The sequence below is a fragment of the Acinetobacter sp. R933-2 genome (assembly GCF_030325485.1).
In the GTDB taxonomy this organism is placed as follows: domain Bacteria; phylum Pseudomonadota; class Gammaproteobacteria; order Pseudomonadales; family Moraxellaceae; genus Acinetobacter; species Acinetobacter sichuanensis.
The window spans coordinates 57672-115342 of the sequence record NZ_JACAIJ010000005.1 but is presented as its reverse complement, the minus strand read 5'-3'; the positions used below and the strand labels follow the sequence as shown (position 1 = coordinate 115342).

64 protein-coding genes (2 of these 64 cut by a window edge) are annotated in these 57671 nt (G+C 35.6%); 40 read left to right on the top strand and 24 right to left on the bottom strand.

The window, feature by feature from the left end; genetic code table 11:
* A protein-coding gene (locus HX005_RS07475) for a D-amino acid dehydrogenase (protein WP_286376869.1) crosses the window boundary here: on the top strand, nt 1–692 show its 3' portion. Its footprint begins 556 nt before the window's first position; the window shows 692 of its 1248 coding nt (coding positions 557–1248); its start codon lies off the left edge, out of view; its stop codon occupies nt 690–692.
* Nucleotides 693–737: 45 nt separating this feature from the next.
* Here the strand turns inward: HX005_RS07475 and nfsB are convergent, their stop codons facing one another.
* Nucleotides 738–1391, bottom strand: a complete 654-nt coding sequence (nfsB, locus tag HX005_RS07470; RefSeq protein ID WP_286376868.1) for an oxygen-insensitive NAD(P)H nitroreductase — start codon at nt 1389–1391, stop codon at nt 738–740.
* A 220-nt stretch (nt 1392–1611) separates the two neighbouring features.
* On the opposite strand from nfsB, the gene hpaI reads away from it, so the two are divergent.
* Together hpaI and HX005_RS07460 are read left to right on the top strand one after the other, a co-directional pair.
* Nucleotides 1612–2409: a 4-hydroxy-2-oxoheptanedioate aldolase gene (gene hpaI / locus HX005_RS07465; RefSeq protein ID WP_286376867.1), complete on the top strand. Its 798-nt coding sequence runs from the start codon at nt 1612–1614 to the stop codon at nt 2407–2409.
* A gap of 423 nt (nt 2410–2832) precedes the next feature.
* On the top strand, nt 2833–3375 hold the full coding sequence (locus HX005_RS07460) for a hypothetical protein (protein WP_228198997.1): 543 nt from the start codon (nt 2833–2835) through the stop codon (nt 3373–3375).
* Nucleotides 3376–3439: 64 nt separating this feature from the next.
* Here the strand turns inward: HX005_RS07460 and HX005_RS07455 are convergent, their stop codons facing one another.
* The gene (locus HX005_RS07455; protein ID WP_286376866.1) at nt 3440–3859 is read right to left on the bottom strand and encodes a hypothetical protein; all 420 of its coding nucleotides are present in this window, start codon (nt 3857–3859) and stop codon (nt 3440–3442) included.
* Between the two features lie 1444 nt (nt 3860–5303).
* On the opposite strand from HX005_RS07455, the gene HX005_RS07450 reads away from it, so the two are divergent.
* A complete protein-coding gene (locus HX005_RS07450; RefSeq protein WP_286376865.1) occupies nt 5304–6356 on the top strand; it encodes a hypothetical protein in 1053 nt (350 codons plus the stop codon).
* Nucleotides 6357–6434: 78 nt separating this feature from the next.
* Here the strand turns inward: HX005_RS07450 and HX005_RS07445 are convergent, their stop codons facing one another.
* Both HX005_RS07445 and HX005_RS07440 read right to left on the bottom strand, forming a co-directional pair.
* Entirely contained in the window at nt 6435–7307 is an 873-nt protein-coding gene (locus tag HX005_RS07445; protein WP_286376864.1) for an NAD(P)-dependent oxidoreductase, read from the bottom strand.
* A gap of 9 nt (nt 7308–7316) precedes the next feature.
* The gene (locus HX005_RS07440) at nt 7317–8408 is read right to left on the bottom strand and encodes an alpha/beta fold hydrolase (protein WP_286376863.1); all 1092 of its coding nucleotides are present in this window, start codon (nt 8406–8408) and stop codon (nt 7317–7319) included.
* A gap of 138 nt (nt 8409–8546) precedes the next feature.
* Between HX005_RS07440 and HX005_RS07435 the strand changes: the two genes are divergently transcribed.
* From HX005_RS07435 to trpB, 9 genes are all read left to right on the top strand, one after another.
* Nucleotides 8547–9734: an O-succinylhomoserine sulfhydrylase gene (locus HX005_RS07435; RefSeq protein WP_286376862.1), complete on the top strand. Its 1188-nt coding sequence runs from the start codon at nt 8547–8549 to the stop codon at nt 9732–9734.
* Nucleotides 9735–9775: 41 nt separating this feature from the next.
* Entirely contained in the window at nt 9776–10105 is a 330-nt protein-coding gene (locus HX005_RS07430; protein ID WP_107007732.1) for a YbaB/EbfC family nucleoid-associated protein, read from the top strand.
* A 14-nt stretch (nt 10106–10119) separates the two neighbouring features.
* Nucleotides 10120–10716, top strand: coding sequence for a recombination mediator RecR (gene recR, locus HX005_RS07425; protein ID WP_286376861.1), 597 nt, complete (start codon nt 10120–10122; stop codon nt 10714–10716).
* A 367-nt stretch (nt 10717–11083) separates the two neighbouring features.
* The gene (locus HX005_RS07420) at nt 11084–12226 is read left to right on the top strand and encodes a ribonuclease D (RefSeq protein ID WP_286376860.1); all 1143 of its coding nucleotides are present in this window, start codon (nt 11084–11086) and stop codon (nt 12224–12226) included.
* A 152-nt stretch (nt 12227–12378) separates the two neighbouring features.
* Nucleotides 12379–12684: a YcgL domain-containing protein gene (locus HX005_RS07415; RefSeq protein WP_107007730.1), complete on the top strand. Its 306-nt coding sequence runs from the start codon at nt 12379–12381 to the stop codon at nt 12682–12684.
* Complete coding sequence (locus tag HX005_RS07410; RefSeq protein WP_286376859.1) at nt 12677–13093, top strand: hypothetical protein; 417 nt, start codon at nt 12677–12679, stop codon at nt 13091–13093. Before HX005_RS07415 ends, HX005_RS07410 begins: the two co-directional genes overlap by 8 nt.
* A gap of 22 nt (nt 13094–13115) precedes the next feature.
* Nucleotides 13116–13967: an AAA family ATPase gene (locus tag HX005_RS07405; protein WP_107007728.1), complete on the top strand. Its 852-nt coding sequence runs from the start codon at nt 13116–13118 to the stop codon at nt 13965–13967.
* A 15-nt stretch (nt 13968–13982) separates the two neighbouring features.
* Nucleotides 13983–15170 (top strand): vWA domain-containing protein, encoded by a 1188-nt coding sequence (locus tag HX005_RS07400; protein WP_107007727.1) that lies wholly within the window; start codon nt 13983–13985, stop codon nt 15168–15170.
* 75 nt (nt 15171–15245) lie between these two features.
* Entirely contained in the window at nt 15246–16454 is a 1209-nt protein-coding gene (trpB, locus tag HX005_RS07395; protein WP_286376858.1) for a tryptophan synthase subunit beta, read from the top strand.
* Between the two features lie 79 nt (nt 16455–16533).
* On the opposite strand, the gene HX005_RS07390 is transcribed toward trpB, so the two are convergent.
* The 3 genes from HX005_RS07390 to HX005_RS07380 form a co-directional block, all read right to left on the bottom strand.
* The gene (locus HX005_RS07390; protein ID WP_107007725.1) at nt 16534–16965 is read right to left on the bottom strand and encodes a CBS domain-containing protein; all 432 of its coding nucleotides are present in this window, start codon (nt 16963–16965) and stop codon (nt 16534–16536) included.
* Between the two features lie 188 nt (nt 16966–17153).
* Nucleotides 17154–17531 carry a DUF2750 domain-containing protein gene (locus tag HX005_RS07385; protein WP_107007745.1) on the bottom strand — a complete coding sequence of 126 codons (378 nt, stop codon included), beginning with the start codon at nt 17529–17531 and terminating at the stop codon, nt 17154–17156.
* A 128-nt stretch (nt 17532–17659) separates the two neighbouring features.
* The gene (locus tag HX005_RS07380; protein ID WP_107007724.1) at nt 17660–17893 is read right to left on the bottom strand and encodes a hypothetical protein; all 234 of its coding nucleotides are present in this window, start codon (nt 17891–17893) and stop codon (nt 17660–17662) included.
* Between the two features lie 232 nt (nt 17894–18125).
* Here HX005_RS07380 and HX005_RS07375 point away from each other — a divergent pair, with 232 nt between their 5' ends.
* Nucleotides 18126–18485, top strand: a complete 360-nt coding sequence (locus HX005_RS07375; RefSeq protein WP_107007723.1) for a hypothetical protein — start codon at nt 18126–18128, stop codon at nt 18483–18485.
* Nucleotides 18486–18630: 145 nt separating this feature from the next.
* The gene (locus HX005_RS07370) at nt 18631–18954 is read left to right on the top strand and encodes a hypothetical protein (RefSeq protein ID WP_286376857.1); all 324 of its coding nucleotides are present in this window, start codon (nt 18631–18633) and stop codon (nt 18952–18954) included.
* 37 nt (nt 18955–18991) lie between these two features.
* On the opposite strand, the gene HX005_RS07365 is transcribed toward HX005_RS07370, so the two are convergent.
* Entirely contained in the window at nt 18992–20533 is a 1542-nt protein-coding gene (locus HX005_RS07365) for a M16 family metallopeptidase (protein WP_286376856.1), read from the bottom strand.
* Between the two features lie 19 nt (nt 20534–20552).
* Nucleotides 20553–21890: a M16 family metallopeptidase gene (locus HX005_RS07360; RefSeq protein WP_286376987.1), complete on the bottom strand. Its 1338-nt coding sequence runs from the start codon at nt 21888–21890 to the stop codon at nt 20553–20555.
* A gap of 273 nt (nt 21891–22163) precedes the next feature.
* Here HX005_RS07360 and ftsY point away from each other — a divergent pair, with 273 nt between their 5' ends.
* The 5 genes from ftsY to HX005_RS07335 all read left to right on the top strand — a co-directional run bounded on the left by ftsY (nt 22164) and on the right by HX005_RS07335 (nt 26204).
* On the top strand, nt 22164–23255 hold the full coding sequence (gene ftsY / locus HX005_RS07355) for a signal recognition particle-docking protein FtsY (protein ID WP_107007720.1): 1092 nt from the start codon (nt 22164–22166) through the stop codon (nt 23253–23255).
* Nucleotides 23256–23420: 165 nt separating this feature from the next.
* Nucleotides 23421–24104, top strand: coding sequence for a nitroreductase family protein (locus HX005_RS07350; RefSeq protein ID WP_286376855.1), 684 nt, complete (start codon nt 23421–23423; stop codon nt 24102–24104).
* Between the two features lie 291 nt (nt 24105–24395).
* Nucleotides 24396–24989, top strand: coding sequence for a nitroreductase family protein (locus HX005_RS07345; protein ID WP_107007718.1), 594 nt, complete (start codon nt 24396–24398; stop codon nt 24987–24989).
* 207 nt (nt 24990–25196) lie between these two features.
* Nucleotides 25197–25373: a hypothetical protein gene (locus HX005_RS07340; protein WP_171405097.1), complete on the top strand. Its 177-nt coding sequence runs from the start codon at nt 25197–25199 to the stop codon at nt 25371–25373.
* Between the two features lie 165 nt (nt 25374–25538).
* Nucleotides 25539–26204: a DUF2057 family protein gene (locus HX005_RS07335; protein ID WP_286376854.1), complete on the top strand. Its 666-nt coding sequence runs from the start codon at nt 25539–25541 to the stop codon at nt 26202–26204.
* Nucleotides 26205–26321: 117 nt separating this feature from the next.
* Here the strand turns inward: HX005_RS07335 and HX005_RS07330 are convergent, their stop codons facing one another.
* Nucleotides 26322–27266 carry a phosphatidate cytidylyltransferase gene (locus HX005_RS07330; RefSeq protein ID WP_107007715.1) on the bottom strand — a complete coding sequence of 315 codons (945 nt, stop codon included), beginning with the start codon at nt 27264–27266 and terminating at the stop codon, nt 26322–26324.
* Nucleotides 27263–27964: a lysophospholipid acyltransferase family protein gene (locus tag HX005_RS07325; RefSeq protein ID WP_286376853.1), complete on the bottom strand. Its 702-nt coding sequence runs from the start codon at nt 27962–27964 to the stop codon at nt 27263–27265. Before HX005_RS07325 ends, HX005_RS07330 begins: the two co-directional genes overlap by 4 nt.
* Before the next feature lie 188 nt (nt 27965–28152).
* Between HX005_RS07325 and ybaK the strand changes: the two genes are divergently transcribed.
* Complete coding sequence (gene ybaK / locus HX005_RS07320; RefSeq protein WP_107007713.1) at nt 28153–28620, top strand: Cys-tRNA(Pro) deacylase; 468 nt, start codon at nt 28153–28155, stop codon at nt 28618–28620.
* A 124-nt stretch (nt 28621–28744) separates the two neighbouring features.
* Here the strand turns inward: ybaK and HX005_RS07315 are convergent, their stop codons facing one another.
* Entirely contained in the window at nt 28745–30160 is a 1416-nt protein-coding gene (locus HX005_RS07315) for a cryptochrome/photolyase family protein (RefSeq protein WP_286376852.1), read from the bottom strand.
* 112 nt (nt 30161–30272) lie between these two features.
* Here HX005_RS07315 and HX005_RS07310 point away from each other — a divergent pair, with 112 nt between their 5' ends.
* Nucleotides 30273–30464 (top strand): hypothetical protein, encoded by a 192-nt coding sequence (locus tag HX005_RS07310; protein ID WP_286376851.1) that lies wholly within the window; start codon nt 30273–30275, stop codon nt 30462–30464.
* A gap of 77 nt (nt 30465–30541) precedes the next feature.
* Here the strand turns inward: HX005_RS07310 and HX005_RS07305 are convergent, their stop codons facing one another.
* The 6 genes from HX005_RS07305 to HX005_RS07280 all read right to left on the bottom strand — a co-directional run bounded on the left by HX005_RS07305 (nt 30542) and on the right by HX005_RS07280 (nt 36641).
* Nucleotides 30542–31720, bottom strand: coding sequence for an MFS transporter (locus HX005_RS07305; RefSeq protein WP_286376850.1), 1179 nt, complete (start codon nt 31718–31720; stop codon nt 30542–30544).
* A 178-nt stretch (nt 31721–31898) separates the two neighbouring features.
* Nucleotides 31899–32273, bottom strand: a complete 375-nt coding sequence (gene gcvH, locus HX005_RS07300; RefSeq protein WP_107007709.1) for a glycine cleavage system protein GcvH — start codon at nt 32271–32273, stop codon at nt 31899–31901.
* A gap of 80 nt (nt 32274–32353) precedes the next feature.
* Complete coding sequence (locus HX005_RS07295; protein ID WP_107007708.1) at nt 32354–33385, bottom strand: helix-turn-helix transcriptional regulator; 1032 nt, start codon at nt 33383–33385, stop codon at nt 32354–32356.
* Nucleotides 33386–33478: 93 nt separating this feature from the next.
* Nucleotides 33479–33928: a MaoC family dehydratase gene (locus HX005_RS07290; protein ID WP_286376849.1), complete on the bottom strand. Its 450-nt coding sequence runs from the start codon at nt 33926–33928 to the stop codon at nt 33479–33481.
* The gene (locus tag HX005_RS07285) at nt 33929–35791 is read right to left on the bottom strand and encodes an ABC transporter ATP-binding protein (RefSeq protein ID WP_286376848.1); all 1863 of its coding nucleotides are present in this window, start codon (nt 35789–35791) and stop codon (nt 33929–33931) included. It abuts the gene before it with no gap.
* A gap of 271 nt (nt 35792–36062) precedes the next feature.
* On the bottom strand, nt 36063–36641 hold the full coding sequence (locus tag HX005_RS07280; protein ID WP_107007705.1) for a LexA family protein: 579 nt from the start codon (nt 36639–36641) through the stop codon (nt 36063–36065).
* A 284-nt stretch (nt 36642–36925) separates the two neighbouring features.
* Here HX005_RS07280 and HX005_RS07275 point away from each other — a divergent pair, with 284 nt between their 5' ends.
* Entirely contained in the window at nt 36926–37396 is a 471-nt protein-coding gene (locus tag HX005_RS07275) for a winged helix-turn-helix transcriptional regulator (RefSeq protein ID WP_286376847.1), read from the top strand.
* 9 nt (nt 37397–37405) lie between these two features.
* Here HX005_RS07275 and HX005_RS07270 read toward each other — a convergent pair whose 3' ends face one another.
* The 4 genes from HX005_RS07270 to tusD are packed head-to-tail and all read right to left on the bottom strand — an operon-like array spanning nt 37406 to nt 38840.
* Nucleotides 37406–37717, bottom strand: a complete 312-nt coding sequence (locus tag HX005_RS07270) for a TusE/DsrC/DsvC family sulfur relay protein (RefSeq protein WP_286376846.1) — start codon at nt 37715–37717, stop codon at nt 37406–37408.
* A 53-nt stretch (nt 37718–37770) separates the two neighbouring features.
* Nucleotides 37771–38055 carry a DsrH/TusB family sulfur metabolism protein gene (locus tag HX005_RS07265; RefSeq protein WP_107007702.1) on the bottom strand — a complete coding sequence of 95 codons (285 nt, stop codon included), beginning with the start codon at nt 38053–38055 and terminating at the stop codon, nt 37771–37773.
* 22 nt (nt 38056–38077) lie between these two features.
* Entirely contained in the window at nt 38078–38428 is a 351-nt protein-coding gene (locus HX005_RS07260; RefSeq protein ID WP_286376845.1) for a hypothetical protein, read from the bottom strand.
* Between the two features lie 43 nt (nt 38429–38471).
* Nucleotides 38472–38840: a sulfurtransferase complex subunit TusD gene (gene tusD / locus HX005_RS07255; RefSeq protein ID WP_107007700.1), complete on the bottom strand. Its 369-nt coding sequence runs from the start codon at nt 38838–38840 to the stop codon at nt 38472–38474.
* A 70-nt stretch (nt 38841–38910) separates the two neighbouring features.
* Here tusD and HX005_RS07250 point away from each other — a divergent pair, with 70 nt between their 5' ends.
* From HX005_RS07250 to HX005_RS07215, 8 genes are all read left to right on the top strand, one after another.
* Nucleotides 38911–39915 carry an SDR family NAD(P)-dependent oxidoreductase gene (locus HX005_RS07250; protein WP_286376844.1) on the top strand — a complete coding sequence of 335 codons (1005 nt, stop codon included), beginning with the start codon at nt 38911–38913 and terminating at the stop codon, nt 39913–39915.
* Between the two features lie 126 nt (nt 39916–40041).
* On the top strand, nt 40042–41436 hold the full coding sequence (gene fumC, locus HX005_RS07245) for a class II fumarate hydratase (RefSeq protein WP_286376843.1): 1395 nt from the start codon (nt 40042–40044) through the stop codon (nt 41434–41436).
* A gap of 239 nt (nt 41437–41675) precedes the next feature.
* Nucleotides 41676–42278, top strand: a complete 603-nt coding sequence (locus tag HX005_RS07240; protein ID WP_286376842.1) for a nitroreductase family protein — start codon at nt 41676–41678, stop codon at nt 42276–42278.
* Between the two features lie 120 nt (nt 42279–42398).
* On the top strand, nt 42399–43265 hold the full coding sequence (locus tag HX005_RS07235) for a hypothetical protein (RefSeq protein ID WP_286376841.1): 867 nt from the start codon (nt 42399–42401) through the stop codon (nt 43263–43265).
* Nucleotides 43266–43529: 264 nt separating this feature from the next.
* Nucleotides 43530–43967 carry a DUF2946 domain-containing protein gene (locus tag HX005_RS07230; protein ID WP_107007696.1) on the top strand — a complete coding sequence of 146 codons (438 nt, stop codon included), beginning with the start codon at nt 43530–43532 and terminating at the stop codon, nt 43965–43967.
* 258 nt (nt 43968–44225) lie between these two features.
* Entirely contained in the window at nt 44226–45683 is a 1458-nt protein-coding gene (locus tag HX005_RS07225; protein WP_286376840.1) for a cytochrome ubiquinol oxidase subunit I, read from the top strand.
* Nucleotides 45683–46687, top strand: coding sequence for a cytochrome d ubiquinol oxidase subunit II (cydB, locus tag HX005_RS07220; RefSeq protein ID WP_107007693.1), 1005 nt, complete (start codon nt 45683–45685; stop codon nt 46685–46687). The genes HX005_RS07225 and cydB overlap by 1 nt, the downstream gene beginning before the upstream one ends.
* Nucleotides 46688–46774: 87 nt before the next feature.
* Entirely contained in the window at nt 46775–46882 is a 108-nt protein-coding gene (locus tag HX005_RS07215) for a DUF2474 domain-containing protein (RefSeq protein WP_286376839.1), read from the top strand.
* 73 nt (nt 46883–46955) lie between these two features.
* On the opposite strand, the gene HX005_RS07210 is transcribed toward HX005_RS07215, so the two are convergent.
* Nucleotides 46956–47939, bottom strand: coding sequence for a helix-turn-helix transcriptional regulator (locus tag HX005_RS07210; RefSeq protein WP_286376838.1), 984 nt, complete (start codon nt 47937–47939; stop codon nt 46956–46958).
* 280 nt (nt 47940–48219) lie between these two features.
* Here HX005_RS07210 and HX005_RS07205 point away from each other — a divergent pair, with 280 nt between their 5' ends.
* From HX005_RS07205 to HX005_RS07190, 4 genes are all read left to right on the top strand, one after another.
* Nucleotides 48220–49470, top strand: coding sequence for a dienelactone hydrolase family protein (locus HX005_RS07205; protein WP_286376837.1), 1251 nt, complete (start codon nt 48220–48222; stop codon nt 49468–49470).
* A gap of 60 nt (nt 49471–49530) precedes the next feature.
* Complete coding sequence (locus tag HX005_RS07200; RefSeq protein ID WP_286376836.1) at nt 49531–50064, top strand: flavin reductase family protein; 534 nt, start codon at nt 49531–49533, stop codon at nt 50062–50064.
* Nucleotides 50065–50106: 42 nt separating this feature from the next.
* Nucleotides 50107–51192 (top strand): LLM class flavin-dependent oxidoreductase, encoded by a 1086-nt coding sequence (locus HX005_RS07195; protein WP_286376835.1) that lies wholly within the window; start codon nt 50107–50109, stop codon nt 51190–51192.
* 81 nt (nt 51193–51273) lie between these two features.
* Nucleotides 51274–52140, top strand: coding sequence for a hypothetical protein (locus HX005_RS07190; RefSeq protein ID WP_286376834.1), 867 nt, complete (start codon nt 51274–51276; stop codon nt 52138–52140).
* Nucleotides 52141–52230: 90 nt separating this feature from the next.
* Here HX005_RS07190 and HX005_RS07185 read toward each other — a convergent pair whose 3' ends face one another.
* The gene (locus HX005_RS07185) at nt 52231–53148 is read right to left on the bottom strand and encodes a LysR family transcriptional regulator (protein WP_286376833.1); all 918 of its coding nucleotides are present in this window, start codon (nt 53146–53148) and stop codon (nt 52231–52233) included.
* A 136-nt stretch (nt 53149–53284) separates the two neighbouring features.
* Between HX005_RS07185 and HX005_RS07180 the strand changes: the two genes are divergently transcribed.
* The 5 genes from HX005_RS07180 to HX005_RS07160 form a co-directional block, all read left to right on the top strand.
* The gene (locus HX005_RS07180) at nt 53285–54523 is read left to right on the top strand and encodes an acyl-CoA dehydrogenase family protein (protein WP_286376832.1); all 1239 of its coding nucleotides are present in this window, start codon (nt 53285–53287) and stop codon (nt 54521–54523) included.
* A 93-nt stretch (nt 54524–54616) separates the two neighbouring features.
* Nucleotides 54617–55738: a phosphotransferase family protein gene (locus tag HX005_RS07175; RefSeq protein ID WP_286376831.1), complete on the top strand. Its 1122-nt coding sequence runs from the start codon at nt 54617–54619 to the stop codon at nt 55736–55738.
* On the top strand, nt 55735–56433 hold the full coding sequence (locus HX005_RS07170) for a histidine phosphatase family protein (RefSeq protein ID WP_286376830.1): 699 nt from the start codon (nt 55735–55737) through the stop codon (nt 56431–56433). The genes HX005_RS07175 and HX005_RS07170 overlap by 4 nt, the downstream gene beginning before the upstream one ends.
* 55 nt (nt 56434–56488) lie before the next feature.
* Entirely contained in the window at nt 56489–57232 is a 744-nt protein-coding gene (locus tag HX005_RS07165) for an SDR family oxidoreductase (protein WP_286376829.1), read from the top strand.
* Between the two features lie 57 nt (nt 57233–57289).
* On the top strand, nt 57290–57671 hold the 5' portion of the coding sequence (locus tag HX005_RS07160; protein WP_286376828.1) for an SGNH/GDSL hydrolase family protein. Its footprint extends 353 nt past the window's final position; only the first 382 of its 735 coding nucleotides appear in the window; the start codon lies at nt 57290–57292; its stop codon lies beyond the right edge, outside the window.

Genomic DNA, 57671 nt, shown 5'->3' with positions numbered 1-57671 from the left:
TTTATTGTCCTAAAGATGCAACAGGTGATATTCATAAGTTTACGATGGGCTTAGCCAAAGCTTCGGAACGATATGGCGTAAAATATTTGTTTGGGATGGAAGTTGCACATATAGAACGCAATTTACAAGGTATTCATATTCAGTACCATCCAAGTGCAGCCAATATGCAACAAGACTATACGGCTTTAGCTCAAATTTCTGCGGATGCCATTGTCATTTGTGGTGGGGTGGGAAGTTATCAATTGGCAGAAAAAATGGGTGATCGAGTGAATATTTATCCTGTTAAAGGGTATTCGATTACAGTGCAACTTGAAGATGAAGATAGCCAAAAAGGTGCGCCATGGGTCAGTTTATTAGATGAAAGTGCAAAAATTGTAACTTCACGCTTAGGTAAAAATCGTTTGCGTATCGCAGGTACTGCAGAGTTTAATGGCTATAATCGAGATATTCGCGCAGATCGTATTCAGCCTTTAGTTGATTGGGCAAATAAAAACTTTGAAATTTCAACAGAACATTGTACTCCTTGGGCAGGATTAAGACCAATGATGCCAAATATGATGCCTGTGGTTAAACGAGGAAAGCATGAACGCGTTTTTTATAATACAGGACACGGGCATTTAGGTTGGACACTTTCTGCTGCAACTGCGGTGATGATCAGTCAAGAAATTTCAAAAAATTATCCTATTTCATAACAGATGATGGTTACAAAAGGGGGAGCTTTTCCCCCAAATGTATCTTTAAAGTTGGGTAAAAATATCTTCTTTATTTAGACGAGATTTAGGGAGTTTAGCATTGAAATCAGATTCACTACGATAACCTAAAGTGAGTAGGGCAGAAGGAATAAGCCCTTTTTCTTCTAGCCCTAGTTCTTGGCTGATAATATCTTCATCAAAACCACCGATTGGTGTTGCATCAATGCCTTCAATGCCCGCAGCCAATAAAGCTTGACCAAGTGCAATAAAAGTTTGATTTTCTGCCCAACGCTGAATATCACCTTTTTCATTACGATAATAATCGACATAACCTGTGCGACTGTCTTTTTGACCTTGCTTTGCTTTTTCATCTTTAAAACGACCACTGAGATCATCTTGATTTAACAAGTTTTCTAAATGTTGTTCAGTAATGTCGGCTTGAGTACAAAATAAAATAGTGTGTGATGAATCTAAAACTTTGGGTGCATTATAAGCGTATTTACCCACAAGGGCTTTTGCAATACGTTGTTTGGCAGCATTATTGTCTGCAATAAAATAATGCCATGGTTGGATATTAATTGAAGAAGGTGCTAAACGTAAAACTTCAAGTAAACGTTCAAATTGTGCTTGAGGGATTTTTTGAGTGGCATCATAAGCTTTTGTGGTATAACGCTTTTTAGAAATACTGAGCAAATCCATAAGATAAGATTCCATTAATCGATAATTTTCGATTTTACTTTAATCTTCATGTAAAAGAAGAGCATTTTAAAATTTAGATATACATTTTATGGGTAAAGATTAATTTTAAAAGAAAATAGAATCAGATTTTTAAGCAATAACATCATATAAAATCAATATTTGTACTTTTATTTAATCAAGGTTTAATAAAACAGTTTTTGCAGTCATCGAGAAATAGTCAATGTTTGATCATACAAATCATTTCAAAAAAAAGTTGAAAACCCAACAACAAATTGGTTTGTGGGTGGGTTTAGCAGATGCCTATGGTGCTGAAATTGCAGCAAATGTCGGTTATGACTGGCTCTTGATTGATGGTGAACATGCACCAAACGATTTAAGAACAACATTATCACAACTCCAAAGTATCGCAGCATATCCTTCCCAAGCAGTTGTACGTCCACCTATTGGAAATGTGCAAATTATTAAGCAATTATTAGATATTGGCGCGCAAACTTTACTGATTCCAATGGTTGAAACAGTGGAGCAAGCTCAGCTTATGATCAAAGCGGTGAATTATCCACCTGTAGGCATTCGTGGCGTTGGTGCAGCCTTAGCACGAGCAACACGTTGGAACAGTATTCCTGATTATTATGCAACAGCACATGAAAATATCTGTTTATTGATTCAAATAGAGTCTGTGACAGGTCTAGAAAATTTAGACGAAATTTTAAAATTAGATGGAATAGATGGCGTATTTATTGGGGCAGTAGATTTATCTGCAAGTATGGGCTATCAAGGTGATCCTAACCATCCTGAAGTACAAAAAGTGGTTATAGATGCTATCCAACGTATTCGTGCAGCAGATAAAGCAGCAGGAATTTTATCAACACAACATGAAATGACACAGAAATATTTAGATTTAGGTACTGAATTTGTGGCAGTGGGTGTAGATACAAGTGTGTTAATGAATGGCTTAACACAGCTTTTGGCACAATATAAAGAAAATTGTAAAATTTCTATAAAAACAAATGGTTACTAATCTATGTGAAAAATATCACTTAATATACTTATTTCTTATAAGAAAAAATGAATTGTTGTAGGTGTATTAAGTGATTAAATTTAAATATTCTGCTGATAAATTGTGCGATTTGTTGGTATAATTGAGAAGCAAGTCACAACTTTAAGTTTTTTTGTCGTCGTTTCATTTGGGGCAATAAAAAATAATGGATGAATAATTTAAAAAATAATCAGCTATTAATGCAAAAAAAATCTTATTTTTTGGATATGGGGATATGCAAAAAATTGCAAGATGCATGAGTAAACTTGTTGTAATTTAAATTATTTTTATAAAAGTAGTGAAAAATACCTAATTTCAGGTATAGTGCAACAAAATTTATTCATTACTATAACTTGCTGTTTCCATAGTGAATTTTAGCAAGAGCTTAACAGAGAATGTTTTATTATGTCTAAAAATACGTTAATGGGGTTGGTCATTTTGGCAGTTTTTCCAGTTTTTTTGACGGGAGCTGTACATGCAGCGGATGATCAATTGTCGTCCTTAATCACACGGGTAAATACACAAACTAAAAATAGTGATGTGATTTCTCCTTTGGAAAATAAACTATTAGGACGAGCGAGTTGGAAAATAAAATGTCAGTACAAAGCTTTTGATGACATGAAAGCATGTGTGATGAGTAAAGGTCCAATTTCTATTTTACATATGAACAGCCAATATATTGTAAATATTGGAGATAAACACGAAAAAAATACAATGGCATTTGTTCGTGTAGATCAAGGCGACTCTCTACAAGAGCGTGAAGGGCTATTTAGAAATGGTACAAGCATTGTAGGACAGTTGAAACGTGGTAATTATGCCTATACACGTTTTCAACAAAACAAAGGTCAAGCTATAGAAAATAAAATTTCTTTAGTTGGTTTTACCGATGCATTTAATGATATGGAAGCACAATTTGCAAAATTAGGTGACGATAAAAATAATTTTTAAAATTTGGAATGTATAAAATTTAAAAACGCTATCATTTGATAGCGCTTATTTTTGCATTAATTTTTTAGTATGCATAATTTAAGTCAGTATATTTTGTCAAAGACATTTCGACATGGTCTTGAATAAACTTTTTGATATCTTCCGCAGTCATTGCTTTACCTTGATTGGTAATGACATGTTCTGAAGGTGCTTGTCCTGAAACAGTTAATTTATAAATAAAATTAACCACAACTTTGTATCCCGTATTTTGCTTGATAATGCATGTACTATATAAGTAGGCATGTTCTAAATTTAAATCTGTATGTGAAAAAATAAACTGTTCAAAAAGTTTGAGTGCTTGACCATCTTCTAAAGCTTTTAATTCATCAATCACTTTTTTTTCGTGATGAATTTCATAACGCTCTGAAATTGCTTTACCATCAATTAATAAAGCAACTTTATCATTTTCATGCTCAATTACAGTAATATTGCTAAAGGTCGACATAAGAACTCATGAGATCAGACAAAATAAACCTGAGTATGTTGGAAATAACCGTAAAATCAAAGTAAGCACCTGTATAAAAAGTCTAAATAAACAACAAATAAACCAAATTTTAATATTAAAGCCAATCAAATTTTAGCAATGTATGGGTGGATATTATCTTCTCTCTATTTTTATATTGTGCTTTAATGGGTCTAATGTTGCTAAACATCAAAATAATGTGATTTATTTAACAATAAATGTTGATTATGTTATTTGTTCTGTGTATTATGCGTTTCAAAGAAGGAGAATGTTGTAACCTTGGGGAAAGTTTTATATACCTGCCACATGATGTGCAGGTATTTTTTTTAACTGAGCCATCAACATTTGAATATTCTACTAATTGAAGGAAAAATTGTTCTAAAACTGAAGAGGGCTTTATGAAAAATAAACATAAAATCTATAGTTATAATATTGATCAACTTATCTATACATCCAAGAGTTTATTTTTTTTCATTGTGATGTTTTGTATGCTGACTTCTTTGGTTTATTTGATTGGGAACATTCATACGGGCTTATAATTTTATAAGATAAGCTCATTATTAAAAATGATAATAAAAGTAACATTTTTAGGACTTCATCAACTCAGATGAAGTTTTTTATTATATAAAACTATTATTTATAAATGATTTGCAAAATATAATGAGATATTAAGTAGTTTTTGTGCATTCTATTTGTAGTTTTTATAAATAAATATCAGTATTATCAGGTATTTATATGTAAAGTAATATTTCTATTAGATTGTGTAAGTATAATATTTGTTGTATAAGAAGTAATCAATAACGGAATAGGGAGATAAGATATGCTTGCTAAGTCTATGAGTTTCATATTCTTTTTATTGATGTATGTTGCACTTACAACCTTAGTATATTTAATAGGTCATGCAAGTTTGGGTTCATAGTTGAATTGATGATTGTAAAACTATTCGATATAAAGTGCAGATGCATAACTCAAGTCAAGTATAGTTATTAATATTATTTTTTAAAACAATAACCTGAATCATTGTAAAAAGGTTTGGGGGAAAAGCCTTTCAGTGATGAAGGGCTTTTTAGTATGTTAAATTTACTTTTTAGGATGACAAATCCAATCTTTTTCTTGGAAGTAAATAAAAAGATCATCATCTATTTAAAGCAGATATAAGAAAGTTCAGATTGAAATGCTGAGTGAAAATGAAATCTGCAATTCAAAAATTTCTTTGCATTGAAATGATTTTTTATTCTTTGAGTTTTTGATCACCATAATATTGTTTGCTTTTTGTATAGTTTAAAATTGAAATTAAATATTATTTTTTTGATTTATATGTATTTTTTATGTCACCATTATTTTGAAAATTCACATAACTTATATATTTTTTTGTTGGCTTTTTTATAAAAATAAGACAAGGTCTAATAAAATAAGGCATAGGAACATGTCAAGACAAAAAATAAAGTTATTGGCTTTATCTGGTTTTCTTATTTGTTTGCAAACAGCACAAGCCAATGGTTTGTCACAACTCAGTGATGAAGAATTATCAAATATTGAAGGTCAGGCGTTATTTAATTTAAATAAAACAGACAATAGTAGCCAAGGTTTAAGTTTCTATCGTTTAGGCATGGAAGCTGAGATTGCTTTAAACGCCAATATTAAAAAACTACAACTCGGATGTGGTGGCTCAAAAGGCGCAGGTTGCGATATTGATATTGATAATGTTGCTTTAACAGGGATTACGACCAGCAATGCACAAGGTGCAGGCGCAACGACAGATTTTATTTTGAATAACCCTTTTGTTGAGTTTGCAATTTCAAACTCAAACCAAGCTTCAACACGAAGTATTGAAGGTTTTCGTTTAGGTGCACTTTCGGCATTGGGTATGATGAGTTTGGGTTCAAATGAAAATACATCAACTTTAACTGATGATACTGGTATTAACTCATTGAGTGGTGATATTGGTGTGCGTGTGACCAATGCAAATATTAATGGCATCAATATTACTTTAATTGGGACAGCAAATGCTCGCGTGAATGACTATTCAGGAACAATTATTGCGGATCGTTCTACAAGTTTTAGTTTAACGGGTTTAAAGGCAACAGCTCGCTTAATGTTGGGTGGTTTTATTCCTGTACCCATAGATTTGCAGTTAACTGCAAATATGAACAATATTCCTTTTAATACAGCACATCGACTACAAGTATCTGATGTTAATGGTAATCCGACAAGTGGTGCGTATTTATCTTTACAGAAAAAAGATATTAATTGGCAAAACATTGCCACAGGGCAATGGAATAATATCGCAGCTAAAAAAGGTTGGTGGCTCTCTGTTCCTGATACTCAGTTTGCGAATTTAACCATGGATGGCTCAGGTGTACGTTTATCTGCTTTAGATGCAATTGGAGGGATTTTAGGTGCAACCGTAGATATTCCTGCAATGGATCTAGGTCAAAGACCTGTAAATAACTGTTATGGCACTCTAAAATTTTGCTAATGATCATGGTACTGGATAAAAACTTTTACCCAATACCGAAACAGAACTAAAAATAAATACCATATGTTGCAGATGAGTTTATTTAAGGATGATATTGCTCCAAGACTCATACAATTTAACGGCAGTAGAAAAATCGCTATTTGGTTCTGCTAAAGCATTTGCAGCTTGAATCAAACTTTGTGTTAAGCCAATCACAGGCGCTGAAAGTCGTGCATCACGAATGAGATCTACAGCTATTCCTGTGTCTTTGGCTAAAAGAGGTAAAGCGAAAGTAAGAGGAAATTCACGATTTAAAATCCGTTGTGGTAAAGCAGTTTCTGTAACCCCACTTTTTCCACTTGATGCATTGATACAAGCCAAAGCTTCGTTTAAGTCTACGCCATGTGCTTTAAGCGTTGTAAAGCCTTCTGCTGCTGCACATAAATGTACCGCCATCATCATATTATTAATGGCTTTAACTGCAAAACCTGCACCTGAACTTCCGACTAATTTAATCAGTGAACCCATTGCTTGCATTGCAGGTAAAGCCCTTTGAAAAGCCGCAGCATCACCACCGACCATAAATGTTAGAGTCGCGTTTTCTGCCCCAATAGTTTGTCCACTTACAGGAGCATCTAAAAAATAAATACCTTGCTTTGCTAAATAGTCGGCTTGAGCTTTCGCTGTATCGGGTACACCACTGGTACAATCTATCCAAATGCTGCCTTTTTTGGGGCTAACTTGCGCTAAGATTCCATCTACATCTTGGCTCGTTGGTAAGCAAGAAAAAATAATATCTGCTTGCACCGCTTGTTGTAGATCTACAGCTTGAGTTCCAAACTCACTCGCATGTTGCTTGGCTTTTTCAGAATTTCGATTCCAGACATATACGTCATTAAAATGTGTTGGTAAATGTGCTGCCATACGGTAACCCATAGCGCCTAAACCAATAAATGCAACAGACTGGATCATATTAAATTCCTAAATTTTTGTTGAACGTTCATCTAACCAAAGTGCCAGAGTCGGCCAAAACTCTTCAGCGCTTTTTTGACTTGACATTAAACCTAAATGTCCGCCAGGAATTAGAGTAAACGTGACATCTTGGCTATTTGTCAATTGGCTCAAAGGCTGAACTGCTGCGGCAGTTACCATTTGGTCATTGCGACCTGCACCGATCATCAAAGAGCAATCAATATTTTTTAATTCAATTTTTTTATTTTTAAGTTGAATTACACCATTTTTAAGTGGGTTTTGTAACCAAACATTAAAGAGCATGTCATGATTTACACCTCCTGGATAATCAATCATATGATTTAAAAAATTACCCAAAGTTGCATGCTCATGCAAAAGCTGTTCATTGTCTAAATTAAGTAGAAGTTGTTTATGTCCTTCATACCAACCTTTAGGGTCTAAAATTTTAAAACCAATTGCATTTAAAATGCCAGGTGTATGTAGGATTTTTTTGGGAATAATACCTTGATAAATTGATTGCTGAATTTTATGATTTTTAGATAACAGCATATTGATTTTTTTATACAGTTTTCCAATACCACCAGAAGAATAACTGTCAATTGGACTCGCCATGACCATCAGGTTTTTGACATAGTTTGGTTGACGTAGTGCGGTATAAAGTAAAACAAAAATACCTGCCATACTCCAACCATGCAAAGAAATTTGCTCACTTTGAGCATGTTCACGAATGCGATCAATGCAATAAGGAATAGCTTCATCAATAAAGTTTAAAAAATTCAGGTAATAATGTTTATAGCTGAGTTTGCCCCAATCCAATAAATAAACATCAAAGCCTTGTTCAGTAAAATATTTAATTAAAGAACGATAAGGATATAAGTCATAAATAGACATGTTAATTGCTAAAGGTGCAACAAAAACCAAAGGCTCTTGGTATTTTCGTTCTGTTGCAGCATAAAAACGAATTTTTGCATGCTTATAATGACCAATCACTTCATAAGGCGTACTTTGTGATAAAACCAAAGATTTACCATTGAAGATACGTCTTGAAAGGTTTTTGATTTTGTTCGAACGAACTGGAGAAATACTCTTGAATTGTTCCATAAACCGTTTTTGTCCAAAAATCATAAAAGTTTGATCGAAGTCTAAGCGATAATTTCATATTATACCTTGACCTTAAATACACTAGACGCTCAAAATGTTAGCAATACTTTGCAAAGGCAGTGAATAACTGAATTTAAGATGAGCCAACAAGACGACCTAGAATACCAACTTGATACATTAGCAATTCGTACAGGTCACACACGTAGTTTTGAGGGTGAACATAGTGAGCCAATTTTCTTAACGTCATCTTTTGTTTGTGAAAGTGCTGCCGATGCAGCAGCTAAGTTTTCAGGACAAGTTGAAGGAAATACTTACTCTCGTTATACCAACCCAACTGTACAAACTTTTGAAAAACGTTTGGCTGTTTTAGATGGTGCAGAACGCGCAGTAGCAACAAGCTCAGGTATGGCAGCGGTACATGCAGTATGTATGGCATATCTTAAAGCGGGCGATCATGTGATTTGTTCACGTGCTGTATTTGGCTCAATTATTTCTTTATTTGAAAAATATGTTGTTAAATTTGCTGTAGAAGTCACATTTGTTGATTTAGAAGATTTAGATGCTTGGAAGCAAGCAATCCGTCCAAATACACGTTTACTTTTTATTGAAACACCTTCTAATCCACTTGCACAAGTGGGTGATATGCAAGCCATTGCAGATATTGCGCATGAGCATGGTGCTTTATTTGCTGTAGACAATACGTTCTGTACGCCAGTATTACAACAACCGATTAAATTTGGTGCAGACCTTATTGTTTATTCATCAACTAAATATATTGATGGTCAAGGTCGCGCGTTGGGTGGTGCGGTGGTGGGTAAAGATAAACTGGTTGAAGAAATTAACGGTGTAATTCGTACTTTAGGTAATTCAATGAGTCCATTTAATGCATGGATTTTCCTAAAAGGTTTAGAAACGCTCAGTCTACGCATGAAAGCACACTGTGAAAGTGCTCAAAAACTTGCAGAATGGCTAGATGCTCATCCAAAAATTGAAAAAGTTTATTATGCTGGTTTACCCAACCATGCTGGGCATGAATTGGCGAAAAAACAACAATCAGGTTTTGGTGGTGTTGTATCTTTTGTTGTTAAAGGTGAGCGTCAAGGTGCATGGACTGTCATTGATCAGACACGTTTCCTTTCAATCACCAGTAATTTAGGTGATGTAAAATCAACGATTACGCATCCTGCAACAACCTCACATGGTAGAATGTCAGCGGAAGCCAAAGCAGCCGCAGGGATTGAGGAAGGTTTAATCCGTGTATCTGTTGGATTAGAAAATATTGATGATATTATTCGCGATCTATCTCGTGGTTTAGATTTAATTTAATTCGCTATTTTCAGTAGATTTAATTTTTTTTGGAGACATTTATGAATGTTCAAATGTTAATGCAGCAAGCACAACGCATGCAAAAAGAAATGGAAAATAATGTAAAAAAAGCAAAGGAAGAGCTTGCTCAAACAGAAGTTCATGCTGAAGCAGGTGGTGGTTTAGTTAAAGTCACAATGACTTGCCGTAATGTGGTTAAACGCATTGAAATTAGCCCAGATTTATTGCAAGACGATCCTGACATGATTGAAGATTTAATTGCTGCGGCAATCAATGATGCTGCACGTCAAGCTGAAACTGTGTCTGAAGCAAAAATGAAAGAAGCAAACTCTGGGATGGGCTTGCCACCAGGTCTTGCGGGCATGTTCTAAGGGTTGCCGCATCAGTGTTTAGCAATCGTTTTGATCAGCTTGTACAAGCCTTAAGAGTACTGCCAAGTGTAGGACCAAAGTCAGCTCAACGTATGGCTTTACACTTGATCATGAAAAATAAAGAAGGCGCGATCGGTTTGGCAAATGCCTTAAATGAGGCGACTTCTTATATTCATGAATGTGCTATTTGTCATTCTTTGACTGAAAATGATGTCTGTGACATTTGTTCTTCACATGACCGAGATGAACATCTACTTTGTGTCGTTGAGTCTCCAGCAGACGTGATGGCGATTGAGCAAAGTGGTAGTTTTCGAGGGAAATATCATGTGCTTGGAGGGCATTTGTCACCTTTAGATGGCATAGGTCCTGAAGAAATAGGGATTCCATATTTAGTGCAAAGATTATCTCAAGGAGAGATTCATGAGGTTATTTTAGCAACCAATGCCACTGTTGAAGGACAAGCCACAGCACATTATTTGGTAGAAGCAACCAAACATTTAAACTTGCAAATGACGCGTATTGCACAAGGTGTACCTCAAGGAGGTGAGCTTGAATATGTAGATAGTCATACCTTGAGTCAAGCTGTTCATAATCGAATGAAAATGAAATAAGCACATTATGTGCTTATTTTTTTATTTAATTTTATGAAAATGAAATGATTCGTGTTTTTCCTAAAACTTTATTTTTTGAAATATAAATATTTACAATTGTCCTTCATAAATGTTACTCAATGCTCGTGATTTTGTGCCACGATGCAAAAAGATCATGAGAGTGATTGTTTTCAGGTGATATTCATATATAAATGGATTTGTATAGAGATTAAGTGTTAAAAACTATTTTTAAAATAGATTTGTTGTATTGATATTGCTGAAAAATATAGCTTTTGTTGTAAATTATCTTAAATTTATTATATTTATATTTTATATATTAGGGTAAAATCAACAAATCATTTAAATGCAACATTTGACGCTAACAGGCATGTTTCAATTTATTAATCAACAAAATGAACTCGACCACGTTATTCAGTTAATGCGTCAAAGTTCTGTTTATGGTCTTGATACAGAATTTATAAAGGTCGACACCTTATGGCCAAAACTTGGAGTTTTTCAAATTAATGTTGAAAATCAAGTATTTTTGCTTGATGGTACAACACTTGATTTATCTGCATTTTGGTCATCAATTTATCAAGCGGAACAAAATATATTTCATGCATGTAGTGAGGATATTGATTTGATTTATCATTATTCTCAAAAAAACTGCTTAGAAAATGTTTTTGATACTCAAGTTGCCATGTCTTTTTTAGGACATGGGTTGCAAGTGAGTTATCAATTAGCACTCAAAACTATATTAGATATCGAGATAGACAAGGATCAAACGCGTTCTGATTGGTTAGCGCGACCATTAACGTGTAAACAAATGGATTATGCTGCAAATGATGTTTTGTATATTGTGCAGCTTGCAAATCATCTGAAAGCGCAGTTGCAAGCCAAAGGTTTGTATGAATGTGTGATTGAAGATTGTAATCATTTGACATACGAAATTGCACAGGAAACGCCAAAAGATAAATTATATTCTGATCTTGGAAATTATCGACATTCACGTAAACAGTTGATGCAATTACAACAATTGAGTTTGTGGCGTGAAGAGTTGGCTAAAGCGTTAAATCAACCTCGAAGTTTTATTTTAAAAAATTCAACCATGAATGATTTGGTTGAAAAAAATCCAAAAAATAACTTTCAGTTGGCTCAGGCAAAAGATATTCGTCCAAATATTGTACGTGAGCACGGTAAAACGATTTTAGATTTATTAAAATTTTTACCTGCAATGGACGATTGGCCTTTGCGTATTGCTAAACCTATTAAGCATTCTTCTCAAGGTGTTACGCAAGCAGTGGATGATTTAATTCAAAACGTTGCAAATGAAATGCAAACACCTAAAGAAGTATTAATGCGAAAAAAATGGTTGAATGCATTATATCAACATGTTGTTTTTCATCGTAATGAGCAGGATCTACCACGTTATTTGCTTGGGTGGCGCTATGATGTTCTAACTCAGCCTTTGATTCGTTTATTGTCCAAGGATAAGCCTTATTTGTCTGCACAAATGGAAGTTTACCCATAGATTAAATTGAAACTTTGCGCTATATAAATAAATTGGTTAAAGAATTTACAAACAGCACAAAATAACGACTGATGCGTTAACAAACACTAATGTATCTGTTGTTTTTTTCATGTATGCTGTCCCTTGAGTTTTTAGTAACACTGTTGAATAAAATGCATTGTGATATTTATAAGTCAAGCAAAAAAGATGAAATGTATCTTTATGTAGCGCGTCCAAATCATCCAAATGAAGATGAAAATGCTGATCCATTAGCAGCTTTATCTGAGCCTTTACGTGCTGCGTTTGGTCGAGCAACACATGTGATGCACCTTGAATTAACTGAATCTCGTAAATTAGCACGTGTAAATGTGTTACATGTCATTGATTCATTACAAACAAAAGGCTTTTTCTTACAAATGCCGCCAGAAGGTTTAATTAATCCAAATGCGGTAGAGCCAGAGGGTTTACGCGGTGCTTGATCAATTATCAGGAATATGGGCAAATATTGCAGAAGTACTCGATTCTATCCCTGAAGACAGTATAGCGGTTACTGTCTATGTTCTTGGGGCATTGATTATATTGTGGTGTTGGTCTTCGATTGCAAAACGATTGCCTTCACCATTAGGCGGGATTACATGGATTATTGTATTTGCTGTGATAGCAACGCCAACAATTTCAGAAGGACCTAATTCTGCAATTGCACCTGCAATTTTTGGATTAATGTTTGGTATTTTAACTAAAGATAATCCACTCATTTGGTCAAATGCAGCACTTATTACTTTTGTGATTGGTGTGGGCTTAATGCTAGGCTATTTCTGGTCTAAGTATAAAGCCAATAAAAATACACTGCAAAAAACCACAGTCACTAAAAAAGTTTCACCACTTTAAATATTAAAAATAAAGGTTATTTATGTCTGTTGATGCTCAACAATTTACAGGTACGTCTCAATATATCGCGACGGATAGTTTAAAGCTTGCTGTCAAAGCAGCACGTGCATTACAAAAACCACTTTTAGTCAAAGGTGAGCCGGGAACGGGTAAAACCTTACTTGCAGAGCAAGTGGCTGAAAGTTTGGGACTTAAGTTGATTACTTGGCACATCAAGTCAACCACCAAAGCTCAGCAAGGCTTATACGAATATGATGCGGTTTCACGTTTACGTGACAGCCAGTTGGGTGATGATCGTGTCTATGACATTAAAAACTATATCAAACCAGGTAAGTTGTGGGAAGCCTTCACCAGCGAAGAACGCTGTGTGTTATTGATTGATGAAATTGATAAAGCGGACATTGAGTTTCCAAATGACTTGTTGCATGAACTCGACAAAATGTCGTTCTTTGTGTATGAAACAGGTGAAACCATCACTGCAACACAACGTCCAATCGTCATCATCACTTCAAATAATGAAAAAGAACTGCCAGATGCATTTTTACGTCGCTGCTTCTTCCATTATATTGAATTTCCTGATGAAGCCACCATGCGTGAAATTATTGCGGTGCATTTCCCAAGTATTTCAGGCACTTTGGTTTCTGAAGCCTTACAGGTTTTCTTTAAACTGCGTCAGGTTCCGGGGCTGAAAAAACCACCTTCAACCTCTGAATTGATTGATTGGCTCAGCCTGCTCATGGCGGATGACATGCCAGAAGATGTATTGCGTAATCATGACAAATCTAAAGCAATTCCACCTTTATATGGCGCACTGATCAAAAATGAGCAAGATGTACAGTTGCTTGAGCGTCTTGCATTTATGTCACGTCGTTAATGAGGAGAGCGCAACATGTTTGTGCGATTGTTTTATACCCTCAGAAAATATGGCATTCCTGTTTCGACACGTGAGCTGATCGATTTAAATCAGGCGGTCAGTGAAGGTTTGGTGTTTGCAGATCAAAATGATTTCTATCAATTGGTCAAAACGGTCATGGTCAAGGATGAGCGTTTCTTTGACAAATATGACCGTGCCATGAAAGATTATTTTGAGGGTATTCAAACCTTTGATATCGATGATTTGCTCAGTAAGGTGCAGAAATTACCCAAAGACTGGTTTGATCTGGAGTTGCTTGAAAAGCATCTGACCCCTGAACAACGTGCCGAACTGATGAAAGCGGGTTCGCTTGAAGAATTGATGAAAATGCTGGAAGAACGGTTACGTGAACAGCATAAAAAGCATCAAGGCGGCAACCGCATGGTCGGTACAGGGGGCACATCACCGTTTGGTGCGTTTGGTGACCATCCTGAAGGTGTGCGGATTGGTGGTCCAAGTCGCAAAAACTCTGCTGTTAAAGTCTGGGAGCAACGTAAATATCAAAATCTGGATGATGAACAGATTTTAGGTACTCGGCAAATGCAAATGGCATTGCGTCGTTTACGTAAATTTGCCCGTCAGGGTGCTGCTGAAGAGTTGGACATTAACGGGACAATTTACGAAACCGCCAAGCAGGGCATACTTGATGTGCAAATGGTGCCTGAGCGTCGTAATCGCATTAAAGTATTGATGTTGTTTGATGTGGGTGGATCGATGGATTCGCACATTGCACAATGTGAAAAACTCTTCAGTGCGGCAAAGACAGAATTTAAAACTTTGGAATATTTTTATTTCCATAACTGTTTATATGATTATGTCTGGAAAGATAATTTCCGTCGTTCATCAACACGAATGAATACTTGGGATTTATTCAATACTTATGGTAAAGATTATCGGGTCATCGTGGTTGGTGATGCGAGTATGGCGCCTTATGAGCTTCGATCGGTCGGTGGTTCGGTGGAATACAATAATGAGGAAGCAGGCGAAGTCTGGCTACGTCGTTTGCGCAATCATTTTGAAAAAACCGCATGGTTAAATCCTGAAGAGCAAAATTATTGGCACTATACCCAAACCATTGCCTTCATTAAGCAAATTTTTGATGATCATATGTTCCCAATGACTTTAAAAGGCATTGAGGATATGACCAAGTATTTGTCACGTTAAATAAGTAGCATAAGTTGTTTATTTAAAATAAGTTTATTGTTTTGTATGTTGTAGAAGTGGGATCAGGGGATCAACATGAACCATCAAATAAATGGAATTGCTTTACCAAATGAAGAAGGTTTTTTTGGTGAATATGGGGGTCAGTTTATCCCACCACATTTAAAACAGGCAATGGATGATATTAATGTCGCTTATGAAGAAATTCGTCATACAGTAGAGTTTCAAAAGGAATTGGCAGATTTATTTGCCCATTATGTCGGTCGTCCAAGTCCATTATTTCATGCAAAACGCCTGTCTGAACAACTGGGCGGTGCGCAGATTTATTTAAAACGTGAAGATTTAAATCATACAGGCGCGCATAAAATTAACCATTGTCTGGGTGAAGCCTTACTTGCAAAATATATGGGCAAAACTAAAGTGATTGCTGAAACAGGTGCAGGGCAACATGGTGTGGCTTTGGCAACGGCTTGTGCTTTAGTTGGTATTCCATGTGAAATTCATATGGGACAGGTGGATATTGAAAAAGAACATCCAAATGTCGTGAAAATGAAGATTTTGGGTGCAAATCTCATTTCTGTAACACGTGGTACAGCCACTTTAAAAGATGCTGTAGACAGTGCATTTGATGAGTATTTAAAAGATCCAACCAACTTTATTTATGCGATTGGTTCTGTGGTTGGGCCGCATCCTTTCCCGAAAATGGTGCGTGATTTCCAATCAATTATTGGTGATGAAATTAAAGTTCAAACACAAGATCAGTTTGGTGCGCAGCCTGACTATGTGGTGGCGTGTGTGGGTGGTGGTTCAAATGCAGTGGGTGCTTTTACTGCATTTTTAAATGATGCAGAAGTGAAACTGGTGGGTGTAGAACCTGCGGGTCATGGTTTGGACACAGACATGCATTCAGCAACATTGACATTGGGTAAGCCAAGCCAATTGCATGGTATGGCGTGTTATGTATTGGAAGATGAGCAAGGTGAGCCTTTACCTGTGCATTCGATCGCATCGGGTCTGGACTATCCGGGTGTTGGTCCGCAGCACAGTTTCTTAAAAGATATTGGTCGTGTTGAATATTCAACTGCAACTGATCAGGAATGTCTAGATGCCTTTATGACACTGTCTCGTGTTGAAGGAATTGTACCTGCATTGGAAAGTTCTCATGCAGTGGCATGGGCAATTCGTGAAGCGCCAAAACTGGCAAAAGACATTAACATTGTGGTTAATCTGTCAGGTCGTGGTGACAAAGATGCCGATTATGTGGCTGCGAAACTGGGCTTGAACTAAGTTTTGATCGAAATTTTGTGATTCAATTAAAAACCTCTCGATTTGAGAGGTTTTTTTTACAAGTCAAACTGTAGATCAATTAACCTGAAATATATTGCTGTAATTGTTCAATGAGTTTGCGTTGATCTTCCATCGTGGCTTTTACTAAATCTCCAATAGATACTAAGCCAAGGAGTTCATTGTTTTCTATTACAGGTAAATGGCGAATGTGACGATCAGTCATGAGCGCTAAGCATTCATCAACAGTATTTGAGCGAGTGACTGAAAGGACTTTATTTGTCATAATTTCAGCAACAGTAGTGTGGTCAGAGGTACGCTGCATGAGGGCAATTTTGCGAGTATAGTCACGTTCAGAGAGAATGCCCACAACAGTAGAGTCTTCGGCAACCACGACTGCGCCAATGCCTTTATTTGCCATAAGTGTAATGGCTTCTAAAACGGTTGCTTCAGGGCGAATGGTATGGATTTCTTGTCCGATTTTATTTTGGATAACTTGGGCAACTGTGGTCATAATTATTGTTCCTTGCGATTTTTATTGCATTCTTTTAACTTAACTATATTTTAAAAGAATGCAAATACTTTTGTATGACAATCACAGAAAAAATAGTATTTTGTTTCATTTTTAATCAAATTTTATTTGAATAATCAAATAACACGCTTCAATGGCAAGATTGAAGCGTGACTAAATATTTGTTTGGTTTAAATTGCGTGGAATGGTAGTGAATTGTTGAAGAAGAATTGGTGCATTTGTAAAGTTGAGAGTTTAAATTTACGACCTGAAGAATTAAATAAAGCAGGTTTTACATTTAAGCGGGTAAGTGTTGGTAGTAGCGCTTCCTGAAAATCTTTTGGAGTGATTTTACGTGGCGTATACTGTGGCCAATGCAGGCTTGCGTATTGATAAGCTTGCAAAGAATTTAACCAAAAAGGAAAAAATACATCATTTTTGTCGGTCTTCATTGCCCAACCCTGATGATATAAACCCCATAAAACTCCGCAATACATAAAAGATTTAAGAATTGAAAGTTTGATGATTAGTTCTTTGGAAATTGGTTGAAGATGGATAAATTTTTTCATGATAAACAATCGCATTTGATTCTCCATCATTGTAAGTGATTCAGCTATGCTTTAAATGAAAGCTTCGTGTTAAATCGTAAATAATTATGAAAATAAGCATTAAAAAACGCCACCTAGGTGACGTTGTATTATGCTTGCATGGTTGCCATCTTTTGCCAATATTGTGCTTTTAAAGAATCGCGTTCTACACGGAAACCTTGATAATAAAGTTCTGCTAAGAACATTGCTGCTTTACCATGACCTGCTTTTGCTGCGTCTTCAAGTTGTTTTACTGCATCTATAAAATTCATTTCTGAATGAATTGTATTTACCGCACTTGCATACACATGTTCTAAGTCATGTTGAGAGATTTGATGAATCATATATAACTCCTTATTGTAATTATGATCATTTACAAGACCTCCCATGAGGTCTTTTATTTACATTGCTAACTAATCTAACTTATCTGTATTAAACTAATATTACAATTTACTTAACTTGTCAACTATTATTTTTGAGCAATATAGAATAACTTAAGATTACATGATTAAACATTAATCAATCATGATTTTTATTAAAATCTATATGAGGAAGACTAAAAAAGGGAGAACAAAGATGATAAACACAATAGATGGTTTTAATTTTGATGTACCTCCAGCTGAGTCTCAAATAGTTGCACTCGCGCAGTATCACCGCAAACAATTGGACGAAGCAATTTTCCACCAAGAAATACATCTAGGAGAGTTTTGTTTAGCGCAAAGGAAGCGTATTTACGATTATACACGAAATCTAGAACCTTTGCAAAAAATGGGTTTTTATCGAATATACGATGGGGAATTACGTCGCTTAGCCGATGACGATGATTTACATCCAGCTCATGCAGAAGGGGGAGTGAGTGTTTTTGCAGTATTTTTGGTTTTAGCAATTATTGCATTAATTTTATACTTTGCAGTGATTCGTAGTATGTTGAACTAAATGTTTAATTTAGCTATTTTTGATGAATTCACTGGGTTATTAGGCACATTGTTGTTTAATAACCCTTAAATTTGTATGCTTTTTCTCTAAACACTATATTTTTCACTGCCTCAAGATTACACTAAGAATTCATTCGAGGTAGTACATGCTCATATCAAAAAATCAAATTTTACAATTAAAGTCACACATGACTTTAGAGTCTTTTTTGAAAATGGGGATCATGATCGTTGTGGTCTTTATTTTGCTTGTTTCAGGTTACACGCTGATTCGTCCAATCAGTCCTGAAAAATATCATCAAGTGAGTAAATTATCATTACAAGCCCAATATCCTCGTACCCAAGATTTAGCAAAATATTTACAAACACAACCTTATATTTCTACACATCAATATTTTAGATTAATGCGTGCACATGCTTATGAAGCTGTACGTATTAAAGAATATCCAGCAATGGCGATTGAAGATGAATAACGATCAATAGGCAAATTTTTAAGCGATTAAGACTGTATTATTCTTCACTTTTTTGACCATTTTTCATGCTTTTACTCGCGATGTTTGATTCTACTTCAGGTGTGATAATGCCTAAATTTTGATTTAACATTTTTTTCAATGCTTCTTGATCAAGCTGTTCGGCAACAATCACAAAAGTAAGCCGATCTGCACGAATATGTTTTTGAAGTGCGGCTTGAATCTGTTTGGCTGTTATTTTACTAAGTTGTTGTTGATATTGAGTCAGATAATCTGAAGGTAAATGATAGAAGCCAATCGCTGCTAATTGTGCATTAATATTCGCATTACTGCTAAATGACATTGGAAAAGAACGCAACATTCCTTCTTTGGTTTCTTCAAGCTGTTTACGTTGAATCGGTTGTTTTACAAAGTCAATTAATGCTTGATGAGCAACGCGGATACTTTCCATCATTTGTTCTTGTTGTGTACCATAACTTAAACTAAATAAGCCTTTTGCTTGGGTTGAGGATAACGTACTATAAGCACCATAAGTATAACCGCGTTTTACACGTAACTCTTTCATTAAAATAGAATTAAATCCACTTCCTCCAAACATTTGATTGGCGACTTCTAATGCGACTCGATCGGGGTCTGAGCGTGTAATTGCTAAATGCCCCATCATAATATTCGCTTGTTTAGATTGAAAAGGGATAAACTGAATATTAAAATCAGATTGGTCGATGGGTTCAGGAAGCTCGGGTGCTGCTATGCCTTGAGGGATGCTACTGGCGAATAAACTACCGAGTTGAGTGGCTTGTTCTGTGCTTAGATTGCCTGTAATAGAAATATTCATATTTTGTGCAACTAGCAATTGATTTCTAAATTGAATTAGCAATTCTGGTGTGATTTTTTGAATGCTAGCATTGGTGCCGACACTGGGCTCTGCATAAGGATGTTTGCCATAAATAGCACGATAAAAGCGAATGCCCATCAAGCGGCTAGGATTTTCTTGAACTTGCTTTTGCCCAATTTTGGTATTATTGAGGACTAAATTTAGACCAGAACTATTAAATGTCGCATGATTGAGTACATGTAACATCATATTGATTGCAGGATTTAGTTTCTGAGGGTCAGAAAGTACGCGTAAACGGACTGTAAACATATCTCGATAAGCATTAACGCTAAATTTAGCACCTAATCCTTCAAAAGTACTGGCAATTTGTTTGGCTGTATATTGATCTGTGCCTTCAGCCATCAGTTTGGCTGCCATATTCGCTAAACCCGACATGCCTTTTGCAATATTTTCGTCTTGTGCAGAACCTGCGTTAAAAGTCAGTTGAATATCCACAATGGGCAGATCTTGGGTCGAAACGAAAAGCGTTCTGACTTTTTGTGCATTATTTAATTCTTGGACAAATGGTGCTTGATAATTTTTTTGTTGATCCAAATTTTTTAAACTTTCCAATACATTGAGAGATTTTAAAGGTGTGTCGGTAGGTAATGGTTCTGCTTCTGTGGCATCTTCTGCACTAAATTCGGCTATGCTATAGCTTGAACATAAAAGTGTACTGATTAAAAGCAATAATTTTAAATTTGGCACTTAAAACTCCTGAATGGGCTTAGGGTTTATCTTTGGACTCAGGGCTTAAGTACAAGGTACTTAGATTATCTCGAACAAAGTAAATATTAGCGATGCGCTGTAAGTCTTGTGGTGTCACTTTGTCATAGTGTTGTGGTAACTCATCAATCAGACGGAAACTTAAACCGTTAACTTCTAAATTTCCGATCATATTCGCCTGTCCTGCGATATCATCTTGACTATAGACTAAGTTAGAAACGAAATTGTTTTTAACACGCTCTAGTTCGGCTTGATTTACCAATTCTGTTTTAAATAAATCCATTTCTTTTTGAATTGCGCTTTGTGCTTGTTCTAAGCTGACATTTTCTGAAGGTAAAGCAGAAATGGTAAATAAACTATCACCTCGATTATAGGGTTCATAGCTGACATTAATTGCAGTTAAGATTTTTTTATCACGAACTAAGCGGTCTTGTAGACGAGAAGAAATTCCTCCATCAAGTAAAGATTGAATAATAGTGAGCGCATAAGCATCTTGAGGGTTTTTAGCAGTTGCTAAAGAACGCACATTCCAAGCCATGTACAAATTTGGAACTTGAACAGGAAGCGCAAGTTCCATATGACGATAGCCTAAGCGATCAAACTCAAGTACATCATTACGGTCAGGTGTGGTTTTTTTCGCAATTGCACCAAAATATTTTTGTACTTGTTTTAAGGCTGGTTCTGCATTGATATCACCCACGATCACCAAAGTTGCATTATTGGGTGTGTACCATGTTTGATACCATTTTTTTAGATCATCAAGTTTAATATTGTGTAGATTTTTCATAAATCCAATCACAGGTTGACGATAATGACTGGTGGGATAAGCAATCCATTTAAAGCGTTCATATGCTAAATTTCGAGGATTATCATCAGTGCGTTGGCGTCTTTCTTCCATCACCACTTTGATTTCAGGTTCAAAATCTTGCTGTCGTAAAACTAAATTTCGCATGCGATCAGCTTCGAGTTCTAAAGCGAGAGGAAAGTATTTTTTAGGATAGAGTTGATAATAATTTGTATAATTGGTATAGGTTGCTGCATTGATCCGTCCACCATAAATACGGCTAAGACGGGTAAATTCATCATCTGGGACTTTTTGTGTGCCTTTAAACATCATATGTTCAAGTACATGCGAAATACCTAACAGATTTCCAGATTCGTCGCTACTCCCCACAGCATACCAAATTTGTGTCATCACAATAGGAGCACGGTGATCTTCACGAATAATGACTTTGAGACCATTATTTAATGTCGTTTCAAAAGTTGTACGTGCCAATTGGCTTTGTGTTTCTGCAAATACTGTTGGGATAGGTGATCCAACTAGGAAAATGCCACTCAATAGACAGCGTTGAGATAAATGTGGTGAAAAAATATTCAAGCATAATTTTTTGATATTGATCACTACTTATCCAAGAAAATATAAAAGTATTTAGCAATATTCTTCAAAAAATTACGTTTTAAATCAATATGAGAATGTTGCATTTTGGTTGATTTGTAGCATCTAGCTTTTAAACTGCACAACCCTAACTTAAAAACATCTTAAATTCTTATAAAAATGACAATCTGTGCTAAACTCTTTCTTTTTTAATACGATGCTTTTCAAGGACTCGGCATGCAAGAACAGCAAAATAAATTCTTGATTGATGCGGATATCGGTGATGACGATGTCACATTACCTAGTTTACCTGCCGTTAATGTGCCTATTGTTGAAAATAAAATAGAACGAGCAGAGACAACTGCTGTTGTGGCAGAAGCTGTAGAAGAAGAAACAAAAGCAAAAGGTGGCTTCTTTAGCCGCATGAAAGAAGGCTTAACGAAATCTCGTAAAAACTTTGCTGATGGTATGGTCAATATCTTGATCGGTGGCAAAGAAATTGATGATGAGCTACTTGAAGAAGTTGAAGAGCAATTATTGGTTGCCGATATTGGTGTTGAAGCAACTAAAACGATTATTGCAAATTTAACTGAGCGTACTGAACGTGGTGATTTGATTTATTCACATTCACTTTATAAAGCTTTGCAAGAAGAATTGGTGGCTTTGCTTGCACCGCGCGTTAAGCCATTACATATTGACCCAAATAAAAATCCATTTGTGATTTTAGTGGTGGGTGTAAATGGTGTGGGGAAAACCACAACAATTGGTAAATTAGCTAAACGTTTACAAGGTGAAGGCAAAAAAGTAATGTTGGCGGCAGGGGATACTTTCCGTGCAGCAGCAACAGAACAACTTCAGATTTGGGGTGAACGTAATAATATTCAAGTGGTTGCACAAGGACATGGTGCTGACAGTGCTTCTGTGATTTTTGATGCTTTTGAAAGTGCACGTGCAAAAGGTGTTGATGTACTGATTGCAGATACAGCAGGACGTTTGCATAATAAAAGTAACTTAATGACAGAGTTGACCAAAGTAAAACGCGTGATGCAAAAAATTGATGCAACTGCACCTCATGAGGTTATGTTGGTTGTGGATGCAGGTACAGGTCAAAATGCAATTAATCAAGTTGAAATGTTTGATGAAGCAGTTGGCTTAACAGGTTTAACGATTACTAAACTTGATGGTACAGCCAAAGGCGGTGTGTTATTTAATATCGCAAGTCGTACACATGTACCTATTCGTTTTATTGGTGTGGGTGAGAAAATTGATGACTTACGTCCATTCTCAGCGAAGTCATTTGTTGCAGCTTTATTTGAAACTGATAAATAACACGTTAATTTAAATCATAAAAAACTCTGCATTTATGTGGAGTTTTTTTATTTTTACATGATTTATTGCTATAAAAGTAAACATTAAACTTTGATAAAAATAGATAAAAACCATAAAATACTTACAAAATGTATGTCTTTATTTTTTATTTCTTGGGGAAGTGTAATGACAATTTTATCTAAAATTGGTCATGTTTTGACAACGGAATTGTCAAAAGATTTATTGTTTAAAAAGAAAGACAATGTATCTGATGAATATCCATTTTTAGAAAATTTACGGAAACGTCGTAGCATATATCATTTAGGGAAAAAGGTTCCTTATCAGAAGGATGAATTAATTCAGTTAATTAAAGAAACAGTTTCATGTTGTCCTTCGGTACAGAATAGTCAAAGTGCAAGAGTGGTTATTTTAATACAACAATCACATGAACAATTTTGGACAATGGTAAAAGATATTCAACGCCAACACATGCATGAAAAAGCGTATGAAGGTGTAGCGCTAAAAATTGATCAATGCTGTGCAGCTTATGGCACAGTCTTATTTTTTGAAGATCAACAGGTGCTTCAAAAATTACAAAAACTTAAACCCTTACAAGCAGAAGAGTTTGAAATTTGGTCTGAACAAAGCTCAGGAATGGTTCAGTTTGCTGTGTGGGCGCTATTTGCAAGTTTAGGTTTAGGTGCTGCTTTGCATCATTATAATCCAAGCATTAATACTCAAGTGATTGAAAAATATAATTTATCACAACACTGGCAGCTTAAAGCGCAGATGACTTTTGGTTCTATTTTAAGTCCAGCTGACGAAAAAATATGTGTAGAGGATGATGAAACATTTCTTGTTTTTTCATAAGTTTAGAAAAAATTATTCGTTCATTCAGTTGAATGTAAAAATACACATTTTAAGGCTGAAAGAAATAGACCAAATAGGATGAGATCATTCAATATTAAAGTAAAATCATGGTGATATAAATTGACCAAATTCAATTGAAAGGTGTATTTTTTATCTTTACTGCTGGGCGTTCTATTTATGCAACATTATGTCATAAAGATATCACTGACGCTTATCATTTAAATGCAATATACTGACTCTATCTTAAGAACACGACCAAAATGGTCAAAGCAATATTGAGGGTAAAATACAATGTCATTTTTAGATCAAATTAAACAACGCCGTACAATTTATGCAATTGGTAAAAATGTAACTTTAGACAATGCAAAAATTGAAGAAACAATTAAAGAAGCAATCAAACAAAGTCCATCAGCATTTAACTCGCAAACTTCACGTGCTGTCACTTTATTTGGTGATTCACATGTTAAGTTTTGGACAATTGTTTTAGAAACTTTACGAAAAATTGTTCCTGCTGAAGCATTTGAAGGTACAAGCAATAAAATTAATAGCTTTATTGCAGGTTATGGCACAGTTTTATTTTATGAAGATCAAGACGTTGTAAAAAGTCTTCAAGAACAATTTGCACTTTATGCAGAAAATTTCCCAATTTGGTCTGAACACTCAACGGGTATTGCTCAATTTGCAACATGGACAGCTTTATCAGAAGCAGGTTTAGGTGCATCATTACAGCATTATAATCCGATTGTAGACGAAGAAGTTGCACAAACTTTTGATGTTCCAAGCAACTGGAAATTACGTGCTCAATTGGTCTTTGGTTCAGTAGAAGCGCCTGCGGGTGAAAAACCATTTATGGATGATGCTGAGCGTTTTAAAACATTTAACTAATTGAACGTTTATGTGAAAAAGAGAAAGAGTACTAAGGTACTCTTTTTTTATGATATAAAAATAATAATACTTGGCTGAAAATCTTAACAAGAGGCTATGAGTAGCAATTGATTGAGTGAATAGGGATCAGTTAGTATTTCTAAAAATTTTAAATCACTCAAAAATATGTCAAACAAAGAAAAATGCTTATCATGTGGACATTATAGTGTGCCTACTTTTCGTGGCAATATTTTGCTGACTTTATTGTTATTATGTTTTGCGATTATTCCAGGTGTGATTTATGAAATGTGGCGTAGACAGGGTGGAAAAAGATGTCGATATTGTGGTCAGCAAAATTTTCAGCATTCTAATCGGAATAGTATCCCAGAAAATAAAAATGAATAATATTTGATTTTCAAATTTTTAAGATATAAGCTAATTTATAAAATTAAGTATTTTCAATAGTTTATGTCTAAAAAATGACTGTAAATGATAATTGTCATAAAATTGTCATGAGGACAGAGCATAGTGCATTAAATTTTACAGTTTATTGACATTTGAGAAATATCTATGCGTTTAAAGTTTGCAGCAAGTATCATGAGTTTAGGTTTAGTGATTGGTAATTCTGCTTTGGCGGCAGTGACGATTACTGCACCTGAAGAAATTGTTGTCTTGGCAGTAAATGATCAGGAAGTAAATACAGGTATTTTTAGAACAAAAAAAAATGAATATAAAGTCGATGCAGGCAATGCCTCAATTAGTGTGCGTTACCAACAATATTTTGAACATTTAAACAGTGAACACGATATTTTAAAATCAGGTGTTGTGACAATTAAAGCGCCTAATTTACAAGATGGGCAAAGTTATAAATTAAGTTTGGTTGATGCACCACAAAGTTTTGAAGCCGCAAAAAAATATGCAGAACAACCTACAGTGGCTTTGTATGATGCTCATAATCAATTAATCGTACAGCAAACTGGGGCAAATAATGAAGCTAAACCTTGGTTATCTGGTGGGCTTTTTGGTCGAGTTTTTGATTTAACAACCACGAAAAAACAAGAGGGTAATCAGCCTGCTCCTGTTTATACAAAATCCCAAACAGCAATGCCGTTGAGTGCAACATCGACTGCGGTATCTGTAAATAGTACAGCGGCTGATCAGCAAATGATTCAAATATGGCAAAATGCCTCAAAAGTAGAGCGTCAGCGTTTTATGAGTTGGTTGGCAGAACAATAAGTGAATAATCAAGAAATTGTCTAAGTCAATTGAATACGAATAATCAAGAATAACAATAAAGCGTGATACACGCTAAGATGAGTATGTGTTGGATCATTTTCATCTTAGCGTTTTATTTTAGCTCCACCAATAACGTAAAATGTGAAAGAAAATGGGCGCAGAAAAACAAATAGAATCAATACGGTCTAACATGCCGCCATGACCATGAATTAATTGCCCCCAATCTTTTACACCTCGATCTCGTTTGATGGCAGACATCACTAAACCGCCAAAGAAGCCAAAAACACAGACAATAAGCCCAATAAAAGCAGCCTGTAAATAAGTAAACGGTGTTAACCAAGCCATTAATACACCTAAACCTGTCGCAAGTAGAATGCCACCAACTAAACCTTCTACAGTTTTTGAAGGTGATAAAACAGGTGCAACTTTATGTTTTCCAAATAATTTTCCACAAACATATTGTAAAACATCTGAAGCTTGCACCACCATAATCAGCCAAATCGCGAGCCAAATTTTTTCACCTTGAAAATCTGGTAGTTTTAAGTTTAATAACGCAGGAACATGAGAAATACAAAATACGCTGACCATCAGCCCCCATTGAATTTTTGAACTTCGTTCTAAAAAATGAGTGGTATCTTCTTGTTTTAGACTGGCGATCGGAATCAGTAAAAAAACATAAAGTGGAATAAAGATAGAATATAATCCGTACCAATCTGTATAAATGAGATAGTATTGATAGGGAATAACAAAATAAAAAGCGATGAGTAACGGGAAATAATCACCACGTCGAGTTGGAAGTAGGCTAATAAACTCTCGTAATGCAAATAAAGAAATGATACCAAATAAGATGATAAATGCAGTTTTACCAAGTAAAATCGCTGCACCAATAACAATCAACATCACCCACCATGCATTGATTCGAGCATTCAGGTTGTCAATCACAGGTGAAGCATTTGCTCCTGTACGTTTTTTTAAAATAAATCCAACACTTGATGCAAAAACTAAAATACATGCAAAAATGCCAAATAAAAGATAAGTTTGTTGTAAATTGTTCAAGGTCATTGGTTTTCAACCTCTTTTAATTTAAGTAATTCTTGTTGTGCATAGGTCAAAAATTCGCTTTTATTCATTTCAAAATGCTGATCTAAAGGGCAACCAAAACACACTGTTGAAAGTAATGGGAGTGGAACAAATGCTCCTTTAGGCATAACACGTCTAAGATTTGAAATCCAAACAGGTACAATTTCAATATGTGGAAATTGTTCATGCAAATTATATAAACCGCTTTTAAACGGTAATAGTTCTACATCATCATTGAGATTTCGTGTGCCTTCAGGAAAGAAAATAATAGAATAACCTTGTTCAAGTGCATCTTTGATGGGTTGTAAAGGGTCTTGATTATTTTCACGATTGCGCCGAATTGTGACACCATTAAAAGTATTTTGAATGAGAAAACGCCTAAATCCATCTTTTAACCAATAGTCTGAAGCTGCAACAGGCTTGGTTTTGCGACGAATAGCGGTGGGCAAAGAAGACCATAATAAAATAAAGTCGATATGACTATTATGATTTGCATAATAAATACGTTGCTTTAATTCAGGTTCACAACCTAGCCAAAGGCTACGAGCACCTGTTAATAAACGCGCGCCACGTCGTGTGAAAAATGAAATAAAGCGAGCAAGATAGCTAGAAACTCCAGTAGATGAGGGTGTTACTGAAGTCTGTTGGTTATTATCTTGTTGTGGTGCAATTTGAGTCATAATTCAAACCAAAATTGTTATTGTGTGAATATAAGTGCCCAACTTAACTCATTAAAACAAAAGGCGATATGACGAGTAAAGTTGTTTAATTTACATTATGAACAGTAGATATTTAAATAGCCTAAGTTATTTAACATCTAGCCACAGATGACATATAATTACATATCCTCTCCATCTTAATTAAATTTATGACTCCTGCATGTAAAGTTTTGAAATCAAATAAAATTGAATTTTCAATCCATGAATATGAACATGATGTTAATGCAAAAAGCTTTGGTTTAGAGGCTGCAGAAAAATTAGGCTTAAAGCTTGAAGAAGTTTTTAAGACATTAATGGTCACAGATGATAAAAACTATTTTGTTGCTGTTTTACCTGTAAGTCATCAGTTAAATTTAAAGAAAGTAGCAAGCGCATTTGGTGCAAAAAAACTGCATATGGCAGACCCAAAAGATGCAGAACGTTTAACAGGATATTTGGTGGGTGGAATTAGCCCTGTTGGACAAAAGAAACGATTAAAAACAGTCATTTGTTCAAGTGCGGAAGCATTAAATACAATCTATGTCAGTGGTGGGAAACGAGGCTTAGATATCGGGGTTAATCCACATGACTTAGTGAAGGTTTTAGCGGCACATTTTGCAGATATTGTGGATGAATAAGCTGTATTTTTTATCAATGAGAAATGCTTTATTTTATTAGTGTTACTCACAAAGTTACTGATTAAATAATGCTAAAAAACATTCAGTCGTTTAGAGAGTGAATGTTTTTTAGCTTTTGATTGATTTAAATCAGTTTAAAGGCTTCAATTGCGCGTTTACGACTAAGCCCTAAATCTACAAGAGGATGAGGGTAATTTAAGGCTAAATTAGGGTTTTTAGCAAAAGGTGCATGAATTTGTTTTGCATCTAAATGCGCGAGTTCAGGAACCCAACGTTTAATATATTCACCTTCAGGGTCAAATTTTTGTGACTGAGTGGTTGGGTTAAACACTCGAAAATAAGGAACAGCATCAGTTCCTGTAGATGCACACCATTGCCATCCACCGTTATTGGCTGCTAAATCCCCATCAATTAAATGCTGCATAAACCATTTTTCACCTTTTCTCCAATCAATAAGCAAATTTTTTGTGAGAAACATTGCAGTAATCATGCGAACTCGATTATGCATCCAACCAGTTGCTTTTAATTGACGCATACCTGCATCGACAATAGGAATACCTGTTTGACCTTGTTGCCAAGCCTGTAAATGATTGTCATTATTTAACCATTTTATTTTATTGGTATTTTCTTTAAATGGTTGATGTTTAGAAACATGAGGAAAAGTAAATAAAATATGCTGATAAAATTCACGCCATAATAATTCATCTAACCATATTTGTTGCCCATGACCTGATAAGTGAAAGTTCCCAAGTTGTTCGCGAAATAAGCCATGTATACATTGGCGTATTGAAATTGCGCCCATATTTAAATAAGCAGACAGTTGACTGGTTGCACTTAGATTAGGAAAATCACGTTCTTCAGCATAATATGCTAATTTATGTTCAAGAAAATCATCTAATAACGATTCTGCATAGTTTTCACGTACAGACCATGAGTCTGCTAGATCTTTGTGATCTAGAGCAGCTATATGTTGAGTTATGATTTCCAGATCAAGTGAATCATCTAATGTAATAGAGGGTTGTGGTTCAGGTGTTGGGTAACAACTTGGAACTCGAATACTTAAAAGTTCGTAACAGCGTTTTTTAAATGCACCAAAAACTTTATAAGGCTGATTAGACTGATTTAAAATAGAACCAACAGGAAATAAGGTTCGATCATGATAAAGATTAAGCAAAATATTATGTTGATTTAACAGCACATTGACCTGAGTATCCCGTTTTTGTTCATTTATACCTAATTCAATATTTGCAAATACATTTTCAATTTTTAGATCTTGAACGACTGTATAAAGTTGTTGAGGGACATCTTTCCATAATGGAACATCTTGAATGATTAAAGGAATATTCAGTTGTGCTAGCTGCCTTTTTAAGGTTTCTATTTGCCTAAGATAAAGTGAGATTTTACAGGCTGCATCATCATGTTGTTGCCATTGTGCTATGGAAATCATCACTAAAGCAATGCATTTTCCTGTTTGTGAAGCATGCCAAAGGGCTGCATGATCAGTTATTCTTAAGTCTTGTCGAAACCATACCAATTGCATAAAAATACTGTATCTTAAAGAAAACAATATAAAATTATAATAAGCTACGGCAATATTTACAGTAGTCTATCTGTGACATACTTTATTGTTATATCTCAAAAGGTAAAAAATAATGTCAATTCCAGAAATACAACGTGATAAAACATCCGAACTCGTACAACAAGAAGAAACCCAGTCAAATTGCGCAACTGACTTGATCAATCATGCAAATCCAATTGATGTGTTAGACTTGGCAGTAGAATTAGGTAAAGGTACTTTAGATTTAATTTCATCTGCTTTGGATAGTCTTGATATTAGCTTTTAATTAGTCTAAAAAATGGACAATATATCGGATATTTAGCTGTAAAAAAAGCCGCATTTAAGCGGCTGAAAATTTTTCTTTTAAGTCGGTTTATGTGCCACAGCAAAGCGATAAAATATTAAACTACCTGCGGTAATTGCAGCACATAATAAATATGCAAAGCTATAATCAAAAAGAGTAATGATCATACCAAGTAAAATAGAGCCTATCGCGATTCCAAAATCATAGCATGTGAAAAATGTTGAGGTTGCATGTCCAATACGATGCTTAGGTGAACGCTGAATCGCCAATGTTTGTAAACAAGGTTGTGCTGAACCAAAACCCATACCAATAAAAATAGCAGCGAGCATAAAACCAAACACAGTTTCCACTTGGCTGAGAACGATTAGACCGACAGCAAATAAAGCAATTGCTGGATAAATCACATAACTAGCACCTTTACGATCATACAATTTTCCTGTAAATGGACGTAAACTCATCATCGAAATAGCAAACACCACAAAGAATACACTCGCATAAGCCAGTAAATTTCGTGAAGCTGCAAAAGTGGAAATAAATGACATAATGCTGGCATAAGCAAAAGAAATAATCATTGCCATAATAGAAACAGGAATCGCTTTTTTTTCAACAAAATCATGAATGCTGATTTTGCGTTTATTGGTTATTTGTGGCGGTGAAACACGATTATTTTGTATCGGAATGAAGAAACATAAAGTAAAACCTAAACAAATAATTGCAGCTAAAATACTGGTCACTGTAAAGTACGACGTTGATTGAATCAATGTCAAACCCATTAAAGGTCCAAGGACAATGCCTAGATTAATAGACATAACAAAATAACCCATTCCTTCACCTTTACGTTTTTCAGGAATAAAGTCATTGGCAATAGGCACAGTCACTGTGGTTAAAATACTAAACCAGATGCCATGTAAAAAGCGAATGACCATGAGCATAGTTAAACTATCTGCAAGAAGATACGCAATTGCAAAAAGACAAAAGAGCGTTTCTGAAATATAGAGCGTTTTTTTTCGCCCAAATTTTTCAATGATTAATCCACTAAATGGACGCACAGCAATAGACGAAACCATAAATAAGGTCATCGCTAAACCTGCTTGTGCCAAACTACCATTTAAATCTTGCAGAATATAAATAGGAAGAATTGTGGTTTGTGCGAAATAAAAAATGAATAAAAATAAGTTGTTGGCTAAACAAAGAATAAAGGATTTATTCCATAAATGTTGCGCATTTACAGTTGACATAAATAACCTGAATGTTGGGAGAGAGCGAGGCAGCAAAAAAAGCTGTCATTTAAAGCAAAGAAATTTTGTTTAATTTTAATACAATGTTGAACGTGAGTATAGTGGAAAAGTCATTTAAAAGATGTAAAAAAAAGGAATCTAAAAAGATTCCTTTTCACAGAGGGTAAAAATCTATGATTTATAAACCCGCTTCATATTCAGTATGACTTAATAATTTTTCAACATCGGCAATATTATCGGCTTTGATTTTATAGATCCAACCTTTGTCATAAGGTGCATCATTCACAAAATCTGGATCATCTTCAAGTGCTGTATTGATTTCTACAACTGTACCTGAAACAGGCGCATGGATATCTGAAGCTGTTTTTACAGACTCAACAACACCAACAGCTTCACCTGCGGTAATTTGACGACCAACTTCTGGGCTTTCTACATAAACAAGATCACCTAAAGCATCTTGTGCATGATCAGAAATACCTGTGATGATCAGATCACCTTCAATACGTACCCATTCATGTGTTGCTGCATACTTCAATTCAGCAGGATGATTCATGTTGACTCCTTAAAAAGACTTCAATTTATTTTTCTACGTGTTATACAGGTTTTTGTTACAAAACAAAAGATTTAAAAATGCTATAGATATGGGTCTTTACGCCAATTACTTGGACTACGTCCGCTCCAACGTTTAAAAGCACGGCTAAAATTTGCAACATCACTATAGCCAAGTTCATCTGCGATTTGCTCAAGTGTATAGTCTGTTCGTGACAGTAAAGAGGTTGCATGACGATAACGAACTTCATCAACTAAGGTGGAAAAAGAAGTTCCTTCAGCTGCAAGTTGCCGCTTTAATGTTCGGTCTGACATGTGTAAGCGATCAGCAACATTTTCAATGCTTAAATAATGCTGCTCTGAATGCGTCAAAATGTCACGAACACGCATAGATAAGCGACGACGTTCACCAATTGCAGAAAGCTCCGCTTCACATTGATTGATAGCAATCTGGCTAGCGATAGGGTCTGCATTGACCATCTTTAAACCTAAATAGGATTTATCAAAACTTGCAATTAAATGCGGCTGCTCAAAACGCATTTGATAGCGATTTTGTAATTTATCAATGTATTTATCAAAGCCTTCAGGTTTAGGGAAGTCAAAGTCAATATCACCTCGTAAATCGTCTATACCTGTGAGTGCGCGCGCCATCGTCATAATGCCAAAGGTTAGACCCATTAAAATTTCAGTTCTTAATGGTTCTATATCGATATCACATTGCAATTGTAAAGTTGCTTTTTCACCAAAAGTAGAAAAATACAATTGTAAAAATGGCATTCGCAGTTGAATAAAGCGGTTCGCAAGTACAAGCGCATCGGTAATATCATTTGCTGTCATAATGGCATAGCCAATAAAACCATGAATTGAAATACGCATTTGCGTACCAATTTGATAACCTAATGTACTTTCACCTGTTAACTTTAGTGCTTGTTTGACTAACTCATTTGCAATAGGTGTCGGAATACGAAAATCGGGTTCTGCCAACTGTTCACTATTAAAAGAAAAAGGCGCAAAAAAAGTTTCAGCGCTGTAGCCCCATCTAGAAACAATATCTAGTAATAAAAGTCCATAAACACCAGGGATTCCCTGATCTTGGCGAGCTGAAGTGTTCTTCATATGCTATCCGTTGCTCTCAACATATGTGTTTAAATTACATATTGTCATGATTCTAATCAAAAACCATAAAAATTGTAAGACAAAATTTAGCTTTTAATTTTCTTGAAAATGTCGATTAAAAACAACAATTTTAGTTGTTGAAATCAGTAAAACATCACCATTTTGATTTTTTGCTTGTGTGATATAACTCACAATACCACGGTCAGCTTTGGTTTTTGATGGCGTGATGGAAACGATTTCAACTTCAACTGATATTTTATCGCCTGCGCGAGTTGGTCGTGGCCAACGTAAATTAGAATCTGAACCAATCAAGCCATAAGCAACAGGAAAACATTCTGTCCAAAGCCGCATGACAATGGCTGACGTATGCCAACCACTGGCTGCAATTCCTTGAAAAATAGGATGGTTTTTAGCTTTTTCTGGATCTGTATGAAAAACTTGAGGATCGTATTTTTGAGCAAAATCTAAAATTTCTTCTAAAGTGATTTCATATTCACGACTTTGAAATTGATCGCCCACATTTAGATCTTCTAAATACAACATTTATTTATCTTCCTTTTCTTTCATACGCTGTTGTTCAACTAAAAAACCACCTGTTTGTCTTTGCCATAAACTTGCATAAATACCATTTTGGGTGATTAAATCTTCATGACGACCTTGTTCCACAATTTTGCCTTGATCTAAAACAATCAAGCGATCCATTTGGGCAATGGTCGATAAGCGATGTGCAATTGCAATGACTGTTTTATTTTGCATCAAATCATCTAAACTTGATTGAATAGCAGCTTCAACTTCAGAATCTAAAGCACTGGTTGCTTCATCTAAGATTAAAATAGGTGCGTCTTTTAAAAATACTCGAGCAATAGCAATACGTTGTCGTTGACCACCAGAAAGTTTTACACCGCGTTCACCGACATAAGCATCATAACCTGTACGACCACGTAGATCAGAAAGTTGAGGAATAAACTCTTCAGCTTTGGCTTTTTTTACAGCTTCAAACATTTCTTCATCGGTTGCATCTGGACGACCATATTTAATATTCTCTGCTACAGTTCGATGTAATAGAGAAGTATCCTGTGTAACCAAAGCAATATTTTTGCGTAAACTATCTTGAGTTACATCTTCAATATTTTGCCCATCAATAGAAATACGACCTTGGTTGATTTCATAGAAATGTAAAAGAAGTTGAATTAAAGTAGATTTTCCTGCACCAGAACGCCCAACAATCCCGATTTTTTCGCCTGCTTTAATATCTAAGTTAAAGTGATCAATCACGTTTTTATTGTTATAAGCAAAACATACATCTTGAAACTTGATATTACCTTGTTGAATTTTTAAGGGTTGAGCATTTTCTTTGTCTTGAATTTTAATCGGTTTGCCGAGCGTATTCATACCATCTTGAATTGTCCCGACATTTTCAAATAGCATTGACGTTTGCCACATCATAAACTCAGCCATACTATTGAGTTTTAAGATCATAGCCGTTGTTGCAGCAATTACACCAATCGCAGCTTGACCTTGCAACCATAACCAAACGGCTGTACCAAGTACGCCAAAAAACAAAACAAAAGTGAGTAAATTAATGCAAATTTCATACATTGAGCCTAAACGCATTTGGTGAAATACAGTCACCATGAACTTTTGCATAGAGGCTTTGGCATATTGACTTTCACGACCTGCATGTGCGAATAACTTAACCGTTTGAATGTTGGTATAAGCATCCGTTACACGACCTGTCATTTCAGCACGCGCATCAGCTTGGGCTTTAGAAACTTTACCTAAACGAGGAATAAAATAATAAGCAGCCGAAATAAAAAGCACTAACCAAATGAGTAAGGGAACCAATAAAATTGGAGAAATTGCGCCAAGTACCACACTAATCGTAATAAAATAAATCACGACATAAGTGACCATGTCACCCAAAATGACCCAAAATTCACGTACAGCCAATGAGGTTTGCATGACTTTAGCGGACAAACGTCCTGCAAAGTCATTATGGAAGAAGTCTAAGCCTTGACGTAGCAATAAATTATGAAATCTCCAACGCAAACGCATCGGAAAACTACTATAAAGTACCTGATGACGAATAATAGATTGCATATTTGCAAAGAAAATATTGGCAATTAAGAATGTCGCCAAAATAATTAAATTATTCTGATGATTTTCTAAAAAGGTTTCAGGTGTAGATTGTGTCAACCAATCGACTAAGTGCCCAATCTGTGAGAAAAATATAGCCTCAAAACTTGCTGTTGCCGCAGTAAATAGAATCAGCAGAGCTAAATACTTTTTTACACCTGTAGCAGCTTGCCAAACAAAAGCAAAAAATGTTTTAGGCAAAGGTTCATTGAGTCCCTCATTTGGATAGGGATCAACGCGATTTTCAAACCATTTTAATAGATTGTTCATACTAGAAAGTGACACCCTTTAGTCGTCAATGAATTAAATGATGTGAATCAATACAAATGTTTAAACAGTTGACTCATACATGCGATTTAATCAATTAGGGTAGGATAACATGAGCAAGTTGTAATATTAAAACTCTATTCAGAACTTTTGAAAATTGTAAACGTCCAAAATAAGTATAAATTGTCTAAAAAAACAGCTTATTGCATGCTGCAAAAGCTCAAATATTGCTTCGCTTTACAAGTAATAAAACAGAAAAATTGAGCATTAAGAGCTATTTTAAATTTTTAATTACACGTGTTACGACACCCCAAATCAGCATTTCTTGACCTTCGTTAAAATGAATATCTGGAAATTCAGGATTTTCTGCTTGTAACCATTTTTTATCACCGTCGATCATCAAACGCTTAACTGTAAAGTCATTGTCAACTAAGGCTACGACAATATTACGATTTTTTGCCTCTATGCTACGGTCTACAATCAAATCATCATCTACATCAATGCCTGCACCAAGCATCGACAATGATGCAACTTTAACGACAAAAGTTGTATTTGGGTTTCGAATAAGATATTCATTAAAATCAATTGATTGTTCAGTATGGTCTTGTACTGGAGAGGGTAATCCAGCAGCAATTTTAGTTTGAGCAAGTGGAATAGAGATCGATGTCTTTGCTTCAAAAACAGCAATTGATGCAATTTCCTGTACTTTTTTCATTTGCGCTTTTTGCGTTAAATATTGTTTAACTTCATTCACTTTTGATTTTGGAATATGAATCATTTCTAGTTCTTCATGAGCATCTGATGAGGAATAAATTACTTCATTTGTTACATTAGAATTACTTGAAATCGTCATATCTTTATTCTTAAAAAATTAAATCTTTTTAAATATTATAGAGAGATTGGAATAATATCAAATTTAAAAAATATTTATTTTCAATGAGATAAAGAGTAATTTTTTATTTTAAATGTAATTTATAAAGATATACATTGTCATTACAAATTTAGTTTTTACGTCATAATTCAAGTAATACGTTGTATGATCAAACATTATATTTAACAATGAGTAAAAATAATACTTTAAAAAGTATGACGAGATCATTACATTAAGCCAAAGAAATTCAAAAAGTTGAGCGTCTAATGAAGTGGGATGATATTGGTGAGCAACCTTGTCCAATTGCACGTATTTTATCTGTCATCGGAGACCGTTGGACATTTTTGATCATTCGAAATGCATTTATGGGTGTGCGTCGTTTTGATGCATTTCAACAAGGTTTAGGTGTAACTCGGCATGTTTTGTCAGAACGTTTAAAGCGTTTAGTTGAGCATGAAATTTTAGTCAAAACGCCTTATAAAGAAAAACAAGAACGCTTTGAATATCAACTGACTGAAAAAGGGCATGCCTTATATCCTGTATTATTGACGATGGCGCATTGGGCAGAGCAATGGATGGATCCAAAATTTGAACGTCCAGTTGAGTTTGTGCATCGACCTTGTCAACATCGGTTAAAGCCTGTGCTGATTTGTTCAGATTGTGGTGAACCTCTACAAGCAAAGCACATCAAACCTATTTTTAATGTGCTCGAAAATATGACAGCGAAGTCATCATAAAATAGCGTGTTATAAACAGTTAGCAGGTTTCGGAACGCCAGCTAAGCGACTTAAATGACGGGCAACTAAACCTGTATTAAATCTTTCTTGTAACATGGCGTTGTTGATATCAGCATTCACTGTTTTCATGAGAAACTTAATCAAGGGGCGCGTTGCAGGAGAATGCCCAAATTGAGCGTAAAATTGGCGAACTGCTTGTAAAATTTCAAAATGCCAAGCATTCAGTTCTAAATCTAAACTTTGTGCTAATTGCTGAGCAACACGTTCATCCCAAATGGTGTAATCCACCAAATGCCCATCTTGATCTAACTCTAAAGTCATAAAAATAGCCTAAGCAAATAGGGCAAACCTATCTAATAAAATCAAACAAAAGATTATTTTAAACTGATACAACGTTTAAAGTCTAAAATTAAGTCCGCAAACTCAGCATAAGAAAGCACTTTAATATATTTCGGTAAATCAGCCACCCATAAGTCTAGATCTGAAGCCAAAATATAAATCTGACAATCATCAGATAAACGTTCATCATCTGCAAATAAAACAGCATCTCCCATTAAAACAAGAACATCTTGAGCGGTACTCATCATCTTGAATTGTTCAATATGTGCTGATGTTTTCGCAAATTCAGATTGCATTAAAAATAAAGTAGGTTCTGACATTTATATTCTCTTATTTCTGCGTTTACCAATACAGCACATGATCAAAATCGTGGAGGAATTCTGGATTTAAATCAATAAATTCAATTTGTTGTTGTGAATGCGTAACAAAAACTGAATTTTTATCCTTATTTTCTACCAAAATAGGGGTGAGATCATAGAACTCAAAACTATCTAGCATGTTAGATGCCAATTTAAATGGATGTTTTTTTGCATCAAAAAGCAGATCAGATTTTAGTAAGCTGAGTGCTGATTCTTTAAGTAAGACTTTGACTTCACTACCAAAAGTTGCCAAAACCATTGTTGCTGAAATACTTTCATTGACTTGTAAATGGTTGAGGTTTGGGTGAGTTAAAATGACGAGTACAGTTTTCACACAATTTACCTTTTAATTGCAACACTTAATTGAAAATAACATCTTAGAATTGAAGGAGTCGATCACAGGATTCAACTGCATCTGCAAGTTCTCCTAAGCCGACTAACTCAAAGCCTTCGGCAAGGTTATGTGTTGAAATTTGATGACGTTTAGCATTTTCCTGATCTGTGATACCTCGTGCTAGGGCAGCACTGACACAAACAGGTAAGCGTATGGCTAGCTGTTGCCATTCATGGGTTAAATTACGTTGATCATCAGGCACCCACTGCAAGCCATTTGCAACAGTGACAGCATCTTGATAGAAGAAAACACGAAAATCTTGATTTTTTGCTTGTAAAGCCTGTGCTAAGCCTAAGGCATGCCAAGCATGAACTGAATTAGGCGTAGAGGTGATTAGTAATAGAGTACTCATTGAAACTTCACTTGAAGATTAGATGGTAAAGGCAATGTCATTTACACTTGATAAAAATAGGTAGTATACAATGATTTTAGTGACTGGTGGTTTAGGCTTTATAGGCTCGCACGTGGTGATAAGCTTGCTTGCTCAAGGGCAAGAGGTCGTCATTGTGGATAACTTAGCCAATTCAAATTTACATACTTTAGAACGACTTGAATATATTTCAGGAATGTATATTCCTTTTGTCAAAATCGATGTTCGAAATACACCCGCTTTAAATAAAGTTTTTGAGCAATATTCGATTGATGCTGTAGTACATACCGCAGGATTTAAGGCACTTGAAGAGTCTAAATTAAAACCACTTGAATATTATAATGATAATGTGAGTTGTATTATGAGTTTATTACGCTCAATGCAACGTACAGGTGTACGAACTTTAGTTCATTTATCAAGTTTAGCTGTTTATGGAAAGTCGAGTTTAGAGCTCGATGAATCGGTTGAGTTTAATTATTCTTATGAAAATCCTTACATTAAATCTCAACAAATGATTGAGGAAATTATTAAGGATACATGTAAAACTGATAATGAATGGCGCATTGCGATTTTACGTCTAGCAAATGTTGTGGGAGCGTTTGAACATGGCGTATTGGGCGAGTTTGTAAATCCTTTACCGAAAAACATTGTACCCATGCTTTTACAAGTCGCAGCGCAGCAAAGAGATGTGATTGAGTTACAAAACCAAGCTGCAACTGCGGATGGAACAGTTGAGAGAAGTTTTGTTCATGTATTGGATGTATGTGATGCAGTTCAAGCCAGTATATTGTGGTTGCAAAACCAGTTTAATATCTGTGAAAGTTTTGATATCGCAGGGCAATCTAGCTCAATTCAAAATTTAATTGATATTGTTGCTGAAGTGACACAAGCTCAAATTCACACAGTAGATGCAAGTTATATCTACCAAGAACTCGCTCAAGTAGGTTCAAAAAGCAACAAGGCTGAAAATATACTTAAATGGACTGCGAAGCGCTCCTTAAGCACAATGATCCAAGATGAATGGCGATTTTATCAAAATACATTAAATCATGGCTAAATTAAGCCATATTTGATAATGATTATTGTTTACAATTGTATTAATATTGATTAGCATGCAGAAAATGCAATAAAAATAGCATTTTAACATCATGATAAATCGTTATTAAGTGAACAAGAGGTGAGTATGCAGACACGTATTGAACATGACACCATGGGAGAGGTAGAAGTCCCAAGTGAAGCATTATGGGGTGCGCAAACACAACGTAGTATACAAAACTTTAAAATTGGTCATGAGCATTTACCACGTCCCATGATTCGTGCGATGGGATTAGTCAAAAAGGCTGCTGCAATTACAAATGCAGAACTTAAACAAATTCCAGATGAGCTTAAAAATTATATTGTAGATGCCGCAGATGAAGTGATTTCAGGACAATGGGATCACCAATTTCCTTTGGTTGTTTGGCAAACAGGTTCTGGCACACAAAGCAATATGAACTGTAATGAGGTCATTGCGAATATTGCCAACCAAAAATTAGGTAATCCTTTAGGCTCACAAAAGCCAGTTCATCCGAATGATCATGTCAATCGTGCACAGTCTACAAATGACTCATTTCCTACCGCTATTCATGTTGCTGCTGCATTACACATCAATGAATTACTCATTCCTGCTGTACAAAGATTGCGAAACACATTGCATGCAAAGTCAGAAGGCTTTAACGATATTGTTAAAATTGGACGTACTCATTTACAAGATGCTACGCCTTTAACTTTGGGACAAGAATTTAGTGGTTATGTGCAACAACTGGACAATGGTATTAAGCGTTTAGAGCAAGCACTGGTTTGGTTGTATGAGTTACCTTTAGGCGGTACAGCTGTGGGTACAGGTTTAAATGCTCACCCTGATTATGCTGAACAAGCAGCCGCACAATTGTCAGCTTTAACCTCGTTACCATTTATCAGCAATCCAAATAAGTTTGAGGCTTTAGCTGGGCGTGATGCTGCTGTTTTTGCTTCAGGCGCGTTAAAAACTTTAGCTGCGAGTTTAAATAAAATTGCCAATGACATTCGTTGGTTAGCAAGTGGACCGCGTTGTGGTTTTGGTGAAATACATATTCCTGAAAATGAGCCTGGTTCAAGTATCATGCCAGGGAAAGTAAATCCAACACAATGTGAAGCAATGACAATGGTGGTTGCACAGGTCATGGGCAATGACACAACGATTAACTTTGCTGGTGCATCTGGAAATTTTGAACTGAATGTTTTTATGCCTGTGATTGCATTTAATTTAATTCAATCTATTCAATTATTAGGTGATGCTTGTAATAGTTTTGACGAGCATTGTGCAGTAGGGATTGAGCCAAATCGTGAAAAAATAGACTATTTCTTACATAATTCATTGATGTTAGTTACAGCTTTAAATCCTGTGATTGGTTATGAAAATGCAGCAAAGGTTGCAAAAACAGCATATAAACAAGGCAAAACTTTAAAAGAAGTCGCAGTGGAGTTGGGCTTTGTCAGTCCAGAACAGTTTGATGAGGTTGTACAACCTGAAAAAATGGTTCATCCAAATGTCAAATAAACATAATTAAGTTTTAATGAAAATGCCAATTTTGAATTGGCATTTTTTATATCAGAGAATATCTTTTTTCAAAAAATGATATATAAATCATGATCTTTTATATGTGAAAAAGAAGATTTTTCACTATTTTTTTGTTCTAATAAATAAATCGTTATTAAACACATATTGTTTAGTTTTATTTAATAATTAACTGGCGTTGTCTGGTATTTCCCCGAGAAAATAGCAAAGGATTTTTAAAAATGTCGAATCATTTTTTAGATTTAATTGAAAATAGACGAACAATTTATGCGATTGGACGCCGTGTTGAGCAAACACCTGAGCAGTTAACTGCCTTAATTCAAAATGCAATCAAGCAAAGCCCATCTTCGTTTAACTCCCAGTCTTCACGTGCTGTTATTTTATTTAATCAACAACATGAAAAATTTTGGCAATTGGTGAAAGAAAAATTGCGTAGCTATGCTGTGGATGAAGTTGCTGCAACAAAAACCGATACACGTATTGAAAGCTTTAAAGCAGGTTTTGCAACGGTTTTATTTTTTGAAGATTTGGATGTAGTGAAACATTTGCAGGATCAATTTCCATTATATGCAGATAATTTCCCTATTTGGTCAGAGCATTCAACCGCAATTGCTCAGTTTGTGACATGGACAGCATTGCATACAGAAGGTCTAGGTGGTTCTTTACAGCATTATAATCCAATCGTAGATGATCAAGTTCATACTGAATGGGAGATTCCTGCGAGTTGGAAATTGCGCGCACAATTCGTCTTTGGTTCTATTGAAGCACCTGCAACAGAAAAAACATATATTGAAGATCAAGTACGTTTTAAAGTTTTTAAATAGTTTTCATTGATTTTTATATTGTCAGTAAAGCGAGTGATTGATCACTCGCTTTTGTATACATGATATTACTGCTGATTTATGATTGTTATATCATACTATTGTTTTTGCAAAATTATATAAATGGCTAAGCTACGACATCGTAAACATCATAAAAAATTTGATCCCAATAAAATTCATTTACATCATTTAAGACAGCAGTGGGTGGAACAACAGGTTATAGAAAGCCAATTACGCAAAGATCAAACTTTTAAAACTAAGTATTATAAACAGCAGTTTGATTTACCGCTCAAGGGTAAGCCTGCGTATGTTGTGAGTATGATCATTAAATATTTTATTTTGGTTTTTATTTTGCAATTAATCTTTTTTGTGTGGATTGTTTTTTACACAATTTTTGAAGATGTATTTGAGTTTATTAAATTCCTTGATCCTGAGGTATTTATGGAGGTACATACCACCATCTTTTTGAGTCTGTTGTTGGTTTTACCGATTTTTATTTTGTTTTATAGAAATATATCTACATCTCAATCCAAAGCAATCATCCAAAACTTTCAGATTCACCCTGATACTGTCGTGATTCTTTTTACAGATGGTTCAACTGAGCAGATCCATTATTGTGATATTGATTCTGTTCATATGGTCTCAGTAGGAAAAACACATCAGATGGAAATACGCTATAGATTAGCACATAAGAAGGAATTACAAGATTATCCTCGAATGTTTGAATTGGATTTTACGTTCAAGAAAGTATTTTTTCTCAAAAATAAATATCAAATGTATAGTGCTTTCTTACAACAACTGCAAATTAAAAATCCGAGTGCAAAAATTTATACAGGTTTTTGGTATAAAAGTTATTTTAATATGGAAAATTTTCAGTTAAATGAAAGACGATTATTTTTATTAAAATGGTCAAATGTTCTGTTTTGGGTGGTTTTCATTAGTGTTAGCTTTGCAGCTATTTTTTATCCTGACTATCAACATCTGCTTTGAATTCAATATTTCAAGTATTTATAACGCTGTTTGAGCTTATTTTATCAGGATTTAAATATTATTTAGAAAACATATAGGTATTGCAATAAAAACATGAAATAGGCTTTAAAAACCTAAAAATATGGACTATAGTTGAAAGAGTAAAGTTGAGTAATGTGCTTGGTTTTTATTCAATATTGTCTAATTTAGTATAGCTAATCTAGTATTGAGTATCTTTCAAGTTGTTATTCAGCACCGCCTTTTATTCAATATGAGCAATCAATTGTGCTAAGACGTAGTGGGCTGTTGCTAGCATTTGCAACAGTATTGTTACAGATCGCGGTTTTCTTACAGCCGCTATTGCCTGAGCAATATCAAATTGCTCCGGTCTGTGAACACATTACGCATTCTTTATTGCATCCTGACGGTGATGAATCAGATCCTGTACATCAAACCAGTTTTATTCATCATTATCTACACCTAGATCAGTCTGCGCAAAACTCAGATCATCACGATCATCAGCATGATATCAATCATCAATGTCAATATTGTGTGGTCTATGGCAATTTAGTCTTACCACCCGAGTTTGGCATTAGTGAAGTCTTTGTACGCTTACAAGTCAGATTGATTGCTTATAGCAAAACATTTCAACATGTTTATTTTGCTTTACAGCGTCTCTATTTAATTCCCCAAGGACGAGCCCCACCGTTCAGCTTTGCATAAAACTATTCAATGATTTTTTGTTCTAAATTTCAGAATAAAACAATCAATTTACGAATTTATTATGTAGAGATTTATCATGAAATTTCCAAAAATGGTGGGAAGAAATATACTCATCTTGAGCTTAGGTTTGGTTAAAAAAACTACAAACATAAAGCAACAGACGAGTAATAAAACGAGCGTTTATGCTGATTTAGTAAAACAACAATATTCCTGTGCAGTGTTTAGCATTGAACTGCCTCAAAACAGTAAGGTGATGTTATGACTTTAGGACTTACAGCACTAGAACTGGCACGTATTCAGTTTGCTTTTACAGTGTCTTTTCATATTATTTTTCCAGCTATTTCAATTGGTTTAGCAAGCTTTTTAGCTGTTTTAGAATGGCGATGGCTAAAAACCAAAGACCCTGTGTATCAAGATTTATTTAAATTTTGGGTGAAAATATTCGCGGTTGCATTTGGTATGGGGGTCGTATCAGGTGTGGTGATGAGTTATCAGTTTGGTACCAACTGGAGCGAGTTCTCACGGGTGGCAGGTTCTGTAACAGGACCTTTATTGACCTATGAAGTGTTGAGCGCCTTTTTCCTTGAGGCAGGTTTCCTTGGCATTATGCTGTTTGGTTGGGGGCGTGTTGGTCCACGCGCTCACTTTTTTGCAACCGCGATGGTCGCAGTAGGTACTTGTATTTCCATGTTTTGGATTTTGTCTTCAAACAGTTGGATGCAGACACCACAAGGCTTTGCGATTGAAAACGGCATTATTGTTCCGACAGATTGGTTTGCCATCGTATTTAATCCTTCATTTCCATACCGTTTAGCACATATGGCTGCGGCTGCATTCTTAGTGTCTGCTTTATTGGTCGCTTCAACTGCGGCATGGCATTTACTCAAAGGTCGCCGTGATGCCTTGGTAAAAAAATCTTTTTCTATGGCAATGTGGATGATCCTGATCCTTGCACCATTACAAGTGTTGATTGGCGATAACCACGGTTTAAATACCTTGAAACATCAACCGGCAAAATTGGCTGCGATTGAAGGGCATTGGGAAACCAATAAAGGCGAGGGCATGCCGTTGTATTTATTCGGTATTCCTGATATGGAAGCGGAAGAAACCAAGTATGCGATTGGTATTCCTAATCTTGGAAGCCTGATCATGACACATACGATGGATGGTGAAGTCAAAGGCTTAAAAGAATTTGCCAAAGAAGACCGTCCAAATTCATTGGTGGTGTTCTGGAGTTTCCGCATCATGGTCGGGCTTGGTATGTTGATGATTGCATTAGCATTCTTTGCCTTGATTTTGCGTAAAGGTGGCAAGCTGTATGAAAATAAATGGTTGCATCGTTTTGCTTTTGTGATGGGTCCATCAGGATTTATTGCACTGCTTGCAGGTTGGTTTACCACTGAAGTTGGTCGTCAACCGTGGGTGGTTTATGGGGTAATGCGAACCAAAGATGCATTATCGCCTGTATCGGCAGAGCAAGTGGGACTAACACTAATCATTTTTGTGGTGGTGTACTGCGTGGTATTTGGCATCGGGATTTATTACATGCTGAAACTGATGCATAAAGGTCCGCAATTTATTCATGCAACGCCTGAAGGTGCAATTCATAGCGAAGAGGCGGTGATTCTTGCCTCAAAACGTCCATTGACCAGTGTAGAAGAAAGCGTTGACTCAGATTTGAATGCTGGCAATAGCAATGAACAGGAGCGTAAATAATGATTGATTTATCTCTGATTTGGATTGTGATTATTGCCATTGGCGTGTTTATTTATGTGGTGTTGGATGGTTTTGATTTAGGCATAGGGATTCTATTCCCATTCTTCAAAGACCAACATGAACGTGATGTCATGATGAATACCGTTGCGCCTGTATGGGATGGTAATGAAACGTGGATGGTGCTCGGTGGTGCAGCCTTATATGCGGCATTTCCTTTGGTCTATGCGACAGTGTTGTCTGCACTGTATATGCCCATCATTTTGATGGTGATTGCTTTGATTTTCCGTGGTGTGGCATTTGAGTTTCGTTTTAAAGCCAATCGAACTAAGCATTTCTGGGACAAGTCATTTATTGGTGGTTCAATATTGGCGAGTTTCTTTCAAGGGATGATCTTGGGGGCTTATATTCAAGGCATTAAAGTCGAAAATCATATGTATGCAGGTGGTGGTCTGGATTGGTTAACACCATTTACTATTTTTACAGGCATTGGCGTGGTGGTGCTTTATGCTGCATTGGGTTGTGCGTGGTTGATTTTTAAAACCGAACTTGATTTACAGGATCGTATGTACAAACTCATGCCGAAAATGATCATTGCATTATTTGTGATTTTTGGTGCAGTCAGTATTTATACACCTATGGCACATCCTGAAATTGCTGCGCGTTGGTTTAGTCAGCCGCAATTGATGTATTTCAGTCCTGTACCGATTTTAGTGGTGATTTTTACGTGGTTAGTATTACGTGCATGTAAACAACGTGCTGAATTAAGCCCGTTTATTTATACTTTGGCATTGGTATTCTTGGCGTATACAGGCTTTATGATTAGTCTTTGGCCCTATGTGATTCCGCCATCCATTACCATTTGGGAAGCTGCTGCTCCTGAAAGTAGTCAGCTTTTTGCACTTATTGGCGCGTTGATTTTGATTCCAATTATCTTGATTTATACAGGACTGTCGTATTGGGTATTCCGAGATAAAGTCCGTATTGGTGATGATGGTTATCATTAAGCAGGTGTTGTTATTTTAAATTGGGTGAATGTCTGAGTGACTGAAAACAAAGACATTCACTTTAAATGAACGCAAAGGAGATGAAAATTGAAATTATCTCAGACTCAATGGTTTATTTTGCTTTGGATCGGTGGTTTTCTGACTTTATTAATCATTGCAGGATTTTTTAGAATGCTGATTCAGTTGGCATATTAATGTAAATTTATTTTTACAATCAAAATTTAGTCATTAAAATAAGAAATTTTTATAATCCTTATTTTAATGACTTTTATTTTCTTTTAATTGTATTACTTGGACTTTCTCCAAAACGCTTTTTATATTCTACAGAAAATCGACCTAAGTGTGAAATTCCCCACTTTAAGGCAATATTGGTAATATTTGCATCTTTATTCGACTTTAATAATTCATTATAAATACACTGTAAACGGTAATATCGAATATAAGACTGTAATGTAATATTTAATTTTTTCTTAAAAATTCTTGCTAATATTTTACGAGAAATACCTGTGATACTTTCAAGGTCATCAATATCAATTGGATCACAAATATTGTGGTGAATATAATCTAAAGCAATTTTAAAATACTCTGGATCTTGATCAGAATATTTTTTATAAATTTCATGTGAGTAATTGTGAGGTTGAGCTAATAATAAAGATTTTATGATGATATGTTCTAAGTCTGAAAGTATTTCATGAAAAAGTGGATTAAAATGATTTTGATGCTCAGATGACATGAAAGTTTCGACTAAATTCCACCAGCTTGAAACTTTGTCATTATCACCAAACATAGTATTTTCAAAGTAAATCGGTTCTAGAATAGGTTTGGATATAATATTTGATAAAGTATTTTCTAACAAAGGTTTTGATATTGAAGTAAAGGATTGAATGCAGTCTTTTTCTAAAAAAATTTCAAATTTTTCATTGGGCGAAACAATAGCAGCATCATTTTGAGTTGCATGAAAGGTATGTCGATCTTTCTTAAAAATAGGTGTGCCAGATTTTGGTCGAGTAATACAATAATAATGCATGTTATCGTGTTGATTTGTTTTGAATATTAAATCTTTACCGTACACTAACTCTCCTGTAATGATTGAGTTATATTGTTTACCTTTAAACTTAAAATCTAGAGGTTGCTTAATTGCAGTATCTATCAGTTCATGTGGACCAATGATCTGATTTAAGCAGTCATTGGCATCTTTAAATGAATGCGTGTTTGAGATAATAATACGAGGAAGATAATTAATATGATCCATTTTCATTTTCCAATGCAATTTTTAGAATATTTAAAGCAATAAATATTCCGTAATTTTTGTTTTGAAAATAATTCAAAAATATTTAAATATCACTTTTGAATGTAAGTCTATCCTTAGACTTTTGATTGGTATCATTTGTATATAAATATCGACATAAATACAAGCTTAATTTCTTGCAATATTTTTTAGCATAATAAAACTGGATAAATCTATATCAAAAACTGGATAGTCAATTTTTTATAAAATTTGCATGATCTTGTCATATCAACGGAGAATACACATGACAAGTACATATGTAACTATTCAAAATGGAACAGAATCATTTCAAGCATATCTTGCTGTACCTGAAGCAGGTAAAGGACCAGGAATCGTGTTATGCCAAGAAATCTTTGGTATTAATGATGCATTGCGTGAAAAAGCTAATTTTTTAGCTGAAGAAGGTTATACCGTTTTGGTACCAGATTTATATTGGCGTTTAGAAGAAAATGTCGATTTGGCATATAGTCAGGAAGATTTTCAAAAAGCTTTTCAGCTCTACCAACAATTCGATGAAAATCTTGGCGTACAGGATATTCAACAGACTATAGAACACTTAAAGACACTTCAGGAGTGTGATACTTCTGTAGGGATGAGCGTTGTAGGGTACTGTTTAGGTGGAAAACTGGCTTATTTATCTGCATGCCGTATTCCTGAGCTAGCATGCGTGGTTGGCTATTATGGTGTGGGTATTGAAAATAACTTAGATGAAGCTAAAAATATTCAAGCTAAATTAGTCTTACATTTTGCTGAATTAGATGAATTTTGTCCTGCTAACGCACGTGAAAAAATTATTAATACATTAGCCTCTATTCCAAAAGCTGAAACCTATGTTTATACAGGGGTTGATCATGCTTTTGCTCGACCTAAAAGTGATCATTATCATAAATCTAGTGCATTGATTGCACATGAACGTAGTATTACTGCTCTTAGAAAAATTGTAGGACCTGACTACGATCTAGAAGCACTTTGGGAAAATCATATCAAGTTTGAATTTGAAACACGTGATGTGCCTGCAACAATGGCAACGATGGTGGCTGAACCTTATGTAAACCATATTCCAACATTGACAGGTGGCGTAGGTTATAAACAGTTATCTCGTTTTTATCGTTATCATTTTATTCATAATAATCCAAAAGATATGAAACTTACCCCGATTTCTAGAACGGTTGGTATGACCCAAGTAGTCGATGAATTTATCATGAGTTTTACCCATGATGAAGAAATTGATTGGCTCATTCCTGGTATCGCACCTACAGGAAAATATGTCGAAATTCCAATGCTTGGTGTGATTAAGTTTCGTGGTCCAAAACTTTGTCATGAGCATATTTATTGGGATCAAGCGAGCTTATTGGTACAAATTGGCAAATTAGATCCAACAGGATTACCTATTGCTGGAGTTGAAACAGCACGAAAGTTATTGGATGAAAGTTTGGCTTCAAATACCTTAATGCCCACTTGGTCGAGTAGCGAAGATAGACCTATTACACCTTAAAAATAGAAAATCTCAAATCACATAGTTATCAAATATTTAAATTTAATCGTAGAGGGAATCATGATTGAACAAGAGAATAATATACTTTCAGTAGCAGATGTAGATAAGCGTGTATTAAGAACGTGGTTAGGACAATATGCAACAGGTGTAACAATTGTCACGACACTGAATGAGCAGGGGCAAAAAGTTGGGATGACAGCAAACTCTTTTTCTTCAGTGTCTTTAGACCCACCTTTGATTTTGTGGAGTATTGCCAAAACGGCAAGTAATGTTGCAGATTTTTGTAAATGTAAACGTTTTGCTATCAATATTTTAAATGAAGCACAGCATACGGAGTCAAACCATTTCTCTAAATCATCCACAGACAAATTTTCTAGTCTGAGTTGTGTCAGTGAAATTGAAAACATTCCTGTGATTGATGAAGCTTTGACGACTTTAATTTGTCGAACCTATCAAATTTATGAAGGTGGTGATCACCATATTATTTTAGGAGAAATTGAGCTTTGTAAACATAACGGAGGAAAGCCTTTGTTATTTCATAATGGAAAGTACCATGCAGCAAGCTTGCATCACTCTTATAACGATTGTCGATAAATCAAATGTTTTTTAATTTTTAAATAAATCGGGAAGCTATCTATGCAACAACATCCATTTTTAGAACGTGATAAATTTTTACTTGGTACATTTGCATCGAATTGTTCAGGTGGCATGACACCTTCAGCACTAGATGAAACATGGGATGCGAGTTGGGATAAAAATTTAAAATTAGCACAGTTATTAGATGATGCTGGTATTGATTTTATTTTGCCAATCGCCCGTTTTATTGGTTATGGTGGTCAAAAAGATTTTCAAGGCACGATTTTAGAAACTTTAACATGGACTTCTGCTTTATTGGCATCTACTAAAAACTTAGTGGTCTTTGCGACAGTGCAAGCGGCTGTTAATCATCCTATGGTTGTAGCAAAACAAATAGCGACTATGTCACAAATTGGAAAAGAGCGTGTCGGGTTGAATATTGTAGCAGGCTGGAATAAACCAGAATATGATGCCTTAGGATTAAAATTACCCGATGACCATGAAACACGTTATGGTTATGCACAGGAATGGTTTGATTTTATTGAAAAACTTTGGGAAAGTGACACACCATTTGACTGGAATGGTCAATATTTTCAAACAAAGGGCAGTTATAGTAAGCCTCATCCACATGTAAAACCTCCTATTTTCAATGCTGCAGGTTCTAAACAAGGACGGGATTTTGCAATTAAAAATGCCGATTTCCTATTTACACCAGTATCTGATTTGGCGCGTTCTGGTAGTGAAATTCAAGAATTAAAAGCAGCAGGTCACGATATTGGGCGTAAGACCAATGTGATGACTTTTTCACATGTTATTTGTCGTCCAACCATGCAAGAGGCTCAGGCAGAATGGGATCGTCAACTTGCAAACGAAGATACACAAGCTGTTGATAATTTAATGAATCTTATGTTTGCACATGCTCATAGTTTTCCACATGACATTCGTCAACAATTACGTGATCGTATGGCAGTTGGTCATGGTGGTTACCCATTGGTTGGAACACCTGAAAGTATTGCAGAACAAATAATTGCATTACATGAAGTTGGGTTCAGTGGTACGACTTTATCATTTTTAAATTATATTGAAGAATTTCCATACTTTAGAGATCAGGTTTTACCACTACTTGAAGCAAAAGGCATTCGTTAATAGAACTGCCGACATTTTTAGATAAATTGTCGGCTTTTTTTAAACTTAATCTGTAGTGAAGATCAATATAGGATGTATTGAATGCTTAAAAATAAGATGAAACTTATATTAAAAATGAATATTGCTATTTGTATATTTTGTTGGATTGTACAAAGTCATGCTGCTGAATGGAGTGATACAGCATTGATATGGAGCTATGGGCAAGAATTTTCAGAGCCTTTCAAAAATAGTGCAGATGCTCGTGCAATTGATATAGATAAGCAAATTTTTTCTATTGTGCATAATAGCACTTATAAATATGGTGTAAATTTTGTGCATCTTAATTTGCATCATTCTAATAATGAACCTAATAGCAATGCAGCAGGTAAAGGGGCACAAGAAGCCTATGCAATTTATAGGCATACCTTAGATTTTGGTAAAATATTTCAGAAAGAGCTATATACGGCAGGTGTAACAAAAGGTTATGGCTTAACTTTTGGTTTTGATTGGAATACGAAAAATGATGATTATGGTTCAAATCGTCAAATGTGGGTTGTTGGACCTACAGTGATGTTCGATGTTGTAGGCTATCTTAATTTTAATGTGTTGGCTTTATTTGAAAGCAATCAACCCAATGTGATTGATCACAAATACACATATGATCCCTACATTGCTTTACAAGCTGTATGGGGGATACCTATTGCATCAACAGGTTTAAATTTTGATGGTATTGCCACATGGATGAGTTCAAAAGGTCAAAATGAATTTGGTGATAAAACCAAACCTGAAATTTTTGTTGATGTTGCTCTAATGTATGATTTAAGCAAAGTGTTACATATATCACAAAAATTTAAAGTAGGTGCTGCTTATCAATATTGGGAAAATAAATATGGCAATGATACCAATGGTGCAGCAGGTAAAGGGGCAACAGCGAGTGTACCTATGATTCGAGCAGCCTATCATTTCTAATCATTTTAAGCAGAATACTTTGTAAATGCCATTTTACAAAGTATTAAAGCAATAACAATTAGATGACATATTAAATTTTTTATAAATAGCCTAAGCAAAAATCTTAAATATTTCACTTTTCAAATAATTATGTCTCAAATTTTCACTTAAATCTTTATGCCAATACATCCCCATATTTAAAAAAGGCAATTCAATCGGATGTTCATGAATATAAATACTTAGATCAATATTTAAATGCGACAAAATTTGTCGTGGAATCGTTAACACCGCTTCAGGATACTGTAACAACACTTGTAGGGCGGTTGAATAATGCTGACAACGCATAAAAATTTGTCGGCTGAATTGTTTTTTATTTAAATAAATATCTTCCAATAACAAGCCTGTACGGCGTGATGAAACTCCAATATGTGGTGCCTGAAAATATAGATCGCTGTTCATTATAGTTTGCTGGGTACAAATCACAAACTGATCCTGAACCAAAGGATGATACAAAACGCGCTCACCATAATTTTGTTCGAGATCAATCACAAAATCAATTTGCTGCGAGGCAAGGTCAGCCACAACATTTTTACGGTCGAGTTTACTGCTGAAAAATTGAATATCCAATTGTTGCTGTTGAAAATGTTGTACCAGTTGCGGAAAAATAATCGGTTCAATTTCATCATGAACCGCAATTTTAAGGGTATGCACCATAGTCGGATCAAAAGATTGTTTTTGTTTGGAAATATTTTGAATGACAAATAAAGCATTTTTGACAGGTGAATAGATCTGCTCAGCAAAAGGCGTGGGTAACATTTTATTGCCTGCACGAACAAATAAATCATCTTGTAAATGTTGTCTAAGCCGTTGCAGGGCATGGCTCGCAGCAGATTGGGTAATACATAAAATCTGTGCTGCCTTGGAAATACTTTTTTGCTCATAAATGGTCAAAAACAGTGGATATAAATTGATATCTATCTGATGGAAAATTGCCATATCCAAGGTGTTTTTAGAATGAATACTATTCATAATCTTCTATGGAATTAAATCATTTGGTTCATAATATATTTTCAGTTAAGGTAATGTAAAGCAAGATTGATCATGCGAACATTTCATATTTGACTCGATCAGCATTTTATTTTTATTGAATAATAGGAACAGCAGGATGTTTGAACTTTCAGCACGTGCACAGGATTTTGTAGAACGCACCAAAGCATTTATAAAAAATGAAATTGAACCCATCGAAACAGAATTTTGGAATGAAGTCCATCACCTTAATCAAGGTGGGGATTGGACCAAATGGCAATGGCCTGCACAACTTGAAATTTTAAAAAACAAAGCCAAACAAGCAGGGCTTTGGAATATGTTTTTGCCTTGTCCTGAACTCGGTCAGGGTTTGTCTGTACAAGAATATGCCCATATTGCAGAACTTTCAGGACGCAGTTTAATTGCACCAACCGTATTTAACTGTAACGCGCCTGACAGTGGCAACATGGAAGTCTTATGGCGTTATGGAACAGACGCGCAAAAACAACAATGGCTGAAACCTTTACTTGATGGAAAAATTCGTTCTGTTTTTTGTATGACTGAACCTGATGTTGCCTCATCAGATGCGACCAATATGCAAGCAACCGCTGTGGTTGAAGGGGATGAAATTGTTCTAAATGGTCGTAAATGGTGGTCTTCAGGTTTGGGCGATCCCAATGCCAAAATCATTATTTTCATGGCACATACACCTGACGAAACAAAAAGTCGTCATCAACAACACTCGATGGTATTGGTTCCTGTAGATACGCAAGGCGTAACCATTGAGCGTATGCTGCCTGTTTTTGGAGATTATGATGCGCCTCACGGTCACGGCGAAGTCAGCTTTGATAATGTCCGTGTACCTGTAGCCAACTTTATTGGCGGTGCGGGACAAGGTTTTGCTATCGCACAAGGGCGCTTAGGACCGGGACGTATTCACCATTGTATGCGTTGTATCGGTGCGGCTGAAAAATCATTGGAACTCATGATTGACCGTGGCATGAGTCGTCATGCATTTGGCAAAGAAATTTTAAAACTCGGTGGCAATCTCGAACGGGTTGCCGAAGCACGGGTTGCGATTGATCAGGCACGTTTATTGACCTTGTATGCAGCTTATAAAATGGATACTTTAGGAAACATGGCAGCATTGACTGAAATCTCTGCAATTAAAGTCGTTGCGCCATCGGTACTTGAAAAAGTGGTGGATATGGCAATTCAGATTCACGGCGGTGCAGGCGTATCACGTGATACACCATTGACAGGATTCTTTGCGCAGGCTCGTGCTTTACGTTTAGCCGATGGTCCTGATGAAGTGCATAAAGGCATGATCGCCAAACTTGAATTGAAAAAACGTGGTTATGGTTCACATAAGAAGTAAGCTATTTAAATGATTTGCAATGTCATTTTCCTATGTAAAGATAGACATAGGAAAATACACACCATTCAAAATTTACAAAATCAGGGAAAAAGCATGTCAGTGATTGATGTTGGTGGAAATGTCCGTGAAGGTGAAGAACTCGATGTCCGTGCAGTGGGTAATTGGCTCATTGAAAATGGTTCTGAAATTTCAGGACCTGTGGAAGTCACACAGTATTCAGGTGGAGCGTCAAATTGGACATATCGTTTGAAATACGAAAATGCCGATTTAATTTTACGTCGTCCACCCAAAGGAACCAAAGCCAAATCCGCACATGACATGGCACGTGAATATAACGTTCAAACTTGGCTTGCACCGTATTATCCTGTTTTGCCTGAAATGGTGGCATTGTGTCAGGATGAATCCGTGATTGGCTGTGATTTCTATGTCATGAAACGCATTGAAGGCATTATTCCACGTGCAAAACTGCCACCTGAATTAAAATTTGGTGAAACCGAAGTCCGTGAACTATGTATCAATGTTTTGGATAAACTGATTGAATTACATCAAGTTCCATATCAAGGTACGCCACTTGAGCAATTAGGCAAAGGGGATGGATACTGCCGTCGTCAGGTTGAAGGTTGGGACTCTCGTTATGAAAAAGCCCATACGATCAATGTGCCAAGTTTTAAGTTTGTGCGTAAATGGCTCAATGAAAATATTCCTGCTGATTCAACAAGTTGTTTAATTCATAATGATTGGCGTTTTGATAATGTCATTCTTGACCCTAAAAATCCGACACAAGTTATTGGCGTATTGGATTGGGAAATGGCGACCATTGGCGATCCACTCATGGATTTAGGTGCAGCCTTAGCCTATTGGGTCGAAGACACTGACAATCAAATCTTTAAATCGACCCGTCGCCAACCGACACATTTAAAAGGGATGTTTACCCGTAAAGAAGTGGTGGACTACTATTTGCAGAAAACAGGTTTACAACCTGAAAATTGGACATTCTATGAAGTGTTCGGTATTTTCCGTTTAGCGGTGATTGCGCAACAGATTTATTATCGTTACTACCATAAACAAACCAATAATCCTGCATTTAAAGATTTTTGGATCGTCATCCATGCCTTACATATCCGTGCGCTGAAATTAATCGGCTTACAAAAACTCGAAGCCAATGAAATTGCACATAAATATATGGAAAAAATGAAGGAAATTTTAGCAAAATGACCACGATTTATTTGGTTCGTCACGGACAAGCATCTTTTGGTGCAGCAAGCTATGACAAGCTTTCACCCAATGGCGAGCTACAGGCAAAAGTATTGGGTCAATATTTCAATAAAATTTTGAAAGAAGAACCTTATGTGGTGGCAGGTTCAATGCAACGCCATCAACAAACGGCGAATTTTGCATTGGCTGAATGTTTTCCTGAAGCCAAGATCGTCACAGACAATGCTTGGAATGAATTTAATCATCAACAGGTGTTTGCCCAATATGACCCACGTTTTAATGAGCCACATTTATTACGTGAAGAAGTCGCAAAAGAAGAAAGCCCTCGCGCGTATTTAGCCAAAATTTTTGAAGGTGCAATTGGACGTTGGACAGGGGGGGACTATCATCATGAATATGATGAATCATGGCCTAATTTTAAAAACCGTGTCGAAACAGCTTTACAAAATTTGTGTGATGAACTCGCTCAAAGCAAGCCACGTTATGCCGTCGTATTTACTTCAGGCGGTGTGGTTTCTGTGGCAGCGGGTAAATTACTCGAACTCAGTCCAAATAAAACCTTTGCCTTAAATTGGGCAATTGCCAATGCAAGTTTAACGACTTTACGCTTGGTGGGTAATGAACCACAGCTCTTGAGTTTAAATGAACATCATTTTATCAAGGCGGAAGATTCGCAATTGCTGACATGGATTTAATATTCATCCATTAAAACAAATTGAAAAAATTAACAGAAATATTCAGGAAGATCTCATGGCAAAAACCATTTTAATTACAGGCGCAAGTTCAGGAATAGGTGCAGGAATGGCACGTGAATTTGCCCAAAAAGGCTATAATTTGGCAGTGTGCGCACGTCGTTTGGAACGCTTGCAAGATTTAAAACAAGAACTCGAATCTAAATACGGTGTAAAAGTCATTGCTAAAACTTTAGATGTGACTGCCTATGATCAGGTCTTTCAGGTCTTCCGTGAGTTTAAACAAGACTTTGGCACCATTGACCGTATTATTGTCAATGCAGGTGTAGGCGATGGACGTCGTATAGGCAATGGAAAATTTGAAATTAACCGTGCGACCGTTGAAACCAATTTCATTTCTGCTTTGGCACAATGTGAAGCGGCTGTGGAAATTTTCCGTGAGCAAAAGTTTGGGCATTTGGTGGTAATTTCTTCAATGAGCGCCATTCGTGGCATGCCAAAACATTTGACTGCTTATGGTGCAAGTAAAGCAGCAGTTGCACATTTGGCAGAAGGCATTCGTGCTGAACTGATTGATACTAAAATCAAAGTTTCAACGATTTTCCCAGGCTATATCCGTACTGAAATCAATGAAGGTGCAAAAAAATTACCTTTTGAAGTGGATGTTGAAACAGGTTCCCACTTATTGGTCAAAGCCATTGAAAAACAACCTGTTAAAGCATATGTCCCTCAATGGCCGTGGTTACCGCTTGGCTTGGCAATGAAAGTTTTACCGTTGAAAATTGTCAATAAACTCGGTTAAGTATTTGATAAGACTCGAAAGAGTCTTTTCTATATAAACAACCTAAGTATTTAAAATATGTCAAAACTCAAAATCGTAACACTTACTCTAGTTCCTGCACTACTTATACAAGGTTATAGAGTAAAGAAAAACACGCTACGCTTATCTGAGCCACAGGGAAAAAGGCAGGGAACAATGGGGAAGGGCAAACCGCTATCCATATTAATCCTTGGTGATTCTGCTGCGGCAGGTGTAGGTGTTGAACATCAACAGGATGCTTTGCTTGGTTCACTGTTACATGAGTTAAAACAAGATTTTGAAATTAGCTATCAACTTGAAGCAAAAACAGGGGATACGACAGTACAAGTTTTAGAGCGAACACAGCTACTAGAAAAACAACACTTTGATGTTGTCATCAGCTCAGTTGGCGTGAATGACGTGACTAAACTCACTGCACCGA

Bases quoted from the DNA above. Each gene is read 5' to 3' on its own strand.
- nfsB (WP_286376868.1), bottom strand. From the start codon at position 1,391: ATGGATTTGCTCAGTATTTCTAAAAAGCGTTATACCACAAAAGCTTAT.
- hpaI (WP_286376867.1), top strand. From the start codon at position 1,612: ATGTTTGATCATACAAATCATTTCAAAAAAAAGTTGAAAACCCAACAA.
- HX005_RS07460 (WP_228198997.1), top strand. From the start codon at position 2,833: ATGTCTAAAAATACGTTAATGGGGTTGGTCATTTTGGCAGTTTTTCCA.
- HX005_RS07455 (WP_286376866.1), bottom strand. From the start codon at position 3,859: ATGTCGACCTTTAGCAATATTACTGTAATTGAGCATGAAAATGATAAA.
- HX005_RS07450 (WP_286376865.1), top strand. From the start codon at position 5,304: ATGTCAAGACAAAAAATAAAGTTATTGGCTTTATCTGGTTTTCTTATT.
- HX005_RS07445 (WP_286376864.1), bottom strand. From the start codon at position 7,307: ATGATCCAGTCTGTTGCATTTATTGGTTTAGGCGCTATGGGTTACCGT.
- HX005_RS07440 (WP_286376863.1), bottom strand. From the start codon at position 8,408: ATGGAACAATTCAAGAGTATTTCTCCAGTTCGTTCGAACAAAATCAAA.
- HX005_RS07435 (WP_286376862.1), top strand. From the start codon at position 8,547: ATGAGCCAACAAGACGACCTAGAATACCAACTTGATACATTAGCAATT.
- HX005_RS07430 (WP_107007732.1), top strand. From the start codon at position 9,776: ATGAATGTTCAAATGTTAATGCAGCAAGCACAACGCATGCAAAAAGAA.
- HX005_RS07420 (WP_286376860.1), top strand. From the start codon at position 11,084: ATGTTTCAATTTATTAATCAACAAAATGAACTCGACCACGTTATTCAG.
- HX005_RS07415 (WP_107007730.1), top strand. From the start codon at position 12,379: ATGCATTGTGATATTTATAAGTCAAGCAAAAAAGATGAAATGTATCTT.
- HX005_RS07405 (WP_107007728.1), top strand. From the start codon at position 13,116: ATGTCTGTTGATGCTCAACAATTTACAGGTACGTCTCAATATATCGCG.
- HX005_RS07400 (WP_107007727.1), top strand. From the start codon at position 13,983: ATGTTTGTGCGATTGTTTTATACCCTCAGAAAATATGGCATTCCTGTT.
- trpB (WP_286376858.1), top strand. From the start codon at position 15,246: ATGAACCATCAAATAAATGGAATTGCTTTACCAAATGAAGAAGGTTTT.
- HX005_RS07390 (WP_107007725.1), bottom strand. From the start codon at position 16,965: ATGACCACAGTTGCCCAAGTTATCCAAAATAAAATCGGACAAGAAATC.
- HX005_RS07385 (WP_107007745.1), bottom strand. From the start codon at position 17,531: ATGAAAAAATTTATCCATCTTCAACCAATTTCCAAAGAACTAATCATC.
- HX005_RS07380 (WP_107007724.1), bottom strand. From the start codon at position 17,893: ATGATTCATCAAATCTCTCAACATGACTTAGAACATGTGTATGCAAGT.
- HX005_RS07375 (WP_107007723.1), top strand. From the start codon at position 18,126: ATGATAAACACAATAGATGGTTTTAATTTTGATGTACCTCCAGCTGAG.
- HX005_RS07370 (WP_286376857.1), top strand. From the start codon at position 18,631: ATGCTCATATCAAAAAATCAAATTTTACAATTAAAGTCACACATGACT.
- ftsY (WP_107007720.1), top strand. From the start codon at position 22,164: ATGCAAGAACAGCAAAATAAATTCTTGATTGATGCGGATATCGGTGAT.
- HX005_RS07350 (WP_286376855.1), top strand. From the start codon at position 23,421: ATGACAATTTTATCTAAAATTGGTCATGTTTTGACAACGGAATTGTCA.
- HX005_RS07345 (WP_107007718.1), top strand. From the start codon at position 24,396: ATGTCATTTTTAGATCAAATTAAACAACGCCGTACAATTTATGCAATT.
- HX005_RS07335 (WP_286376854.1), top strand. From the start codon at position 25,539: ATGCGTTTAAAGTTTGCAGCAAGTATCATGAGTTTAGGTTTAGTGATT.
- HX005_RS07330 (WP_107007715.1), bottom strand. From the start codon at position 27,266: ATGACCTTGAACAATTTACAACAAACTTATCTTTTATTTGGCATTTTT.
- HX005_RS07325 (WP_286376853.1), bottom strand. From the start codon at position 27,964: ATGACTCAAATTGCACCACAACAAGATAATAACCAACAGACTTCAGTA.
- ybaK (WP_107007713.1), top strand. From the start codon at position 28,153: ATGACTCCTGCATGTAAAGTTTTGAAATCAAATAAAATTGAATTTTCA.
- HX005_RS07315 (WP_286376852.1), bottom strand. From the start codon at position 30,160: ATGCAATTGGTATGGTTTCGACAAGACTTAAGAATAACTGATCATGCA.
- HX005_RS07310 (WP_286376851.1), top strand. From the start codon at position 30,273: ATGTCAATTCCAGAAATACAACGTGATAAAACATCCGAACTCGTACAA.
- HX005_RS07305 (WP_286376850.1), bottom strand. From the start codon at position 31,720: ATGTCAACTGTAAATGCGCAACATTTATGGAATAAATCCTTTATTCTT.
- gcvH (WP_107007709.1), bottom strand. From the start codon at position 32,273: ATGAATCATCCTGCTGAATTGAAGTATGCAGCAACACATGAATGGGTA.
- HX005_RS07295 (WP_107007708.1), bottom strand. From the start codon at position 33,385: ATGAAGAACACTTCAGCTCGCCAAGATCAGGGAATCCCTGGTGTTTAT.
- HX005_RS07290 (WP_286376849.1), bottom strand. From the start codon at position 33,928: ATGTTGTATTTAGAAGATCTAAATGTGGGCGATCAATTTCAAAGTCGT.
- HX005_RS07285 (WP_286376848.1), bottom strand. From the start codon at position 35,791: ATGAACAATCTATTAAAATGGTTTGAAAATCGCGTTGATCCCTATCCA.
- HX005_RS07280 (WP_107007705.1), bottom strand. From the start codon at position 36,641: ATGACGATTTCAAGTAATTCTAATGTAACAAATGAAGTAATTTATTCC.
- HX005_RS07275 (WP_286376847.1), top strand. From the start codon at position 36,926: ATGAAGTGGGATGATATTGGTGAGCAACCTTGTCCAATTGCACGTATT.
- HX005_RS07270 (WP_286376846.1), bottom strand. From the start codon at position 37,717: ATGACTTTAGAGTTAGATCAAGATGGGCATTTGGTGGATTACACCATT.
- HX005_RS07265 (WP_107007702.1), bottom strand. From the start codon at position 38,055: ATGTCAGAACCTACTTTATTTTTAATGCAATCTGAATTTGCGAAAACA.
- tusD (WP_107007700.1), bottom strand. From the start codon at position 38,840: ATGAGTACTCTATTACTAATCACCTCTACGCCTAATTCAGTTCATGCT.
- HX005_RS07250 (WP_286376844.1), top strand. From the start codon at position 38,911: ATGATTTTAGTGACTGGTGGTTTAGGCTTTATAGGCTCGCACGTGGTG.
- fumC (WP_286376843.1), top strand. From the start codon at position 40,042: ATGCAGACACGTATTGAACATGACACCATGGGAGAGGTAGAAGTCCCA.
- HX005_RS07240 (WP_286376842.1), top strand. From the start codon at position 41,676: ATGTCGAATCATTTTTTAGATTTAATTGAAAATAGACGAACAATTTAT.
- HX005_RS07235 (WP_286376841.1), top strand. From the start codon at position 42,399: ATGGCTAAGCTACGACATCGTAAACATCATAAAAAATTTGATCCCAAT.
- HX005_RS07225 (WP_286376840.1), top strand. From the start codon at position 44,226: ATGACTTTAGGACTTACAGCACTAGAACTGGCACGTATTCAGTTTGCT.
- cydB (WP_107007693.1), top strand. From the start codon at position 45,683: ATGATTGATTTATCTCTGATTTGGATTGTGATTATTGCCATTGGCGTG.
- HX005_RS07210 (WP_286376838.1), bottom strand. From the start codon at position 47,939: ATGGATCATATTAATTATCTTCCTCGTATTATTATCTCAAACACGCAT.
- HX005_RS07205 (WP_286376837.1), top strand. From the start codon at position 48,220: ATGACAAGTACATATGTAACTATTCAAAATGGAACAGAATCATTTCAA.
- HX005_RS07200 (WP_286376836.1), top strand. From the start codon at position 49,531: ATGATTGAACAAGAGAATAATATACTTTCAGTAGCAGATGTAGATAAG.
- HX005_RS07195 (WP_286376835.1), top strand. From the start codon at position 50,107: ATGCAACAACATCCATTTTTAGAACGTGATAAATTTTTACTTGGTACA.
- HX005_RS07190 (WP_286376834.1), top strand. From the start codon at position 51,274: ATGCTTAAAAATAAGATGAAACTTATATTAAAAATGAATATTGCTATT.
- HX005_RS07185 (WP_286376833.1), bottom strand. From the start codon at position 53,148: ATGAATAGTATTCATTCTAAAAACACCTTGGATATGGCAATTTTCCAT.
- HX005_RS07180 (WP_286376832.1), top strand. From the start codon at position 53,285: ATGTTTGAACTTTCAGCACGTGCACAGGATTTTGTAGAACGCACCAAA.
- HX005_RS07175 (WP_286376831.1), top strand. From the start codon at position 54,617: ATGTCAGTGATTGATGTTGGTGGAAATGTCCGTGAAGGTGAAGAACTC.
- HX005_RS07170 (WP_286376830.1), top strand. From the start codon at position 55,735: ATGACCACGATTTATTTGGTTCGTCACGGACAAGCATCTTTTGGTGCA.
- HX005_RS07165 (WP_286376829.1), top strand. From the start codon at position 56,489: ATGGCAAAAACCATTTTAATTACAGGCGCAAGTTCAGGAATAGGTGCA.